Source organism: Pseudomonas sp. OTU750018 (assembly GCF_011636575.1).
Taxonomy (GTDB): Bacteria; Pseudomonadota; Gammaproteobacteria; order Pseudomonadales; family Pseudomonadaceae; genus Aquipseudomonas; species Aquipseudomonas peli.
In genome coordinates this window covers 1-56,401 of sequence record NZ_JAAPAU010000001.1, presented here as the reverse complement: position 1 = coordinate 56,401, position 56,401 = coordinate 1, and the positions used below count along the sequence as shown (strand labels likewise).

Here is a 56,401-nt window from a genome sequence, read left to right as displayed (position 1 = left end):
CGGCAGATGCCAAGCAGCAGGCCCAGGATGCCGGCGAGGATAAAGTGCACGCCCATCGCCAGCATGCGCAGAAGAAAAAGCATTTGGTACGCCCGTCATAGGAAAAAGGCGCGCAGTGTACGGGCGTGCACTGCTTTCGGCAATTGATGCTGATCAGAGGTCGTTACCGCTTGTTGCGCCATTGTTAGAGCCGCTGCCAGTGGCAGGTAGCAGGTAGCAGGTCAACCGAGCCGTAACGCATGTGCCATGCGGATGATGCTGCCATCTTGCTCAAGAGCAACCAGGGCTTGATCCAGCTGCTGCATAAAGTCCTATCTACAGGGTTAGGCCTGCTCATTGATACGTGTATAGCCCATGTGACCCGTGTTCACTGGACAGAGTAGGGCTTTCAACCAACCAGTTCAGTCCACTGCTGGCAAAGATGCCTTCGCTGCGCATCTGCTGCAGCTTCCAGAGAATCGATAGGCGATCATTGATATACACATCAATACGTTTCGCCTGGGCGATGCTAAGCGAGGTCAGGCACAGGAGCCACGCGACGAGTGTGCCCAATCGCTTTATCGATTGGCGCTGGCAGCACGCGAAGGTGCCGCCCGATGTCGGGAAACTCAGACCTTGAAACGCCCGAGCAGATGATCTTGTTGGCCGACCTGCTCGACCATCACGGCGCACTGACGCACCTGTTCTTCGGCGCCGGCGGCGACCTCATGGCTGATGTCGCGGATATTGGTGGTGTTGCGGTTGATTTCCTCGGTGGTGGCGCTCTGCTGTTCAGCAGCGGTGGCGATTTGCAGGTTCATGTCGTTGATCCGGGTGATCGCATCGCTGATGCGCCCAAGCATGTCGTTGGCCGCGCCGGCCTCTTCGGCGGTTTTGCTGGCGGTGTCGCGGCTCTGCTGCATGCGCGATTCGGCCTGTTTCACCCCGGATTGCAGCTGGTCGATCATCTGGCGGATTTCCTGGGTCGACTGCTGGGTACGTGAGGCCAGTGAGCGGACTTCATCAGCCACCACGGCAAAGCCACGGCCGGATTCACCGGCGCGTGCCGCTTCGATAGCGGCGTTAAGGGCAAGCAGGTTGGTCTGGTCGGCAATGCTGGTAATCACCGACAGGATCGATTCGATGTTGTGGCTAAGCTTGGCCAATTCGTTAATCGCGTGGCTGGTCTCGTCCATTTCATCGGCCAGGTGTTTGATCGCCTCGGTAGAGCGCGACACCACGCGTACGCCATTTTCAGTCTCCTCATTGGCCGCCAACGCGGCTTGTGCCGCAGCCTGTGCATTACGCGCCACTTCTTCGGCGGTGGAGGCCATTTCCTGCATGGCGGTGGCCAGCTGATCAAGCTCCTGCAGCTGTTGCTGCAAGCGATTGGCCGCTTGGTTGGCTTCGCTGGAGGTCAGTGTGGTGCTTTCACGCACCTGCCTGGAACTGCCCATCACCTCGCTGATCAAGCTCTGCAGGCTTTGCAGGAAGCTGTTGAACTCCTTGGAGACCAGGGCAATTTCATCGTTGCCGGTGGCGGGCAGGCGACGAGTCAGGTCGCCTTCACCGCTGTTTACCTCATGCAGAGAGTTGTGCAGGTGGTCGAGGGGCTTGAGCAGGTTGTTCATCAGCACACCCAGCACGATCAGGCTGATGATCACCCCCAGTATGGTGCCGATCACCGCGCGCCAGCTCAGGGCATTGGCTTCGGCCATAACGATGCCCTTGTCCAGCACCACGCCGATGTACCAGTCCATGCCCTTGAGGTTAGGCAGCGGGGTGAAAGACACCAGCAGGTCCTTATCGCCGCCACTGGTTTCCTGCAGTTCCTTGTTCAGCGCAGGACTCTGACCGTCGAATAGTTCGCTGTAGCTTTTACCGTTTAGCTCGGTATTGGGGTGGGAAATGATGTTGCCATTGCGGGTGAGTAGAAATGCGTAGCCGGCACCGTTGAAATCCAGGGTGTTGACGGCATCCGCCACAGTTTTCAAGCGGATATCACCGCCCATTACCCCCAGAAATTCGCCGGCATTGGTGATGCGCGTAACGGCAGAAATCAGGATTTCACCCGTAGTGGAATCCACATAGGGTTCGGTCAGTACGGCTTGTGTGGCGTCTTTACCCGTCGCGTACCAGGGCCGTTGACGACCATCCCATTCAGGGGCGGGCTTCCATTCATCGCTGTTCTTGATCGGCTTGCCATCGCTTTGCAGGGCACCAAAGACCAGGATGAATTCGTTCTTCAGCATTGGTGTGTTGACGATGCGCTGGGTTTCTTCGGGGCTGTAGTTGCTGTCGATGCTCTGCGCCATCAGGTCCATCAGCTTGAGCTTGGCGTTGAGCCAGTTCTCGATCTGCCTGGCGAGTGCGTTACTTGATTCTGCGATGCTGGCTGCCACCTGACTCTGGAGGGTGGCGCGAACCTGGGTGACTTGCGCCAGCGACAGCAGGCTGGTGGTGAGGAACAACACGATGGCCGCGGCCAGACCAACCTTGTGGGCAATCTTCATAACACGCTCCCGGCGGCAATTTCGAATCGATTGGTGAGTGCCTCTGCTCCTTGGCCATACTTATTAAAAGTAATACAGCCTGGGCAGATTGCTTGCCGGTTTGCCACTGTTTAGCCATTAAATGCAAAAAGCCCGGCGCAAAGGCCGGGCTCCTGGTGCTGCACGATGCGTTTACACCATGTGCTGTTTGTCCAGCTCGACGGCTTGGTCGAGGGCTTCGAGCAGCGCCTTGCGCACTTTAAGCTTGGTGTTCTTGTGCGCCGTCATGTTGATTTTCTTCATCTGCTGGGCAACTGCCAGGGCTGTGGCGTGCAGCTGTTCGGCTGGCACCACTTTGTCGAGGAAGCCAGCATCCACAGCGCTTTGCGGGTCAAACATCTCGCCATTGATCACCGAACGGTGGAAGGCTGATTTGCGCAGGCGGTCACGGGCCAGCTCGATGCCAGCGTGGTGCATGGTCATGCCGATCTGCACTTCGTTGAGACCGATGCTGAACGCGCCTTCAACGCCGATACGGTAGTCGGACGAGAGCAAAATAAAGGCACCTTTGGCGACCGCATGACCTGGGCAGGCAACGATGATAGGGAAGGGGTGAGCAAGCATGCGGCGCGCCAGAGTGGAGCCGGAAGCCACCAGGTTGATGGCATTTTGCGGGCCGGAAGTCATCACTTTGAGGTCGTAGCCGCCCGACAGAATGCCCGGCTGGCCGGTGATGATAACGATGGCCTTGTCCTGTACGGCGCGATCCAGGGCTGCATTGAAGGCAGTGATCACATCCGGGGAGATGGCATTCACCTTGCCATTACACAGGGTCAGTGTGGCAATGCCATCGTCGAGTTGGTAGCTGATCAGGTCGCTCATGGTCGGGTTCCTTGTGCTGAAGTGCAGCAGACGTTACTCATCCGCACTGGCCAGGTAAAGCACGATGGCTGACTGGCTGGTCAGCGAGTGCGGCTGCTTCAGCTATGACCTTGATCAATATCGGCAATTGGTCGGCTGTGCGGATGCACCGCTACCGTCGACGCTTTATTATGAGCGATGACGCTATGCGTGGTTTAACCCTCTGTTTTAGGTGCTGGCGCGTTGCATTGGCCTTGCTGCTAATGCTCGGGCTGCTCTGGCTGGCCAGTGAGCCGCGCAGCCAAAACCCTGGCGGCGTGCTGGGCTTGTTTGCTTTCAGCCTGTTTATCTCGCTTGGCTTTATTCTGTTCGGCCAACACCGATTTGAACCCAATCCCGCTAAGTTCTCCCCCGAGGACCAGCATTTGGCATAAGCACATGAATCTTTTGAAAAAAGATTTTGCCTTTGGCGGGCTGTTCGGCTACATTTGCGCGCCTCGACAGACAGCAATGTGTGTCGAGACCCGGTGAAGTGTCCGAGCGGTTGAAGGAGCACGCCTGGAAAGTGTGTATACGAGAAATCGTATCGTGGGTTCGAATCCCACCTTCACCGCCAGATTGATTGACGAAAAGCCCGACCTTGTGTCGGGCTTTTTCGTTTCTGGCATTTGCTGAAGGCTTGGCTGTCTTTAAGGTGAGTGCACTACATAACGGAGCCACCCATGCGTCCCACGTGGGATATTTTCTGCAGCGTTGTCGATAACTACGGTGATATCGGGGTTACCTGGCGCTTGGCTCGACAGTTAGTGGCCGAGCATGGCTTGGCTGTGCGGCTGTGGGTGGATGATTTGAGTGCGTTTGCGCGGCTGTGCCCGGAGGCCAATGTGGCCGCGCTACGACAACACCAACAAGGCGTCGAAGTCCGCCGGTGGGGCGATGATTGGCAGGCCGTAGACCCCGCTGATGTGGTGATCGAGGCTTTTGCGTGTGAGTTGCCCGCTCCTTATATAGCGGCGATGGTGCGGCGTGCGCAGAAACCGCTTTGGCTCAACCTTGAATACCTGAGCGCCGAGGAGTGGGTTGAGGGCTGCCACGGTTTGCCATCCCTCCAGTCCAACGGCTTGTCGAAGTTCTTCTTCTTTCCTGGGTTTACAGCCGGCAGCGGTGGTTTGTTGCGCGAACGTGATTTGCTTGAGCAGCGTCGTGCGTTTCAGGTGGACAGCGGTGCTCGCGAGGTATTTCTGCGCAGTATCGGCGTAGCGCCATTGCCCGGTGCGCGGCTGATTTCGCTGTTTGCCTATGAGAACGTCGCGCTGGCCAGCTGGCTGGACGTGCTGGCTGCCGATATCCAGATCAATCAGCTGCTTGTGCCGGAAGGGCGCATTCTGCAGGACCTGCAAACGTGGCTTGGTTGCTCAGCCTTGCGCGCTGGCGATATGAAACATTGCGGTCAGCTGCATATCCAGGTGGTGCCGTTTATCCAGCAGGACCAGTACGACCGGTTGCTGTGGAGTTGTGATTTCAATGCGGTGCGCGGCGAGGACTCCTTTGTGCGTGCGCAATGGGCTGGCCGGCCGCTGCTCTGGCACATCTACCAGCAGGCTGATGACATCCACTTGGAAAAGCTCGATGCGTTTCTTGCGCACTATAAAGCGGGTTTATCAGCGGATGGGCAGCGTGCCTTGGTCGAGCTGTGGCATGCCTGGAATACCGGTCAATCGGTCAAAGAAAGCTGGAGTCAGCTGCTGCAACGCTGGCCCGAGCAGCAGACACACGCCGAACAGTGGTGTCTGCAACGGGCTTCTCAGGCTGATCTTGCCGAGGCGCTGGTGAAGTTTTACCTAAATTGGCTATGATACGCGGCCAAGAATTTTGTAATTCCATCCAAACCCGGATATTCGTATGAAAACCGCACAAGAAATGAAGCCCAACAGTGTGGCCCTGATTGACGGCCAACCTTGGCTGATCCAGAAGGCCGAATTCACCAAGTCCGGTCGTAACAGCGCCATCGTTAAAATGAAGCTGAAGAACCTGCTGAGTGGCTCTTCGACTGAAACTGTTTACAAAGCCGACGACAAAATGGAGCCGGTGATCCTCGATCGCGTAGACGTGACTTACTCGTACTACAGCGAGCCTAACTACGTCTTTATGGACCAAGAGTTCAACCAGTACGAGCTAAACAAAGACGATCTGGAAAGCGTAATGCCGTACATCGTCGATGGCATGACTGACGTCTGCGAAGCCGTATTCTTTGAAGGTAAAGTGGTTTCGGTTGACCTGCCGACTACCATCGTTCGCCAGATCACCTACACCGAAGGTTCCGCCCGTGGCGACACTTCTGGCAAAGTGATGAAGCCAGCTAAGCTGAGCAACGGCACCGAGATCAAAGTTGCTGACTTCTGCAACATCGACGACTGGATCGAAATCGATACCCGTACCGGTGAGTACAAATCCCGCGCTAAAGCACCGGTCTAAGATCGGCTTTAACGGCGAGAAGAAAGAGCCCGACCTAGCGTCGGGCTTTTTTATGGCCAGCCATCCAGGGCGGCCAGTCTTTGGGGCGTCGCTGCGCGATGCTGATCAAGGCTTCCGACTATTTTTATGCTTGCTGTATCAGCCTTTAACTACGTTGCAGGCCACTTTGCAGTGCCAGGTCCCATGGCGCTACTGGACCGAAGCGGGCCTTGAGAAACTCCAGCAACAAGCGGCTGCGCGAGTCGGTTTCACGCTCCAGACGCAGGGCGTAGATACCGCTGGGTTCGGGCGCCGGCAGGCCGCTTTCACAGAACAGCGGCCGTAATTCACCACGCAATAAATAGTCGCTTATCAACCAGGTTGGTAGATGGGCAATGCCCAAGCCTGCGAGGGCGCTGAACAACAGCGCCTCGGCATTGTTGGCAGTCATGCGCAGGCGCTTGGGGCGGCACAGTTGGAGCTTGCCATCCTGTTCAAAGCGCCAGGCATAAGGCGGGGCCAGGCTGTCCCAATCGAGGCCGTCATGCTCCAGCAGTTCGCCGGGGCTGCGTGGTACGCCGCGGCGTGCCAGGTAGTCAGGGCTGGCGCAGACGACCCGCACCATCGGCGACAGCGCCGTGGCGACCAGGCGTGTGTCGGCAAGGGGGCCGATGCGCAGCACCAGGTCGACCTCACCCAGGTGCGTGCCATGCAGGTCGACGAAGCTGTCGATCAGGCGCAACTGCACATCCAGCCCAGGATAAGCGACCAGAAACTCAGCTATCGCGGGGGCCAGATGGCGCCGGCCGAACGGTGCCGGGGCGTCGATGCGGATCAGCCCTTCCGGTGCGCTGCTCAGCGATACGGCTTCGGCACGGGCCAGATGTAACTCGGCAAGAATACGTCTGGCTCGTTCGGCAAACGCCAGGCCGGCGGAGGTGGCGCGTACGGCATGGGTGCTGCGGCTGAACAGGTTGCTGCCCAGCGAACGTTCCAATGCATCGATGCGCCGGGCCACAGCCGAGGGCGTCAGCGGGTGGCGCCGGGCTGCGGCGGAAAAGCTGCCGGTTTCCAGCACATCGAGAAACAGGCTGAGCTGGTCGGTCAGGCTATCGGGGTTCATGGTCAAGGTCTGCTGTGCGTTGTATGCATAGCCATTTTGCGTTGCTGTGCGTTTCGCAGCTAGTGGCGAATAATTAGGCTATACGGCTTCATTCTGGAGCCTACCGATGACCTTGCTCGATTTTGCCTTGAACCTTCTGCTCGGACTGGCCCTCGGCACTCTTGGCGGTCTGTTTGGGATTGGCGGTGGGCTGATCGCCATTCCGGCGCTCGGCGTGTTGTTTGGCTTGGATCAACAGCTGGCTCAGGGTACGGCGCTGGTGATGGTGGTGCCGAATGTGCTGTTGGCGCTGTGGCGTTATAACCAGCGCAACCGTATCGACTGGCGGCATGCGTTGGCCCTGGCGGTGCCCAGCCTGATATTTGCCGTACTGGGGGCGGGCTGGGCAGTCACTGTGGACGCCGAGCGCATGCGCCTGGGGTTCGTGGTCTTCCTGGTGTTACTGGCGGCCTACAACTTCTCTCGACTGTACAGCAAGCCGGCCATGCTCTCGGTTGGCCTGCGTTATCCCTGGCCCTGGCTGACGCTGCTAGGCAGTGGCGCCGGTTTGCTCGGCGGGTTGTTTGGTGTTGGCGGCGCGGTACTGGCGACGCCAGTGCTGACTACGCTATTCGGCACCAGCCAGGTTATGGCGCAGGGGCTGTCCCTGGCTCTGGCCGCACCGAGCACGGCCGTTACGCTGGCGACTTATGCCGCGCATGATCATGTCGACTGGCTGTTGGGTGCGCCCCTGGCTCTGGGTGGTTTGCTAAGTATCAGCTGGGGTGTGAAGTTTGCGCATGCGCTGCCAGAGCGCGTTCTGCGCGGGCTGTTTGCCGGCTTCCTGCTGCTTTGCGCGGTATTGCTCGCGTTTAAAGTCTGAAACCTTCGACGATTTGTTCGGCCAGAGTCTCGGTGACCTGGGTTTGCGTGTTGCTGTTGCGCAGCAGCACGATGCTGGCAGAGGGCAGGGCCGGCATGCCTTCGGCCTCGCCAATAATCTGCAAGTCTGGGGTGATCAGGCTTTGCAGCTGGGCGGTAATCGCCAGGCCGGCGCTGACCGCTGCCATGATCGCCGACAGACTGGGGCTGGTGTAGGCAATGCGGAAGTTACGCCCCAGCGCTTCCAGGCCGTTGCAGGCCCAGGAACGGCAGAAACACTGCGAGTTGAACATCGCCAGAGGCAGGGTTTCTAGCTCATGCAGGTTGGCGTTGCGCGCTTGCGCCCAGGCCAGGTGTTCCTGGCGCAACAGCTGGCCGATTTCGGTACCTGGCTCGCGGGTGACGATGGTCAAGTCGAGGTCCTGGCGCTGCAGCAGTTGGAAGGACGGTTCGCAGTGCAGCTCGACCTGCACCAGCGGATAGGACTGGGCGAACCGCACCAAAATGCCCTGCATAAAGCGCATCACATAGTCGTCCGGGGTGCCGATGCGCACGGTGCCGACCATATGCGGCTCGCGCATGCTGTTCATCACCTCGGCGTGCAACTTGAGAATACGCCGTGCATAGCTCAGCAACAGCTGGCCCTCGGCTGTGAGGCTGAACTGGCGGCCGTCGCGAATGAACAGTGGACGCTGCATCACGTCTTCTTCCAGGCGCTTCATCTGCATGCTGACCGCTGATTGGGTGCGGTTGACCATTTCCGCTGCGCGTGTAAAGCCACCGTGATCTGCAATCGCGACAAAGGTACGCAGCAGTTCGCTGTCGATGCTCGGGTAACTGGCCATACATCAATCTCCGAAATGCATTGCATAAGTAACATTCGTTGGATTGATCATAAGTCGAGCGCGAGACTGTCGCCAACCCCACAAGGAGGGCGACGAGATGAAAGGTCAAAAAGGTTATGCAATAGCCAGTGCTGGGCGCTTAAAGAGCCGTCGGCCGATTGAAATACTGCGTGCGCTTGGTCGCCAGTTTGCCCGCTGGTGGCAGTTGGCCGAGCAGCGGCGGCGCCTTGCGATGCTTGATGATGCAGCGTTGAAGGATCTGGGTTTAAGCCGTGCGGATGTTATCCAGGAAAGCGAACGTTCATTCTGGGATGATCCGCTGGCGCGCTGATTGGTGGACGGCTACATGCCGAGGCTGTGAGCGTCTGGGCTTGAGTTCCGGTGGCTAAAAATCGTCCACAGCGTGCTGTTCGAATGCAAACACGCTTGGGTCAACGTGCAGGCGCTAATTACGCTCGTTGAGAGGCAGTGGCGCCTGCCAAGTCGCTGCTAGCCGTTTGTGGTTTAGGCATTGTCCTAGCATATCGACGCGGGCGGATCATCGGAGCGGCAAGCCTGCGGCGCATCCGCTACAATGCGCGCCGAATTTGTCTTGCCCGAGAGCCCGCCAATGTCCGCTTGCCAGACCCCAATTATCGTTGCCCTGGATTTCCCGACCCGTGATGCCGCGCTGGCATTGGCTGATCAGCTAGATCCTAGGCTCTGCCGGGTCAAAGTGGGTAAGGAGTTGTTCACCCGTTGCGGGCCGGAGATCGTCAACGTGCTGGCCCGCAAGGGCTTTGAGGTGTTTCTCGACCTGAAATTCCACGACATCCCCAACACCACGGCCATGGCGGTCAAGGCGGCGGCGGAAATGGGCGTGTGGATGGTCAATGTGCACTGCTCGGGCGGCCTGCGCATGATGGCGGCTTGCCGCGAGACTTTGGACAAGCTCGCTGGGGCCAGGCCGTTGCTGATCGGGGTGACCGTGCTGACCAGCATGGAGCGCGAAGACCTTGCGGGCGTTGGCCTGGATCTCGAACCGCAGGCGCAGGTGCTGCGTCTCGCTGGGCTGGCGGCGCAGGCCGGTCTGGATGGCCTGGTGTGTTCGGCCCAGGAAGCGCAGGCGCTGAAGGCCGCTTACCCGGCGCTACAACTGGTGACGCCCGGCATTCGTCCAGCCGGCAGCGCCCAGGATGACCAGCGCCGTATTCTGACTCCGCGTCAGGCGTTGGATGTGGGCTCGGATTATCTCGTGATCGGCCGGCCGATTAGCCAGGCTGCCAATCCCGCTCAGGCGCTGGCAGCGGTGGTGGCTGAGCTGGCCTGATGCTGCTGTGGCAAGGCCGGCCTCGGTCTTGCCACACTGAATCTGCTTTAAAAGTTGTATACAATCGCTGCATTTCGACTAGCCAGGTTTTCTCCATGCATCCCGCCGCCGAAGATTCGCCACTGGGCAAATCAAGCGAATACATCGCTACCTACACCCCGTCTTTGTTGTTCCCGATTCCGCGTGCCGCGAAATGGGCCGAGCTGGGCCTGAGCGCCGAGACGCTGCCGTATCAGGGCGTGGATTTCTGGAACTGTTTCGAGTTGTCCTGGTTGTTGCCGTCGGGCAAACCGGTGGTGGCCATGGGCGAGTTCGCCATTCCCGCCGACTCGCCGAATATCATCGAGTCGAAATCCTTCAAGCTGTACCTCAACTCGCTGAACCAGTCAGTGTTCACTAGCGCTGACGAACTGGTGACGGTACTGGTACAGGACCTCTCGGCAGCTGCCGGCAAACCGGTTGGCGTACGTGTGCGCAGTCTGGCAGAGGTAACGGCTGATGGTGTTCAGGCCGCTCCAGGTATCTGCATTGACGAACTGGATGTAGCCATCAGCAACTATGCGCAGCCGCAGCCTGAGCTGCTGCGCTGTGATGCCGCGCGAGTGGTCGAGGAAAGTCTGCACAGCCACCTGCTCAAATCCAACTGTCCGGTCACCGGCCAGCCGGATTGGGGCACGCTGGTAGTGGAGTACCGTGGCTTGGCGTTGGATCACGCCAGCCTGTTGGCCTACCTGGTGAGCTTTCGCCAGCATGCGGATTTTCACGAGCAGTGCGTGGAGCGAATCTTTCTCGACCTGCAGCGCCTGCTCAAGCCTGAGCACCTGACGGTGTATGCGCGTTATGTGCGCCGTGGCGGGTTGGATATCAATCCCTATCGCAGCAGCGGGCCGATCAGCCCAGATAATCAGCGTTTGGTGCGCCAGTAATGCAAAACCCCAGCTAAGTGCTGAGGTTTTCGTTAATGCTGCATGCGTTCAAATACCCATATTGGCCAGGCTCTGCACGATATTACGCAGGGTGCCGGCGAGGGTCGGGTGGCTGGCTTCGAAACGCTCCACTGCGAGGTTTACTCCGTCGATCAGGGTTGCGTCAGGGGCAGCTGCAGCCTGGCGGGCCAACTGCAGTTCAATTTCCTGAGTCAGTACAAACAGTTCAGCACGTTCTTTTTCAGTCAGTGGTGGTTGCTCGGCCAGTTGGTCGCGCAGGTCTTGCAGTTGTTGCTGCAGGCGGCTTGCAGGCATGAGGTTCTCCCTTTGATGATCAACTGATTGACTGACCTTGCGCGGGGGCGAAAGGTTCGGCATGTCTTCAGGTTAATCCAAGCTGGAGGGCTTTGCTTGCTTTGGATCAAGCGCCGGGCAATACAGGCCTAGCGCGCTGTTTCAAGGTTTTTCACCTTTGTGCCGACGTAGGCTGAGGTCCGCCAGGCAGGTGTGTAGGTCACTGAGTTGATCAATGACCGAGTGCACGCCAAGGCGGTAAAGACTCAGGGTGGCTTGGCTGCGCAGGCGATCGCGCTCGCCCATTGGCAGGCTTTGCCAGTCAGCCAGTGCCAGGCCACACAATGGGCCACTGATGGCCAAACCTATGGTCCAGATGCCGGCACTTAGCGCAGCTTGCAGCAGGCGCGGTTCACCACTGACCAGTACGCAGCCTTCAACCTGATCAACGTGCATGGCCATCAGGCTGAGCCAGATGGCATCTGGAGCTGGCCATGGGCGATGGCGGTGGGGCGGGAAACCTGGAAGCCATTCTGGGAGTGCACCCGCCAGGCTAATGCTGGCATCGCGCGGCAGTTCATCTAACCAGGCACAGGGCACCGCTTGCTGGCGCAGCTGTTCAAGCAAGGGCAGGGCAGATGCTGTGGCTTCAGCCTGTGCGCGTGCGGTCTCGCACAGTGCTTGCTGGTATGTCAGCCACTCTGCTGGCTCCGGTTCGCGACCCAGAGCGTTTGGCAGGTTCGACAGGTTTACCGCGGTCGGGTACAGGCGTTGCAAGGTGAGAGGGGCCGTGCGAGCGCCAAAGTCCACCAGGCAGCCGGACAGGCTAAACAGAATGGCATTGAAGGCGGGCGAGGTGGTGGGCGTTTGCATGGGCCGTCCTTGAAAATGGTCTAGTCCAGGTTAACGGTCCCAGGTTACAAGCAGATGAAGGCTTTATTTCTTTGCGTGTTGTCGCTGAATGCTGAGTTGTATGGCAACAGCCAGTAAGATTTTCAGCTATTTGATCGTCCGCTATGCTGCCTATTTAGTGGGCTGCCGCCTTATACTGCTCGGCCTGATTTGACGGCCTGCGGCCGCCTAAGCATTTTCAAGGAGCGACTGTGATGCGTGTAACCGGTGCGAGTTGGATTGAACGACTGAGCCTTTTGATTGCCTGTACCGGCGTGCTCTTGCTGCCTGCACTGGCGCAAGCCAACGAAGAAGACCCTTGGCAGGGCTACAACCGCTTTATGTTCAAGGTCAACGACAACGTTGATGCCTATACCCTCAAACCATTGGCCCAGGGATATCAGGCTGTGGCGCCGCAACTTGTTGAAGACGGTGTCAGTAATGTCTTCCGCAATATCGGGGATCTGCGCAATCTGGCTAACAATCTGTTGCAGGGAAAGTTGCATAACGCCGGCGTGGACAGCGGTCGCTTGATCTTCAATACCACCTTCGGCTTGCTGGGTTTCTTCGACGTGGCGACCCCGATGGGGCTGCAGCGTAGTGATGAGGACTTCGGTCAAACGCTAGGCGCTTGGGGGCTGGGCAGCGGCCCTTACGTGGTGCTGCCGCTACTTGGGCCAAGCACCGTGCGTGATACGTTTGGCCGTGTTCCTGATTCGATGTTGACTGCGCCGATGCACATCGACCACGTCCCGACCCGCAATGTGGTGACTGGGGTTGAAGCCGTGAGCCTGCGGGCCAACTTGCTAAAAGCCGAGCGTATGGTCAGCGGCGACAAGTACATCTTTATTCGTAATGCCTATCTGCAGAATCGCGAATTCAAAGTGCGCGATGGCGAGGTCGAGGACGACTTCTGAGTCGCTGATGTCCATGCAAACGGCCTGAAGCCGTTCCTTATTGCTCAGCGCTCTCTGCAACGCCCAAGCATGAATGGCAAACAACAAAAAGGCGGCCACTGAGGGCCGCCTTTTTGTTGTTTGAACGTGTCAGTTCATTGAAATAATCGCCAAGCCTAATGCCTGGCGGCCATCTTCCAGGGTGCTGACGCGCATCACTTCGGCTTGCGCGTCCAGGCCGCGCAGTTCGTTATGCTCCGACGCGATGTGTACACGCACTTTGTCGCCCGTCTTCACTGCGCTTTCGGCCTCCAGCTGCATGCCGGTGCTGGAAAGGTCGAGGCACAGCGCAGGAATCTCCTTGCCATCGTGGTGCAGGGTCACAGGTGCTTCTAGCCGCATGCGGATGTAATCGCGTTTCTCACTGTAGGCACGATCATTCTGGCTCATGGGGCTTTTTCCTCTTGTTATGGGGGTTGTCCTGCAGCTCTTATAACCTTGGCCGATTTGAGGTGTAAAGTCGTGTTGCGACGACCGGCGTACGCTTGAATCGCATAACGGATGGGAGTACCGTCTGCGCCTTAAAGCAAGCCGAGTTCGCGCGTGTAAGCTCCGGCCCTCACGCACTAAACCCAACCCATACCCGGCGCAGTTTGCCTGGATACCTCATGCACAAAACCAGTGCCACGCTGCTGATTATCGATGACGACGACGTAGTGCGTGCGAGCCTCGCAGCCTACTTGGAAGACAGTGGTTTTCATGTGCTGCAGGCCGCTAATGGCTTGCAGGGGCTGGAAGTCTTTCATGCCGAGTCGCCGGATCTGGTGATCTGCGATCTGCGCATGCCGCAAGTCGACGGTCTTGAACTGATCCGCCGCATCAACGCCCTGCAGGTTGAAACCCCGGTGATCGTGGTGTCCGGTGCAGGCGTGATGAGCGATGCCGTAGAGGCCCTGCGTCTGGGCGCCGCGGATTACCTGATTAAGCCGCTGGCGGATCTCGCTGTGCTTGAGCATTCAGTGCGTCGTGCGCTGGACCGCGCCAACCTGCGCCTGGAAAACCAGCGCTACCGCGACGAGCTGGAAACCGCCAACCGCGAACTGCAAGCCAGTCTGCACCTGCTGCAGGAGGATCAGAACGCCGGTCGCCAGGTGCAGATGAACATGCTGCCGGTGACGCCGTGGCAGGCCGATGGCTTGAGCTTCGCGCATCAGATCATTCCGTCGCTGTACCTGTCGGGCGACTTTGTCGACTATTTCCGCGTCGATGACAGCCGTATCGCTTTTTATCTGGCCGATGTTTCTGGGCACGGCGCGTCTTCGGCATTTATCACCGTGCTGTTGAAGTTTATGACCACACGCCTGCTCTATGAGTCGCGGCGCGGCGGCAACCTGCCGGATTTCAAGCCCTCTGAAGTGCTCGGTCATATCAACCGTGGTCTGCTCAACTGCAAGCTGGGCAAGCACGTGACCATGCTTGGCGGTGTGATCGACCAGGTCAACAACCGTCTGACCTACAGCATTGGCGGCCATTTACCGCTGCCGGTGCTCTACAGCGACGGCCAGGCGCGTTACCTGGAAGGGCGCGGCCTGCCGGTTGGGCTGTTTGTCGAGGCCGAATACAACGATCTGGAACTTGAACTGCCGGAGGCCTTCAGCTTGACGCTGCTCTCCGACGGCATCCTCGATCTGCTGCCGGGCGATACTTTGAAAGACAAGGAAACCCTGTTGCCGCAGCTGATCAGTTCTGCGGGCGGCACCCTGGATGGCTTGCGCAAGGCTTTTGGGCTGGCCAATCTGGGGGATATGCCGGATGATATCGCCTTGCTGGTGTTAAGCAGGAACCTTGCATGAACCCTGGGATAAGCCCCGGTCGAATCCAGTTTGCCGAACAAAACGGTACCTTCATCCTGAAGTTTGTCGGTGAAGTGCGCCTGACGCTGTGTTCGGCACTGGATGCAACCATTGAGAAAATTTTCACGGCGCTGAATTTCTCAGCCATCGTGATTGATCTCACCGAAACTCGCAGTATCGACAGCACGACCCTCGGGCTGTTGGCCAAGTTGTCGATACTCTCGCGGCAGAAAATTGGCCTGTTGCCAACAGTGGTAACGACGCACGCCGATATCACACGCCTGCTGCAGTCGATGGGGTTTGATCAGGTTTTCAATATTGTCGATACGCCGGTGCCGTGCCCGGATTGTCTGGACGACCTGCCGTCTCAGGATCAGTCAGAAGAGCTGGTGCGTGCCAAGGTGCTGGAAGCCCATCGGATTCTCATGGGGTTGAATGAGTCCAACCGCGAAGCCTTCCATGACCTGGTCAATGCCCTCGAGCATCATTGATTCGAGTGGCTAAACAAACGGGGCGCTCATTGAGTGCCCCGTTTGCGTTCAGGCCATTCAGGCTTGAGCGGTGAGCAGTTTTTCCAGCTTTTCCTGGTCGCGGGCAAACAGACGAATGCCTTCGGCCAGCTTTTCTGTGCCCATGGCGTCTTCATTCATCGCCCAGCGGAATTGGCTTTCGCTCAGGCTCTGCTTGGCTTCGGCAGCTTTGCCAGGGCTGAGCACACGCACCAGTGGTTGCTGATCATCGGCCAGTTGCTGCAGCAGCTCGGGGCTGATGGTCAGGCGATCACAGCCAGCCAGTTGTTCGATCTGGCCGATATTGCGGAAGCTCGCGCCCATCACCACGGTCTGGTAGGCGTTGGCTTTGTAGTAGTTGTAGATGCGCGTAACCGACTGCACGCCGGGGTCTTCTGCGCCGACAAAATCACGGCCTTCGGCCTTCTTGTACCAGTCGTAGATACGCCCGACGAAGGGCGAAATCAGGTACACACCGGCATCGGCACAGGCCTGAGCTTGGGCGAAAGAGAACAGCAGCGTCAGGTTGCACTGAATACCAGCCTTTTCCAGCTGCTCGGCGGCGCGGATACCTTCCCAGGTCGAGGCGATTTTGATCAGTACGCGTTCACGTCCAATACCGGCTTCTTCGTACAGGCCAATCAAGCGCTCGGCACGCTGCAGTGTGGCCTGGGTATCGAAGGACAGCCGGGCATCCACCTCGGTAGAGATACGGCCCGGGATGATCTTGAGGATTTCACCGCCCACAGCGACGCCAAAATGGTCACAGGCCAGTCCTAGATCGCCTTTTCCGGCAGTCACTGCGCTTTTCAGCAGTGCGCTGTAACCAGGCATGGCAGCAGCTTTAAGCAGCAGGGAAGGGTTGGTGGTGGCATCAACCGGCTTCAGGCGGGCGATGGCGTCGAGGTCGCCGGTATCGGCGACCACGGTGGTGAACTGCTTGAGTTGATCCAGCTTGGAGGTCATGACACAGCCTTGTCGTTGCAGATGCACCGACCTTACCCGAGTCAGCGGCCTTGCAGCAATTGCGCCGCTTGATCGAACAGCGCCAGTGGTTCGTTGGTCTTGTGAATGTCCACAGAGAGCAGCTGGCGAAAGCGCCGCGCGCCATTAAAGCCCTGCCCCAGGCCGAGCATATGGCGGGTGATGTGGTGCATGCTGCCACCTTCGGCCAGGTGCGCGGCGATATAGCCACGCATGCTCTGCATGGCCTCGAAACGGCTCAGCACTGCGCTCGTTGAGCCAAACAGCTGCTGGTCCACTTGGGCCAGCAGGTAAGGGTTGTGGTACGCCTCGCGACCCAGCATGACGCCATCGAAGGTTTGCAGGTGCTGCTGGCAATCCTCAAGGGTCTTGATGCCGCCATTGAGGATGATTTCCAGCTCGGGGAAGTCCTGCTTGAGCTGCGCCGCCACCTCGTAGCGTAGCGGCGGCACTTCGCGGTTCTCCTTGGGCGAGAGGCCCTCCAGGATGGCGATCCGCGCATGCACAGTAAAACTGCGACAGCCGGCATCACGCACGGTGCCGACGAAATCGCACAGCTCGGCATAGCTGTCGCGGCCGTTGATGCCAATGCGGTGCTTTACCGTTACCGGGATATCCACCGCGTCCTGCATGGCTTTCACGCAGTCGGCGACCAGTTGTGGATGGCCCATCAGGCAGGCGCCGATCATGTTGTTCTGCACGCGGTCGCTGGGGCAGCCGACGTTCAGATTGATTTCGCTGTAGCCGACAGCCTCACCCAGCTTGGCGCAGGCTGCCAGATCTGCCGCTACGCTGCCGCCCAGCTGCAGAGCCAGCGGGTACTCCGCCACACTGTGGCGCAGAAAGCGTGAGGTATCTCCGTGCAGGATCGCCCCTGTGGTGACCATCTCGGTATACAGCAAGGCGTGCTTGGACAACTGGCGTAGGAAAAAGCGGCAGTGACGGTCAGTCCAATCCATCATGGGGGCACAGGAAAAACGGCGGGAAAGGGGAATAGTTTGCTGCATTGAAGATGCCGGTAAAGAAGTATCAGGTGATTTTATCAGCCTACGCTATGCCACGTCCGCTTGTGGCTTTGAGTTCTTCGGTAATTAACGACACGCAGTTCTTACTCGTTTTTAGCAAGTCGTGAATGGCTGAAAGCGGCCAAAAGTAGACATTCACTGTGCTTGCTTTGCGCCGCTCCTAGTTCACAGAAAAGTGAATAGTCACATCGCCCCGGCCTAACGCTTCAGCTAGCTCATCGGGGCTATCGACACGACCAATCCGGGTGTAGGAGTAGGTTGACTCGAACGTCTGATAGAAAATCACCAACGTATCCGTGCCGTACAGCATCAGATCACCATTGCGGATCGTGCCGGGCCTTACTGCGCGGGTTGGCAGCCGTTGCGGCAGGCTTGCATATTTCTCGTTGGCGTTGAGTTCGCTCATGTCCAGGGTCAGGGATAATAGTTGTTCAAGTGCCCGTGAAGTCTCGCTATCGTCGAGGGTGATTGCGAAGCGCTGTGCCCCAATGGTCATCCACATACGATCCTCCTTCAAATTTGTCTCCGCGAATGTGCATTCACTGAGGATTAACAGCAGGCATAACCGAACGCCCGAGAGGCAGAAGTGTTGGCTGACGTTATTCATCTTGAAGACGCCGTCCTCCAGATTGTTGAACCGCCTGCGAACGCATGGCCAGAACGGTAAGAGCAGCGCCAAGTAGCAGAATGGCTGCACTTGCAGTAAAGGTGCTCTGGTAGCCGCTGTGGTCGAACAACCAGCCGCCCAGTGTTGAGCCCGAAGCAATAGCAAACTGCACCACAGCTACCATCAGCCCGCCACCTGCCTCGGCATCATCGGGCATCGCTTGTGCAATCCAGCTCCACCAGCCAACAGGCGCTGCCGTAGCCATCAGCCCCCACAAGCCCAGCAATATCGCCACTGGAACGACCCAGCCTCCGGTGGGGATCAACGCGAGAGCAATGACCACCATGAGCACTGGAATAGCAGTCAACGTGCGATACAGGTCCTTTTCCAGGCGTGCGCCGATCAGCAGGGTTCCACTCAAACCGGCTAGACCCATAAAAAGTAGGATCAATGACAGGGTGGTGGCATCAACCAGGGTCACCATTTCGAGGAAGGGCCGCAGGTAGGTGAACAGAGCAAACTGCCCCATGAAGAAGGCGCCGCAAGCCGCCATGCCGAACGCCACCGAACGAGTCCTGAGCAGCCTGAACACACAGGGGGCAGGACTGTTCCGCACCGAGGGCTTCATGCTCGGCAGACTGAACCACTGCCAGGCCAGTGCAACGAGCGCCACCGGCACCAGGCAGAAGAACGTTCCCCGCCAACCGATTACTGAGCCCAGGTAGCTGCCCAGTGGCGCCGCGATCACCGTGGCCAGGGCATTGCCACCGTTGAAGATGGCCAGCGCCTTGGGCACTTGATCATCGGGCACCAGGCGCATGGCCGTGGCCGCCGACATTGACCAGAAACCGCCGATGACCACGCCTAACAATGCTCGCCCTACCATGTAGAGGGTGAAGCTCGGCGCAAGCGCTACAACGGCACCGGAGATCGCCATCAGGACTGTCAGGATAAGCAGGAGCATCTTGCGATCCATGCCTCCGACCAGCCTGGTTATCGACAGACTGGTCAACACGGCGAACGCCCCAGATATGGCGATACCCTGTCCTGCAGTGCCTTCGCTGACCTGAAGGTCCGTTGCCAGGGGCGTGAGCAGACTGACGGGCATGAACTCCGAGGCGATCAGGGCAAAGACACAGAGCGTCATCGCGAAGACCCCACCCCAATGACTGGGGCGGGGCAGCGGCTGGTCAGTTGCTATGGCGCTTGGCTGGGCGGCAAGTTGGGTCGTCATGATGTCTGCCTGCGGATCACTTCAGGCTGTTCTTGAAGAACTGGGTAAGTTTGTCGAAAGGAATCAGTTGCACCCGGTCATACAGGTCGACGTGCCCGGCGTTAGGGACGATGAATAGCTCCTTGGGTTCACCCGCCAAGCGGAAGGCCTCTTCACTGAACTCAAGTGAGTGAGCGTTCTCGCCTGCGATAAAGAGCATCGGACGCGGAGAGATCGTCTCGATGTCCGAAAATGGATAGAAGTTCATGAACTTGATATTGCTGGTCAGCGTCGGGTGGGTGGTCAGCTCCGGGCTAGAGCCCGCCGGAGTGAACTCGCCTCGCGCGGTGCGATAGAAATCGAAGAACTCACGCTGAATCGGGTGGGTGTCATCTGTCAGCTCATGCACCGTGCCGCTGGTGTATTGCGTCTTTCCGCCCGTGAACTCCACGTAGCGCTGCTCGGCTGCGGCGGCAATTGCCTGCTTGCGCTGCTCCAGGGTTTGCGAATGTTTGAGGCCGTTGCGGTTGGCGGCCCCCATGTCATACATGCTGACCGTTGCAATCGCCTTCATACGCGGGTCGATCTTGGCTGCACTGATTACGAAGCTGCCGCTGCCACAGATACCCAGCACACCGATGCGCTGGCGATCCACAAACGCCTGGGTGCCTAAATAGTCGACAGCCGCACTGAAATCTTCCGCGTACATATCGGGGAGAACGGCGTTGCGCGGGGAGCCCTCGCTCTCACCCCAGAACGTCAAGTCCAATGCCAGGGTCACGAAGCCTTGCTCCGCCAGTTTCTGGGCATACAGGTTGGAACTCTGCTCCTTAACCGCGCCCATGGGATGGCCAACGATGATTGCCGGGCTGCGTATGGACTTACCTACGCTCTTGGGGATGAACAGATTGCCCACCACCTTTATGTGGTACTGGTTGTTGAAGCTGACCTTTTCCATGGTCACCTTGTCGCTCTTGAAGAAATTGTCAGCACCGTTGGACATATCGGCTCCTAGAGCTGTGATCGAGCTGAGCAGAAGGCCTAGCGCTACAAAAAGTCTGTTCATGGGGATGGTCCTCTTCATGGGTTGAAGATCAATCGCGGAGTTGGCTCTGGCGCTTGTTTGGCCCCACTCGCGGGAGAAGACGCAAATGGGTGGAAGGCATTGTCGTGAAAAAATTAGGCTTTGATTAGCTAATGAATGCTTAAAGCCGCTATAACCTCTGCTACTCAATCAGAGGATGGGCGCATGCCTCGACATAACTTCAACGATCTACAGGCCTTTGTGACAGTGGCTCGCGAAGGCAGCTTTACGCGCGCAGCAGCACACTTAGGCGTTACCCAGTCGGCAGTCAGTCAGGTGGTGTCCGGACTGGAGGCAAGGCTGCAGATCCGCCTCCTCACACGTACCACCCGCAGCGTTTCACTGACGGTGGCCGGTGAAAGACTGATGGAGGCCATCGGCCATCGTTTCGATGAGATCGAAGCCGAGCTGGATGCCCTGACCGAGCTGCGCGACAAGCCGGCAGGCACGGTGCGTATCACCTGTGGCGACAACATCATCAAGACGACCTTGCTGCCCAAGCTGATCCCCGTCCTGGCGGCCTATCCGGATATCAAGCTCGAATTCAATATCAACTATGGCTTCTGTGACATCGTGGCTGAGCGTTTCGATGCTGGTGTGCGCTTCGGCGCCACGGTGGCGCAGGACATGATTGCGCTGCCCATCGGCGGCGACCTGCGCATGGCCGCAGTGGCTGCACCCAGCTACTTTGCCGAGCACCCCATGCCCAGGCATCCGCACGATTTAGCGGCGCATCGGTGCATCGATATTCGCTTTCCTACCTACGGTGGGGTGGATGCCTGGGAGTTTGAGCGCAAAGGCAAAAAACTGAAGGTGAGGGTCGAAGGGCCGTTGGTATTCAACACGACGACCCATATCGCGGACGCCGCTGTCGGTGGTCTGGGAATTGCCTATCTACCCGAAGATGAGTTCGCTCCGCACCTTGAAGAGGGCCGGCTGATTCGTGTGCTGGAGGACTGGTGCGAGCCATTTTCCGGCTATCACCTTTACTATCCCAGTCGCAGACAACCCTCACCGGCCTTCGCTCTGGTGCTCGAAGCATTGCGAGTGACCAAGTAGAGCAACAGCGCTGGATCGACCCGGAGATTGGTTACCTCCGTTACCGCTTCTGACCCTGAGCGACGGCCGGGCTTCGTTCGTCGCTATGAATTGCATGGCTAACCCTCGGCCTGTTCCGCCATTAATACGACCACATTCTTTCTCTTTTTAACTGGCGTTACTAGCGAGTATCTAGCCATAGAAAAACGCTAGTCGTCTCGGTGCAATGCCGCATGGCGAAGGACATTGCTGAGCAGCAAGCCTCAACCAGAAGCTCTGCGTTGTGATTGCCTACACCCATACGCTGCAGTCAAACACCTAAATTCGGCCATCACACAGCACAGCAGTTATTGCGTGCGCTGTCGAACAGACGACGCTGGGGCGCGCGCGCAGACTGGGAGAAGTAAAAGCCAGCTCACGGCTGTACGCCATGGCTGGTAATCCTCTGCAAAGGTACTTGCTATGACCCAGCCTCTCTCCGACGTTTATCGCTACATCGTCAAGGAACTCGCACCCAGCGCGCACAAACCCGACGAACCCGCGCTCAGTATCGTTTGCGAGCCCATTAGCGTATCTGGCGAGCCGAGTGCCAGCGGGAACATCACCCTGCATTTACAAGATGGCACCACCCCGGCTGAGGCACAGGCCATTGCCAGCAGCCTGCAGGCTAAGGTCAAAGCGCTGTGCCATGTGCACGCTAAAGTGGACGGGGCGATATGAACAGCCCCCATACGTTGCCTGTAGCAGCGTTAACAGCTTCTGAAACAACCACCAAGGCAACCACTCAAGTTCCGCCAAAGCTGGGGCTGAGTCTGCTTGTGGCCCTGGTGGTCGGCTCAATCATCGGCAGCGGTATCTTCGGCCTGCCGCAGAACATGGCAGCCGGCGCGGGTGCTGGGGCCATTTTGATTGGCTGGACCATAACTGGTATCGGCATGTTGCTGTTGGTGCGGGTCTACCAGATGCTCTCGCTGCGCAAACCCGAACTCGACAACGGCGTTTACGCCTATGCCCGCGCGTTGTCGGGAGAGTACGTTGGCTTCAACTCCGCCTGGGGTTACTGGGTCAGCGCCTGGATCGGCAATGTCGGTTATCTGGTGGCGGCGTTCGGTGCGCTGGGCTTCTTCTTTCCGGTGTTCGGCAGTGGCAACTCGCCGGCCGCCATCGCGGGTGCTTCCATCGTGCTATGGGTCATCCACCTGTTGGTGCTGCGCGGTATTCAAGGCGCTGCGGTACTGAATGCGGTGGTCACGCTAGCCAAGATCGTGCCGCTGCTGCTGTTTATCGCGCTGGTAGCAATGGCCTTTAAGGTGGAAACCTTCAGCCTGAATTTCTGGGGCGATGCCAGCCTCGGCTCGGTACTTGATCAGGTCAAGAGCACCATGCTGGTAACGGTCTGGGTGTTTATCGGCATTGAAGGTGCCAGTGTGTATTCGGCTCGGGCGCGCAAGCGTGAAGACGTGGGCCGCGCCACGGTCATCGGCTTTCTGATCTGCCTGCTGCTATTGATGTCGGTATCGCTGCTGTCGCTTGGAGTATTCAGCCAGCCGACCCTGGCCGGCCTGAAAAACCCGTCGATGGCCGGCGTGCTGGAAAACGCTGTTGGCACCTGGGGCGCGGTGCTGATCTACGTCGGCCTGATTGTCTCGGTGGGCGGCGGCTTCCTGGCCTGGATGCTACTGGCGGCGGAATCCCTGTTCAGCCCTGCAGGCGGTGGTGTGATGCCGAAGTGGCTGGGGCAGACCAACGACAAGCATGTGCCAGCCAATGCGCTGTGGCTCACCAACGGCATGGTGCAGCTGTTTCTGATTCTGACGCTGTTCTCCAAGGCGTCTTATCTGGCGTTGATCTCGCTATCCAAGGCGATGATTCTGCTGCCCTACCTGTTCAGCGCGGCCTACGGCCTGTTGCTGGCCTGGCGCGGCGAGGGCGTCAAAGCAGCCATCCAGCGTGCTGATGTGCCCATCGCTGCGTTGGCCACGGCCTACTGCGTATGGCTGCTGTACGCCGCCGGCTTCAAGTATCTGCTGCTGAGCGCCCTGCTTTATGTACCGGGCGTGGTGCTCTATGCCTGGGCCAAGCGCCAGCGTCAGGAACGCATGTTTACCCCTTGGGAGTGGGCGATTCTGGCCGCTCTGGTGGTGCTGGCCGGTGTAGCGGCGACGCTGCTGATCATGGGCCGACTCGGGCTGTAAGCGCTCTGCATTTTGCATCTGCGCATTTGTGAACAGGAATTCAATGTCATGACGACCCAAGGTTTGCACTCTGAAATTGGCCGCCTGCGCCGTGTACTGGTGTGCCGCCCAGGGCTGGCGCAGCAGCGCCTGACGCCGGCCAATTGCCGCGATTTATTGTTCGACGACGTGCTCTGGGTAGAGCAGGCGCGCAATGATCACGATGCCTTCACCAATGCCATGCTCAGCCGCGATGTTGAGGTTCTGGAACTGCATGACCTGCTGGCTACCAGCATGGCCAACCCAGAGGCCCGCACCTGGCTGTTGGACCGCAAGCTCGCCCAGGGCACTGTCGATAGCGAGTTGGCCCAGCAACTAAGACCCTGGCTAGAAGCACTGCCACCCATGCGCCTGGCTGAACACCTGATCGGCGGGTTGGCGCGTGCCGAGTTGCCGTTTGAACCAGAAGGGCTGCTGGCCCGCTATGCCACGGCGCACGACTTCCTTCTGCCGCCGCTGCCCAACACTTTATTCAGCCGCGACAGTAGCTGCTGGATCGGTGATGGCGTGGTGCTGTGCCCCATGTACTGGCCGGCTCGGCGTCAGGAAACGCTGCTGACTGCCGCGGTCTATCGCTTCCATCCGCTGTTCGCTGGCAAGACGAAAATCTGGTGGGGCGACCCCGATGTCGATCATGGCGGTGCGACCCTGGAAGGCGGCGATGTGATGTCGCTGGGCAATGGCGTGGTGCTGATCGGCATGGGCGAGCGGACCTCACCGCAAGCCGTCAGCCAACTGGCCCGAGCCTTGTTTGCCCAGGGCGCAGCCACCCACGTGTTGGCCGCGCAGATTCCCAAGTCGCGCGGTGCGATGCACCTGGACACGGTATTCACCTTCTGCGACGTGGACCTGGTGACCTGCTTCCCTGAAATGGTCGACGCGATCCGCGTGCACAGCCTGCGCCCCGGCGAGCGCGAAGGCAGCTTGGACGTGCGCAGCGAAAGCCAACCCTTCCTCGAGGGCGTGGCCGCAGCACTGGGCCTGGCCAAGCTGCGTTCGGTGGCCACCGGCGGCGATGCCTGGCAGTCCGAGCGCGAACAGTGGGACGACGGCAACAACCTGCTGGCGCTGGCTCCGGGCGTGGTCATGGGCTACGCCCGCAATACCCACACCAACACGCTGTTGCGCAAAGCTGGTGTTGAGGTGATCACCATTCCCGGCTCGGAGTTGGGCCGCGGTCGCGGTGGTAGCCATTGCATGAGTTGCCCGATTGAGCGTGACGTGCTTTGACCTCTATCCCCTATGAGAGCAGCCCATGAGCTTTAACCTGCACAACCGTAGCCTGCTGGCGTTAAAGGATTTCGCCCCCGATGAGGTGCGCTACCTGCTCGACCTGGCCGCCGAACTCAAACGCTCGAAAGCCGTGGGCAACGAACAGCCGCGCCTTACGGGTAAAAACATCGTGCTGATTTTCGAGAAACCTTCGACGCGCACCCGCTGCGCCTTCGAAGTGTCGGTGCACGACCAAGGCGGGCACGTGACCTATCTGGATGCCGGCAGCTCGCAGCTGGGCCACAAGGAATCGCTGAAGGACACCGCCCGCGTTTTGGGGCGCTACTACGACGGCATCGAGTACCGCGGCTTTCACCAGAGCGTGGTTGAGGAGCTGGCGCTTTACGCCAAGGTGCCGGTGTGGAACGGCCTGACCGATGAGATGCACCCCACACAGATCCTCGCCGACTTGCTGACCATGCAGGAGTTTGGCGAAAAGCCACTGCACGAATTGAGCTTCTGCTACCTGGGCGACGCCAGTTTCAACATGGGCAGTTCGCTGCTGGTGGGCGGCACGCAAATGGGTATGGATGTGCGCATCTGCTCGCCTGCCGACCTGCAACCGCCCGCCGAACTGGTGGCGCAGATGCGCGAGCTGGCCAGCCGCACCGGGGCACGCATCACCCTGGAAAGCGACCCGTTGAAGGCCGTGGTTGGCGCAGATTTTCTCTACACCGACGTGTGGGTCTCGATGGGCCAGGACGACGCGGTTTGGCAGCAGCGCATCGACAAACTGATGCCTTATCAGGTGACCACGGCGCTAATGCAGGCTACTGGCAAGCCACGTTGCAAGTTCATGCACTGCCTGCCCGCCTTCCACAATCTGGAAACCGAGGTGGGCCGCGAGGTGCACGAAAAATATGGCCTGAGCGAGATTGAAGTCACCGACGAAGTGTTCGAGTCCGACGCCTCCATCGTCTTCACCCAGGCCGAGAACCGTATGCACACCATTAAAGCCGTGCTGGTAGCGACCCTCGGATGACGCTGCCAGGAGTCCACTCATGAAAGTCGTCGTCGCCCTGGGCGGTAATGCCTTGCTGCGACGTGATCAGCCGCCCACAGCGGAAAACCAGTTAGCCAACATTCGCCGTGCCGCTGCGCAACTGGCGCGTGTGGCCGCCAACCACGACCTGGTGCTGACCCATGGCAACGGCCCGCAGGTGGGGTTATTGGCCCTGCAAGCGGCGGCCTACATTGACGTGGAAGCCTACCCGCTGGACGTGCTCGGCGCGCAGACCGACGGCATGATCGGCTACCTGCTTGAGCAGGAGCTGGCCAACTTGTTGCCTGCTACGCGGGCGATCACCACGCTGATCACCCGGGTGGAAGTGGATCTGCAGGACCCGGCCTTTGGCCACCCAAGTAAACCCATCGGGCCGGTCTACACCCAGGCCGAATCCTTACGTGTCGCTGCTGCACGGGGCTGGAGCATGGCGGCGGACGGTGCTTTGTTCCGCCGCGTGGTGGCCTCGCCTCAGCCGCTGCGCGTGCTCGGCATACAGGCGATCCGCTGGTTGTTGGAGCGGGGCGCGCTGGTGATTGCGGCCGGCGGCGGGGGTATCCCGGTGGCGCGCAAGGGGGAGGGCAACGTTCTGCATGGCGTGGAGGCGGTGATCGATAAAGACCTGTGCAGCAGCCTGCTGGCGCGTGAGTTACATGCCGATGTGCTGGTGATTGCCACCGATGTGGCGGCGATCTACCTCGACTGGGGCAAACCCACGCAACGCGCCCTCGGCAAGGTCACGCCACAACAACTGAGTGAGCACTCGTTCGCCGCAGGCTCCATGGGCCCCAAGGTCGCCGCCGCGCAGGCCTTCGTCCTGGCTACCGGTCAGCGTGCGGTAATCGGTTCGCTGGAACAGATCGAAGAGATGCTCGCCGGCACCGCCGGTACTCAGGTCTGTCCGGCGGTAGCGGACATGGCCCCAGAGCCGGCAATGCCAACTCTCTTGATATCTGACAAAACCTCTCGCACCTGAGCAGCGTTTACTGCTGCAAGCAACGTGTCGGTAGACGACCCAAGGTGGCTCGATGGACTTCAAGGACTACTACAAGGTGCTCGGGCTTGAGCCGGGAGCAGACGACAAAGCCGTGAAAACGGCTTACCGCAAACTGGCGCGCAAATACCACCCCGATGTCAGCAAGGAAGCCGACGCAGAAAATAAATTCAAGGATGTCGCCGAAGCCTATGAGGTGCTGAAAAGCGCGGAAAAACGCGCCGAGTACGATGAACTGCGCAAATACGCCGAGCAAGGCCGCCCCTTCGAACCGCCACCGGGCTGGCAACCGCAAGGCCATGCGAGCTTTTCCGAAGGGAGCCGCGCGGGCAGTGAGTATTCCGAGTTTTTCGAGTCGCTGTTTGGTGGCGCTGGCCGTTTCCAGGACGCCGGCCGCACTCGCGCGCGCAGAGGCCAGGACGTTGAAATGGCGCTGCCGCTGCTGCTGGAAGAAACCCTAAGCGATGACACCAAGACCATTGCCTTCCAGCTTCCGCAATACAGCGCTGACGGTCAGCCTCTGCCGGCGATCAGCAAGACCTTGAATGTGAGAATCCCGCCTGGGGTCGGCAATGGCGAACGCATTCGCCTCAAAGGGCAGGGCGCGCCGGGGGCAGGTGGCGGCGCACATGGCGATTTGTATTTGCTCATTCACTTTGTGCCTCACCCTCTGTTCGACGTAGAGGGGCACAACCTGGTCCTCACCGTGCCATTGGCGCCTTGGGAGGCCGTGCTGGGCAGCCAAGTTACGCTGCCGACACTGAGCGGCAAAATCAACCTGCGCATACCCGCTAACACCCAAGCAGGGCAACGGCTGCGGATTAAAGGCAAGGGGCTGCGCAACAAAGCCGGCGAGCCGGGTGACCTGTATACGCTGTTCAAGATCGTCATCCCGGCTCAAACCGACGAGCCCGTGCGTGCGCTATGGGCACAGCTGGCCGAGCAAGCCGCCTTCAATCCGCGCGCGCAGTGGAGCCAGTGATGAGTAGCCAGACCCTGCAATTAGATATTCACGAGTTCTGCCTGTGCGCTGAGCTGCCGCAGGCGGTGCTGCTGGAGATTGTCGAGCACGGCATCGTCGAACCCTGTGGTGCTACACCGGCGCAATGGCGGTTTAGCGGCCATGCACTGTCCGTCGCCAAGCGGGCGTTGCGCTTACAGGTTGAACTGCAACTTGAATGGGCGGGTGTGGCCCTGGCGTTGCAGTTGCTTGATGAAGTTGAGCACCTGCGCGCCGAAAACAGCCACCTGCGGCGCCGCTTGAGCCGCTTCGAGCAGCAGTAGCCCGCGCGGTGTGACGCCGAGTACCGCTGTAGCCAATTCCTTTGTTTAGAGACTCAAGGTCATTATGTCAGTCAGTCGAAAATGGATCTTTCCTGCCGCCAGCGTTGCCGTCGTGGCCATTATCGCGGGCCTGCTCTGGTACACACTGCACCCCGAGGGCCTGGGGGATGGCTTCGCCAGCGGTAACGGGCGGATTGAAGCCACCGACGTTGACGCGGCCAGCAAGCTACCGGGGCGCATCGCCAGTATCGAGGTTGATGAGGGCGAGTTCGTCGAGGCCGGGCAAGTGATTGCGCGTATGGACACCCAGGTGCTCCAGGCGCAAGTGCTGCAAGCCCAGGCGCAAATGCGCCAAGCCCAGAACAGCAAACTGACGGCCAGTGCCCAGGTTCGCCTGCGCGAGAGTGAGAAAGTCACCGCGCAGGCCATCGTGCGCCAGCGCCAGGCGGAAGTGTCTGCCGCGCAAAAGCGCCACGCCCGCAGCGCGATTCTGGTCAAACGCAATGCCATGGCGCAGCAGCAACTGGATGACGACCTTGCCCGGTTGCAAAGCACCCAAGCTGCTCTGGCGGCCGCACAGTCCCAGGTTATTTCGGCTGAGGCGGGCATTGCCGCCGCACAGTCCCAGGTGATTGAGGCGCAGTCTGCAGTAGAGGCAACCCAAGCCAGCGTCGAGCGCTTACAGATCGATATCGAGGACAGTCAGCTTAAGGCCCCGCGCGCAGGGCGTGTGCAGTACCGCATCGCCGAGCCGGGTGAGGTAATCGGCGCGGGCGGCAAGGTGCTTAACCTGGTCGACCTGAGCGATGTCTACATGACCTTTTTCTTGCCGGAGCAGCAGGCTGGCCGGGTGGCGCTGGGGGCCGAAGTTCGCCTGGTGATTGATGCCGTACCGCAGTATGTCATTCCGGCCGAGGTCAGCTATGTGGCCAGCGTCGCCCAGTTCACCCCGAAAACTGTGGAAACCGCCAGCGAGCGCGAAAAGCTGATGTTTCGGGTTAAAGCGCGGATTGATCCAGAACTGTTGCAGCGCCACCTCACCCAAGTGAAAACCGGCGTACCCGGCGTCGCTTATCTGCGCCTCGACTCACAGGCCGAGTGGCCTGCAAAACTGGCGATCAAGGTTCCGCAGTGAGCGCGCCTGCAGCGCCAGTCGCGCGGCTGCAAGATGTCAGCCTGCAGTACGGCAAAACCTGCGCCCTCAAGGCCGTCAGCCTGGAAATTCCCGCGCAGTGCATGGTTGGCTTGATCGGCCCGGATGGTGTTGGCAAATCCAGCCTGCTGGCGCTGATTGCCGGCGCACGCAAAATCCAGAGCGGGCAGATCGAGGTGCTCGGCGGCGATATGGCCAGTCGCGATCACCGCAGGCGGGTGTGCCCACATATCGCCTATATGCCTCAGGGGCTGGGCAAAAACCTCTATCCGACGCTCTCGGTGATCGAGAACCTGGACTTCTTTGCCCGCCTGTTTGGCCAGGCCGAAGCCGAACGTAAATCCCGTATTGCCGAACTGCTGCGCAGTACGGGCCTCAGCGAGTTTGGTGAGCGGCCGGCGGGCAAACTGTCCGGCGGCATGAAGCAAAAACTTGGGCTGTGTTGCGCGCTGATCCACGACCCTGACTTGCTGATCCTCGACGAGCCCACAACCGGCGTCGACCCGCTGTCGCGTAACCAGTTCTGGGAATTGATCGAGCGTATTCGCCGGCAGCGCCCGCAGATGAGTGTGCTGGTAGCCACTGCGTACATGGAGGAGGCCGAGCGCTTCGACCATTTGCTGGCCATCGATGACGGCGCCGTATTGGCCACCGGCAGCCCGGCCGAGCTGCTGCAACGCACGCAATGCTCAAGTCTGGAAGAGGCGTTTATCGCCCTGATGCCGGAAGCCAAACGCCAGGGCCATAAGCAACTGGTGATCCCGCCACGCCCGGCTGGCGAACAGGAAATTGCCATCGAGGCGCGCGATCTGAGCATGCGCTTCGGCGATTTTGTCGCGGTTGACCACGTCGACTTCCGTATCGAACGCGGGGAAATCTTCGGCTTTCTTGGCTCCAATGGTTGCGGCAAAACCACCACCATGAAGATGCTCACCGGCTTGTTGCCCGCCAGCGAAGGACAAGCTCTGCTGTTCGGTCAGGTGGTCAATGCCAGCGACATGGCCACGCGCAAGCGGGTCGGCTATATGTCGCAGTCATTCTCGCTGTATGCCGAACTGAGTGTGCGGCAGAACCTGGTGCTGCACGCCCAGCTGTTTCATGTGCCGGCCACGGAGATAGCAGGGCGGGTGACTGCCATGGCTGAGCGTTTCAGCCTTGGCGACGTTATGGAGCAGCTACCCGAGCGCCTGCCGCTGGGTATTCGCCAGCGTCTTTCACTGGCTGTAGCGGTTATCCATAAGCCCGAAATTCTGATTCTTGATGAGCCGACGTCAGGCGTCGATCCCATTGCCCGTGATGTGTTCTGGCAGATGATGCTCGACCTGTCGCGTAATGACGGCGTGACGATATTTATCTCCACCCACTTTATGAACGAAGCCCTGCGTTGCGACCGCATCTCCTTGATGCACGCTGGCAAGGTGCTAGACAGCGACACGCCCAAGGCCCTGATGGCCAAGCGTGGCCTGCCAACCCTGGAGGCGACTTTTATCGCCTATCTGCAGGATGCCGTCGGCGAAAAAGCACAACAGCCCGCACCAGAAGCGGCGGCTCCAGCAGCGCAGACCAATACGCTGAAACGCAAGCGCTTCAGCCTGCTGCGTCTGTTCAGCTATACCCGCCGGGAAGCCCTGGAACTGCGCCGCGACCCGATTCGCGGCAGCATGGCGTTGCTTGGTAGTCTGCTGCTGCTGTTTATCATCGGCTATGGCATCAGCCTGGACGTTGAGAACCTGACTTATGCGGTGCTCGACCGGGACCAGACCACCACCAGCCAGGCCTACGCGCTCAACCTGGCTGGCTCGCGGTACTTCATCGAGCAAGCGCCGCTGCGCGACTACGATGAACTGGACCGGCGCATGCGCAGTGGCGAGATCAGCCTGGCGGTGGAAATCCCGCCCAACTTCGGCCGTGACCTCAAGAGGGGAGGCGTACCGCAGATCGGCATGTGGCTCGACGGCGCCATGCCAATGCGCGCCGAAACCATCAAAGGCTATGTGATGGGCCTGCATGCCGGCTACTTGCAGGAGCTGGCCCGCAAGGACGGTGCGTCAACCCGTAGCAGCCTGCCGACCCTGGAAGTGCGCTACCGCTACAACCCGGATGTGGAAAGCCTGAATGCCATGGTGCCGGCGGTGATTCCGCTGCTGCTGATGCTGATTCCGGCAATGCTTACCGCACTTGGCGTGGTGCGTGAGAAGGAGTTGGGCTCGATCATCAACCTGTATGTCACGCCGGTCACTCGTCTGGAGTTTCTGCTCGGCAAGCAACTGCCTTACATCGCCCTGGGTATGCTCAATTTCGTTCTGCTGGTGATAGCGGCGGTGTGGGTATTCGATGTCCCGCTCAAGGGCAGCCTGCTGGCCTTGCTAACCGGTGGCCTGCTGTACATCAGCTGCGCCACGGCCATGGGCTTGCTGATGTCGACCTTTACTCGCAGCCAGATTGCTGCGGTATTCGGCACGGCCATCGTCACCCTGATTCCGGCCATCCAGTTCTCCGGGTTGATCTACCCGGTGGCATCACTCGAAGGCTTTGGCGCGCTGGTTGGCCAGGTGTATCCCACCTCGCACTTTCTCATCATCAGCCGTGGGGTGTTCTCCAAAGCGCTGGGTTTCACTGAGCTGTACAGCTATTTCATGGCGTTGCTGATTACCATCCCCGTCCTGCTGGCACTGTGCACCAGCCTACTGAAAAAGCAGGAGGCCTGAGATGGAACAGCTGGCGAATATCTACCACCTGGGGCTCAAGGAACTGCGCAGCCTGCAACGTGACCCTGCGCTGCTCTTGCTGATTATCTGGGCCTTTACCCTGGGCATCATCACGGCCGCCACCAGCATGCCGGAGAGCCTGCACAACGCCTCGATTGCAGTGGTCGACGAAGACCGCTCACCGCTCTCGGCCCGCTTGATTGATGCTTTCCAGCCGCCGTTTTTTCGTACGCCGCAACGTATCGAACTGAGCGAAATGGATCACGGCATGGACTCCGGGCAGTACACCTTCACCCTCAATATCCCACCGGGTTTCCAGCGCGATGTACTTGCCGGGCATAGCCCCGCGATCCAGCTCAACGTCGATGCCACACAGGTAAGCATGGCCTTCACCGGTGCGGGCTATATCCAAATGATCGGTGCCGAGGAAGTCAGCGCGTTCTTGCGCAACTACCGTGCCGATCTGCCGCAGCAGGCCGCATTGGCCGTGCGCGTCGCGTTTAACCCAAACCTGACGCGCAGCTGGTTCGGCTCGGTGATGGAGGTGATCAACCAGATCACAATGCTGTCGATCATTCTCACGGGCGCGGCACTGATTCGCGAACGCGAACACGGCACCATCGAACACCTGCTGGTGATGCCGGTGACGCCACCCGAGATCATGCTGGCCAAGGTCTGGTCGATGGGCTTGGTGGTGCTGCTGGCCACTGCGTTGTCGCTGCTGCTGGTGGTGCAAGGCTGGCTGCACGTGCCGATTGCCGGCTCGCTGCCGCTGTTCTTGTGCGGCGCGCTGCTGCACCTGTTCGCGACCACCTCAATGGGCATTTTCTTCGGCACCATCGCGCGTTCGATGCCGCAATTGGGCCTGTTGATCATTCTGGTGCTGATCCCTCTGCAGATCCTTTCCGGCGGCACCACACCGCGCGAGAGCATGCCCGAGCTGGTGCAGCAGATCATGCTGGTGGCGCCCACCACCCACTTCGTCGATTTGGCCCAGGCGATTCTCTATCGCGGCGCCGGGTTTTCGACTGTTTGGCCGCAGTTCCTGGCAATCATTGCCATCGGCGCGCTGTTCTTTGCCGGCGCGCTGCTGCGCTTTCGCAAGACGCTGGCACAGATGTCCTGAGGGTGGCGCAGCAAGGGCTTACGCCACCACGGGGTGTGCGAGTAGTTGGCGACAAATAGAAATTGGCCCGCCGCGCTTAAACAAATACCTGCCGAGCCATCCCGCGCGGGATGCGGTTTCTACCTGGCAGTTGCTCCAGGCGTTGCTGCCATTCGGCTCGGGGTTTCAGGGTTGCGGTTGGCTTTACCATTTCAGCCGCTGCGGCAGCAGCCTTCGCCGCTTTTGCGGCGGCCCTAAGCTCAGCAAGACTGGGGGTTTTACGGACAGGTTCGGCAGTGCCTTTTTCAACGCTGCGCAGGCACAGCTTGCATGAAACCTGAGTGACATCCTGGGTGCTGCTCAGGTTCGAGCCGGTGCGTCCACATGCGACATTTCCCGCGGACGCGGTGTAGTGAATAGCCAACGTGTTGTCTCCTGCATTTTTGGGGCGCGGGATTCTACACGCTTCGCTTCGCACGCCAACTGCTTATCGTTGTGTTGCGACAGAGTTGTGGGGGAAGGTCGAACAGTCGTGCCATGTTCAAGCCTGTGTAGTTGCGTGTGACAACCCCTTTGTCTGGGTTTCCGCAGGACCGCGGCAGTTGCTGGGCGGGTTGCTAGCTAACTGCACGATAGGCAGCTGTCGGCCGATTCTGTTGAAAAAGTCGGTTTCTGAGAGAGCTACTTTTCGGCAGCTCAAAATACGCTCGATTTCGGCGTTGCTACGTAAAACCAATACAGCTCCGCCTTCTGAGCGAACCAGATTTCAACGTCGCTCACGCTCTTTCATGGGCAAAAATCGCGGCGGGACTTTTTCAACAGAATCGGCCAAAAAAGGTCGTTCGTTGGGTACAAAGGCATGGGCGCCTCACCGCGTTGTGAGTGCCATATTCTATAAAGGATGCGTAGTCAGCCTTGCTGCCACCAAGTTGTGAGTCAGCCAGTCACTAAAGCTGCGCGTCAGCTCGCTGCTCTCGCTATCACGGTGCACCAGCCAGGCCCAGTTGGGACCGCGCACCGTCTGTTCCACCAGGGGCTGCAGCAGACCATTGCGCCGCGCCTGGTCAGCCAGCAACTGGCTGACCAGGGCGATGCCCAAGCCTTGGCTGGCGGCATCCAGCAGCAGGCCGGGGTCGGAAAAATTCAGCCCGTGACTCTGCTGGCCCACATCCTGCCCGCCTTGTACGGCCCAGTGGCTCCAATCCATCTCTCGTTCGCCATGCAGGGTGCAGCGCTCGTCTGGTTGTTGCGCCAGCAGGCTGGGGTGGGCCGCTGGATAGAGGCGGTCTTCCAGCAGCACGCGAAAGCTGCACTCGGCCTGGGCAGTGAGGTCGTCACGCACGGCAAGGTCGATGGTCTGAGTGGCCATGTCCGGCACCTCATCACTGGTGAACAGCCACAGGTCGATTTCCGGGTGCAGGCGATGAAATTCACCCAGGCGCGGCACGAGCCAGTGGCGGGCGAAGGCCGGTGTGGTGTTGACCACCAGTTGGTTGGGCTTGCGGTATTGCTCCAGGCGACGGATACCCACTGCCAATTGCTGCAACAGCGATTGCGTCGTGCTGAGCAGGTCATGTCCGGCATCGGTCAGGCTAACGCTGCGTCCACTGCGGTGGAACAGCGGCTGTTCGAGGAATCCCTCCAGGCTGCGAATCTGTTGGCTGATCGCCGACTGAGTCAGGTGCAGCTCCTCGGCCGCCTTATGGAAACTGCCCAGGCGGGCGGCGGCTTCGAAGCCGCGCAGGGCGTTTAGAGGCGGCCAATGTTTAAGCATGATTGATAAGCCTGTCTAATCTGATGTGCGCAAAATCTATCGTTTGTTGTGGCGTTTTTACAGGCCTAGCATGCAAGACATCACCGCATTCGCGGTTTTCAGTGATAACAATGACTTAACTGAAGGCACTTGTATGCAGCATAGCGCAGTCGCAGAAAATTCCTGGTTCATGCCCGCCGAATGGGTTCCGCACGCCGCGACTTGGATGGTCTGGCCTCACAATCAGGCGCTCTGGGAGTCCGGCTGGGGTGTCACCCTGGCCGAGGTGCAGGTGGACTTCGCGCGGGTGGCCAACGCCATTGCTCGCTTCGAACCGGTAAAGATGGTGGTTGATCCATCGGCAGCGCTGCGTGCACGTGAGTTGTGCGGGCCCAACATCGAGTTGCTTGAGCTGGCCGTGAATGACAGCTGGTGCCGCGATTCCGGGCCGAGCTTTGTCTGCCATCCGCAGCGTGGGGTGGCCGGGGTTAGCTGGCGCTTCAATGCCTGGGGCGGCAAATCCGAGCATGATCTGGATGAGAGTCTGGCCCGGCGCATTCTTAACGGCCTGGGGCTGGACTGCTTCGGTACATCATTGAGCAATGAAGGCGGTGCCATTCATGTCGACGGCGACGGCACGCTGATCACCACCGAATCGGTGCTGCTCAACCCCAACCGCAATCCGGGGATGAACAAGGCCGAGATGGAAGAAATCTTCGCCCGCCTGCTTGGCGTGAAGAAGACCATCTGGCTGCCGGGTGATCCGCAGTACGTGACGGGTGACATGACCGACGGCCATATCGATGGCGTGTGTGCCTTCGCCAAGCCCGGCGCGCTGCTGGTCGACGCCACCCGCGATCAGGGCTCGGTGTATGCCGAGGTAGTGCGCGAAAACCGTCGCGCCATCGAGCTGGCGACCGACGCCCGCGGCCGCAAGTTCGAGCTGCTTGAGCTGTTCGAGGCCACCGATGCGGTGGACACTGAGGCCGAGGTGTTCTGCGCCTCCTACACCAACTTCTACATCTGCAACGGTGCGATCATCATGCCGGCCTACGGTATTGCCGCCGACGATGAAGCGGCGACGACCCTGCGCCTGGCATTCCCGGGTCGCGAAGTGGTGCCGGTGCAGATCAACCAGCTGGCCCATGGCGGCGGCGGGGTGCATTGCATCACTCAGCAGCAGCCGGCCTTGCCGTTGAAGGGGTGAGGTGATGAGCAAACTGACCGTCGCCACCACCCAGTTCGCCTGCAGCTGGAACCTTGAGCAGAACCTCGATCAGGCCGAGCGCCTGGTGCGCGAGGCGGCCGCCAAGGGCGCGCAACTGATCCTCTTGCAGGAGCTGTTCGCCACCCCGTACTTCTGCATCGAGCAGGACCACAAGCACCTGGCGCTGGCCGAGGAATACAGCCAGAGCCGCGTGCTCAAGCGCTTCGCCGCCTTGGCCAAGGAGCTCGGTGTAGTGCTGCCGCTGTCCTGGTTCGAGAAGGCCGGCAACGCTTACTTCAACTCGCTGAGCGTGGCTGATGCCGATGGCCGTCTGCTTGGGGTGTACCGCAAGACCCATATTCCTAACGCCATTGGTTACCAGGAGAAGGAATACTTCAGCCCCGGTGACAGCGGCTTTCGCGTCTGGGATACCGCCTTCGGTCGCATCGGCGTGGCCATCTGCTGGGACCAGTGGTTTCCCGAGACTGCGCGCTGCCTGGCCTTGCAGGGCGCCGAGGTGCTGCTGTTTCCCACCGCCATCGGCTCCGAACCGGGCGCGGCGGCATTGGACTCGCGCGACCATTGGCAGCTAACTCAGCGTGGCCATGCTGCCGCCAACATCATGCCGGTGATCGCCGCCAATCGCGTCGGCCGAGAGGTGGCGACCACTGATCCAGCCTTGCAGATGAGCTTCTACGGCTCGTCTTTTATCACCGACCACAAGGGCAAGTTGCTCGCCGAGGCTGATCGCGACAGCACGGGTGTGCTGGTACGCGAGCTCGATCTGGCCGCGATGGGCGAAGAACGCCAGACCTGGGGCATCTACCGAGATCGTCGCCCGGAAATGTACGGCCCGCTGCTGGGCCTGGACGGACGGCAAACCCACGTGCGCTGGAATCACCAAGGAGTCTGATGATGAAATCTGGTAATGCCTTACTGATCGCTTCGCTGAGCCTCGCCCTGGGTTGTGCCCAGGCCTGGGGCCGGGCCGAAGAAAAGACTCTGCGCCTCTACAACTGGGCTGACTATTTCGCACCGGAGACCCTAAACAACTTCACCAAGGAGACCGGCATCCGGGTGATCTACGACGTCATGGAAGGCAGCGAAACGCTGGAGGCCAAGATGATGGCCGGGCGCAGCGGTTATGACCTGATCTTCCCGGGTGACACCGTGGCCGAACGGCTGATGCGTGCCGGTGCGTTGCAGAAGCTGGACACGTCCAAACTCGAACACCTAGATGACATCGAGCGGGGCCTGCGCAACCTGCAGACCAAGTACCCCTACTCGCGGCATGCCACCGTGCCCTACACCTGGGGCTCGATTGGCCTGACCTATAACACCCAGATGATCGAGCAGCGCATGCCCAATGCCCCGGTCAATAGCCTGGACATGCTGTTCAAGCCGGAGCTGGCCGCCAAGTTCGCCGACTGCGGCATCTCGATGATCGACTCGCCGGACGAAGTGCTGGCAGTGGTGCTCAACTACCTCGGGCATGAGCCTCGCAGCGGCAAGGCGGAAGACCTGGCTGAGGCGCTGGCGCTGCTGAAAAGCATCAAGCCCTATGTGCGCAAGTTCCAGTCGCAGCCGGTCACCCAGCTGGTCAACGGTGAAATCTGCCTGTCGCTCGGCTACAGCGGCGACATGACCCAGGCCCAGCGCACGGCGGATGAGGCGAAAGCGGGTCGGACCTTTGGCTACCGCATCCCGGTGCAGGGCAGCACCATCTGGATGGACACCATGGCCATCCCGGCCGATGCCCAGCATCCGGAATATGCCTACGCGCTGATCAATTTCATCATGCGTCCGGAGAACATGGCGGCGATCAGCAATGCCACCGGTTATCCAACGTCCAGCGCCAAGGCCCGGCCGTTGGTGGCTGAAGACATGCGCAACAACCCGGATATCTATGCCGATGAGGCCACCTATGCGCGGCTGATTCCCGGCAAGGACATTCCGCAGCGCGACATGCGCGCACGCATGCGCACCTGGAGCACCTTCAAGACCGATCTCTAGGCTTTACCGCCTGCCTGTTAGCCGTCGCCCGTTCCTTGTTGCCAACTGCCGCGCCATCGGCGCGGTCAGGCGGTAGCGTGCGGCCGCAACGGAGATAACAACAGGTGCGAGTTGCCGCCAAACCAGAAGTCAAGGCCGTTGCGGCCGGCAGCAAGAGCAACGCGTTGCAACCGCCTGTGGCGGGCAGGAGCAGCACGCCATGGAGGGCCTTGCCGGACGCTGCGAAGGGCGTTGACCGGCGGGTATCCATCATAAAAAAGAGAGGGTGCAGCACCATGTCTACACGTCGTGATTTCATCAAACAATTGACGGCCGCCGCAGGTTTGGGCGTCGTCGCCTCCATGGGCATCGGCCTGAGCGCGCCGCAGGTGCGCGCCGCGCTGGGCAACAGCTGGCACATGCCGGACGAGAACGAACTGCAGGAGCGAATCTTCCTGGCGTTCGCTGCCAGCGCGGCAGTCTGGGATGACTGGGCGACCCCGGTAAACAACTGCATCGCGCTACTGGCCAAGACCATTGCCAAGTACCAGCCGGTGACCGTGCTGTGCCGGGCCAACCAGCTGGCGCTGGCCAAGAGCAAGTGCGGCACCACCAATATCAAGTTCCTCACCATGCCACTGGACGATGTCTGGGTACGTGACTACGGCGGCTGCTTCGTGGTTGACGGTCAGGGCGGTCGCGGCTTGGTCGACTTCAACTTCAACGGCTGGGGTGGCAAGCAGACGGCGAGCAACGACACCCAGGTTGCCGATGCGCTGAGCTACGAAACCTATGCCACCTATATCGCTAGCCAGCTGACCGGCGAGGGCGGTGGTATCGAGGTGGATGGCCATGGCACGGCGATCATAACCGAGAGCTGTTGGGTCAACAGCAACCGCAACCCGGGCATGAGCAAGGCGCAGATAGAGGCTGAGCTGAAAGCCAACCTAGGACTGCGCAAGATCATCTGGCTGCCGGGGATCAAGGGCAAGGACATCACCGATGCCCACGTCGACTTCTATGCGCGCTTCGCCTCTAAAGGCGTGGTGATCGCCAACCTCGATAACGACCCCAAGTCCTACGACTACGCGGTGACCCGCACCCACCTGAATATCCTCAAGGCCGCCACCGATGCCGATGGCAACAAGCTGGTGGTGCATACCCTCCCGCCGCCCCTGAAAAAACGCAGTAACGTCTACACCCAGAACAACCCGGATTTCGCCCCCGGCTATATCAACTACCTGCCGATCAATGGCGCGGTGATCGTGCCGCAGTTTGGCGACAGTGCCGCCGACAAATTCGCCAAGGACCTGCTGGCCAAGCTGTATCCGGGGCGCGTGGTGGTACAGGTGAATATCGACCCGATCGCCGGTGGCGGCGGTGGTATCCACTGCGTGACTAAGAACATGCCGGCGGTCTGAGTGCGTTTTTGCTCCTGAGGGGTTTTGTGTAGCCCCTTATTTAGCTGTGTCGTGGTTGTGCGCTAGGTCGTTCGGAGGCTAGCGAGTTGGTGCACGCGCTTGGCTGCTTACCGTCAGTACAGGTGGATTTTGGCCGCGACATGGCTGTTTTTATTCCCGGGTTTATGGCGCTGGCCCAGCGGTTACTCGAATTGAGTGCCTGAGGCCGTGAACGGCCCGTATCCAAATCAATAATAAGGAACAACCTCTCATGCAAATTAAGACGTGCAGCGCCATGGCGCTGGCCATCTCGGTGGCTACCCTGCAGTTGGCGAACGCCGCCGATGAAGTAGCCGTCGAGCAATTGGCGCGCGGCCTGGCCGACTCCAGCCAGGGGCAGTCGAAGGGCTTTATCGAAGACAGCCAGCTGAACCTGCTGAATCGCAACGTGGCGATCAATCGCAACTTCAAAAACAACAATAACGCCGCCGCTAATGCTGCCGACGGTTTTAACGATGGCGTCAACACCAACCAAGGCGCGATCAACGAGTGGGGGCATGCCGCCATGCTCACCTACACCTCGGGCTTTACCCAGGGCACCGTGGGCTTCGGCGTGGACGCGTTTGCCAATGGCGCGGTGCGCCTGACCGGCGGCGCGGGTACCGGTGGCACTGGCGGTGTGGGCGGGGTTAACGTGTTTCCGGGCAGCAATCATTGCGACGATCTGACCGGCAGTTGCCAAGGTGAAGACGCCTACGGTCTGGCCGGTGGTGCAGTCAAACTGCGGGTTTCCGAAACCGAGCTGAAAGTCGGCAACCTGCAACCCAATAGCCCTGTGTTCGGTTACAGCGATCTGTACCTGATGCCGCAGCACTTTACCGGTGGCCTGGTCACCAGCAACGAGATCAGCGGCCTGGCCTTGCAAGGCGGTCACTTCACTTCCGGCAATGCTGAAAATAGTACCAACCAGGACGGTAATCTGGGCACCACCTACGGCCAGACCGCGTTCCAGCGTGCCGATTTTGTCGGTGCCGATTACAGCTTCAGTGACACCTTGTCTGGCGGCCTGCATGCCTCCAAGTACCAAGACGTATGGCAGCAGTATTACGCCGACCTCTACCACAGCCTGCCGCTGGGCGAAGAGACTGCGCTGAATACCAGCATCGCCTATTACAAAACCGACGACAGTGGCGATGCCACGGCCGGCGAAATTAACACCGACGCCTACAGCGTGGCGCTGGCCTTGGTCGCTGGTGCGCACAGCTTTACCTTCGCCCACCAGCGGGTAAACGGTGATACGCCGTTCGACTACCTGGGGGTGGAAACCGGCGACGGCAAGTTCAACCCGGCCGGTTCCATCTGGCTGGCCAACTCCTCGCAGTTCGCCGACTTCAACGCCCCGGGCGAGAAGTCCTACAAGCTGCAATATGACCTCGACGTCGCCAGCTTCGGGTTGCCAGGCCTGAGCTTTATGGTTCGCTACGTCCGCGGTAGCGGTGCCGACGGCCGCGCGGCCGACGCCGAAGGTGCCTACGCGTTCTACAACGAGCTGGAGGATGGCCAGGAGTGGGAGCGCGATATCCAGGTGGCCTACGTGCTGCAAAACGGCCCGGCCAAGGACCTGTCCTTCACCCTGCGCCAAGCCACTTACCGCGGTAATGACGCTATGAACGCCACCAACTCCGGGGCGGATAACGATGAATTCCGCCTGATCACTTCCTACCCGTTGGATATCCTCTAAGCCCGGCACAGCCGTGCGTGCACGGCTATATTTTCTGCAGCACGCCGCCGTTATCGCCAGCCCTGGCGGTAGCGGCTTTGTGTTTTATCCCTGTGCCGGCTGACGAGGCTGGTGCGCATTACGACGAGGCCTTGCCCATGCGCAGCTCACATTCCCTGGCGCTGGTTCTGCTGCTCGGCAGCAACCTGGCGCTGGCCGATCAATCCGCCACCCTATTGCTGCACAACGCCACGATCTACACCGTCAATGCAGAGCGGCCCTGGGCCAGCGCTATGGTGATCGATGAAGACGGCAGCATCGTCGCCATCGGCGATGACGAGGATGTCGCCGACTATGTCGATGACGAGACCGAAACCGTCGACCTCGCAGGCCGCTTGGTGCTGCCGGGCTTCCAGGACACCCACGCCCACGTGCTGGATGCCTCCTCCGAGGCCCAGGGCGACTGCAAGGTCGAGCCAGCGGATGACGTGCAGCAGTGGTTGCAGGCGATCGCCGCCTGCAATAAACAGGACGACGGCGACTGGCTGCTGGGCTGGGGCTTTTCCCTGCACAGCCTGCTGGATCAGCAGAAAACTCCGCGCGAACTGCTCGACAGCATTGTCAGCGACCGCCCGGTGGCGATCATGGAAGAAACCTCGCATGCCTACTGGCTCAACTCCAAGGCGCTGGAGCAGGCCGGCATTACTGTCGATACGCCGAACCCGGAGGGTGGCATCATCCTACGTGGCGCGGCTGGCGAGGCCACCGGTGTGCTGCTGGATAACGCTGGCGATCTAGCCCTGGACAGGGCATTGCCGCCGTCCAAGGCGCTCGAAGAGGTCTACTACCAGGCGGTGCTGGCCGGGCAGGACGAGCTGGCAAAAAATGGCATCACTTCGGTGGCTGATGCACGGGTGTTCTGGCAGCGCGGGCATATGCAGGCCTGGCAGCGGGCGGCGCGCAATGATGAGCTGACGGCGCGCACCACGCTGGGCCTGTGGGCCTACCCGACGCGGGACGATGACACACAGCTGGCCGAGCTCAAGGCCTTGTATGACGAAGGCTCCGCCGACAGCCTGCTGCACGTCACCCAGATCAAGTTCTATGTCGACGGCATCATCCACAACACCACCGCCCGCCTGCAGCGGCCCTATAACCAGAATCTGCCAGGGGTCGAAGCGAAAGGCCTGTACTACTTCAGTCCTGGGCGTCTCGAACGCTACAGCCGCGAACTGGCCAAGGCCGGTTTCGATATGCATATCCATGCCATTGGCGACCAGGCCGTCAGCGATGCCCTGGACGCTATCGATGCCACTGGCGGCCAAGGCCGTCACCGCATCACCCACGTCGAACTGGTGGCCAAGCAAGACATCCCGCGCTTTGGACAGCTCGAGGTGATCGCCGACTTCCAGCCAAGCCCGTACTTCACGCCGTCATTTCTGAAAAGCAACGAGCCGATGATCGGCCAGCGCGCCTACGCGATGCTGCCCATGCGCGAACTGTATGACGCCGGTGCGCGTGTCACCCTTAGCTCCGACTGGGACGTCAACCCGCTTTCGCCCCTGGGCATCATGCAGAACGCCCTGAGCTTAGGTGAACGTGGTCTGCCGAACCTGGAAGCCGCAATCAAGGCCTACACCTTGGATGCGGCTTATACCCTGCGCCAAGAAAAGGACACCGGCTCGCTGGAAGTGGGCAAACAAGCCGATCTTATTGTGCTCGATCAGAACATCTTTAAATTGCCAATTAATCAGCTCGGCAAAGCCAAGGTTCTTTGGACTTTGCTTGGCGGCGAGGAGGTCTATCGCAATGCATCCTTCTAAAGGGTTATCCCGCCACGAGTAAAACGTCCGCTTCTGGCCGGTTACAGGTGCTGAAGGCTGGTGGTTATGGATCTAGGACGGTTTCCCGGCATGAGTGAATATGCCCAATCCATCATCGACGCAACGAAGACGCGCCGAGAAAGCGCGGTTAGAGGCGTGCTGGCAGGTGTAAAGTTATTGGGTATTGGGGGGCTGTTTGTTTGACGGCGAGCGCAAGGGCGGCGGTCGTAAATCGGTGGTGTGCGGGGTAAAGGCAGCGTTGGCTGCAATGCCGGGCTGTTTATCGGCCTGGAGATGGTTTCGTTTGTGCGTGTGACTTGAGCACTGTCTGCCGGAAGCTCGGCATTTTGCGCAGATAGGTTGGGGCATCGGCACTTCATCGTTATGCTCTGCGCCACAAACAAGCCAGTGGGTGAGTGATGTTTCAGTCTGTGCGCGTAGTAAAGCTTCTGCCAGTAGCCCTGTTTTTTCTGCTCGCTGCCTGTGCTGGTGGGCCGCAGTTGCAGCCTGAGACCAAGCGCTTGCCCGAGCGGGTCGAGTTGGCTGATGTGCCGTTTTTTCAACTCAGTGATGCGCAGGGCGGGCCTTCGGCGTTGGCGGCGTTACTCAATCATCATGGTGTGATCAGTAGCCCCGGCCTGGTGGATGAGCGCATTCAGCAATTGGCCAAGGGACAAAGCGCGCAAGTCAGCCTTGAAGCGGCGGCTCGCTCTTATGATCTGCTGGTCTACCCCTTGCCGGGTAATCTGGATGCGCTGATGCAGCAAGTGTCGGCAGGGCATCCAGTGCTGGTGATGCAGGATCGTTTATTTGGCGGGCCGGGCGCGCAGTTTGCTCTGCTGGTTGGCTATGACCAGCGTGAGCGCACACTGGTGCTGCGCTCTGGCAACACCCGGCGTTGGTACACCAGCTTTGCTAGCTTCGACGATGCGTGGGGTGAGGCGGGGCGCTGGGCTGTATTGGTCATGCCTACCGATCAGTTGCCTGCGCAACCAAACAAACAGACGTGGATGGCGGCCGCGCAGGAATTGCAAAAGCAAGGTCGTGCGACTGCGGCGCAGCGGGCGTTGCGCACGGCGCGTCAGGTTTGGCCGGATGCGCAGCTGTAAAATCGTCGAAATATATAATGCAAAACGGCACCTCTTAAGGTGCCGTTTCTGTTTGCGGGCTGTGCTTTAGACGCCCAGCTTGTCACGCAGGGTGTAGTACCAGGCACCCAGAGCGCTGAATGGCACTTGGAACAGGCGGCCGCCGGGGAAGGGGTAATGCGGCAGATCGGCGAAGGCGTCGAAGCGCTCTGCCTGGCCGCGCAGGGCTTCAGCCAGCACTTTGCCGGCTAAGTGTGTGTAGGTCACGCCGTGGCCGCTGCAGCCCTGCGAGTAGTAGATGTTGTCGCCCAGGCGGCCGACCTGCGGTAGGCGCGACAGGGTCAGCAGGAAGTTGCCGGTCCAGGCGTAGTCGATCTTCACGTCCTTCAGCTGTGGGAAGGCTTTAAGCATTTTCGGGCGAATAATCGCCTCGATGTTCGCCGGATCGCGTGCGCCGTAGACCACGCCGCCGCCGAAGATCAGGCGCTTATCGCTGGTCAGGCGGTAGTAGTCGAGCAGGTAGTTGCAATCTTCGACGCAGTAATCCTGCGGCAGCAAGCTTTTCGCCAGCTCAGCGGGCAGGGGTTCGGTGGTGATCACCTGGGTGCCGCACGGCATCGACTTGGCCGACAGCTCCGGAATCAGGTTGCCCAGATAGGCGTTACCGGCGACGACCACGAACTTGGCTTTAATCCGGCCGTTGGGCGTGTGCACAACAGGGTTGGCGCCGCGGTCAATGCGGATAGCGGGGGATTGTTCATAGATCACGCCGCCCAGCGACTCAACGGCAGCCGCTTCACCCAGGGCCAGATTGAGCGGGTGTATGTGGCCGCCACTCATGTCGAGCATGCCGCCGACATAGGCGTCGCTGTCCACCACTTCACGAATGCGCTTGGCGTCCATCAGTTCCAACTGAGTATGGCCGTAGCGTTCCCAAAGCTTTTTCTGCGATTCCAGGTGTTTCATGTGCTTAGGGGTGTTAGCAGCGAAGACGCCACCGTCCTTGAGGTCGCACTGGATGTTGTACTTGGCGATGCGTTCGCGAATGATGCGGCCGCCTTCGAACGCCATATCGCCCAGCAGCTTTGCTTGCTTGGGGCCGACACTGCGTTCGATCACGTCGATATCGCGGCTGTAGCTGTTAACGATCTGACCGCCATTACGACCCGATGCGCCAAAACCGACCTTGGCCGCCTCGACGATGCTGACCTTGAAGCCACTCTCAAGCAGGGCGATGGCGGTGGATAGACCGGTGTAGCCCGCGCCGACGATGCACACGTCAGTCTCGACTTCACCATTCAATTCTGGGCGCTCCGGTACCGGATTGGCGGAGGCCGCGTAATAGGATTGTGGATAAGCTGTGTGCGCCATTTTGCAACCTCTGTTCTTTATTTTTTACGAATGGGCAGATGCTACCTGAGTTGAAAATGCCCGGCTAGTGGCCTGTGCGAAATATTAAACGCGCTGTAGAACAGTAAAAAATTCAGTTATTCAGACAGTTAGCGTAAAAAATAGGTTGACAGTTTTTTGCGCGGCCGTAGAATGCGCACCCATCGTAGGCACGTAGCTCAGTTGGTTAGAGCACCACCTTGACATGGTGGGGGTCGTTGGTTCGAGTCCAATCGTGCCTACCAAATTTGGTAGAAAAAGGGTCGCTTAGGCGGCCCTTTTTTATTGGGTTCTTGCCAGCAGGCCCGGCTTTCTGCAAGCATTCGTGCGGTTAATCGTTGTTTCAAACCTCCAGTGACCCCGGTTCGGTTTTGGTTGGCTGAAAAGCTCCTGCCATTGTAAGGCAGGTTTACCGCCGCATCGCTTACTGGCTCATCCCAACCCATGTGGCCTTTGGTAGAGGTCACCACTAGGAGAGGAGGCGCCATGCCCATCATTACTCTTCCCGACGGCAGTCAGCGTTCGTTCGATCACCCGGTATCCGTACTCGAGGTGGCGCAATCTATTGGTGCTGGCCTGGCTAAGGCCACGGTAGCTGGCAAGGTCAATGGCAAGTTGGTTGATGCCTGTGATCTGATTGATAGCGACGCAACTCTGCAAATCATTACGCCAAAAGATCAGGAAGGCCTGGAAATCATTCGCCACTCCTGCGCGCATTTGATTGGTCATGCGGTCAAGCAGCTGTTTCCCACTGCCAAGATGGTGATCGGTCCGGTCATTGAAGAAGGTTTTTACTACGACATCGCATCCGAGCGTCCTTTCACTCTAGATGATGTGGCTGCAATCGAGCAGCGCATGCAGCAGCTGATCGAGAAGGACTACGACGTCATTAAGAAAGTGACGCCACGCGCTGAAGTTATTGATGTCTTCACCGCTCGTGGTGAAGAGTACAAGCTGCGTCTGGTTGAAGACATGCCGGACGAGCAGGCCATGGGTCTGTACTACCACGAAGAATACGTCGACATGTGCCGTGGCCCGCATGTGCCGAATACGCGCTTCCTCAAAGCGTTCAAGCTGACCAAGTTGTCCGGTGCCTACTGGCGCGGCGATGCCAAGAACGAGCAGTTACAGCGCGTGTATGGCACGGCTTGGGCTGATAAGAAGCAGTTGGCGGCTTATATCCAGCGTATCGAAGAGGCCGAGAAGCGCGACCATCGCAAGATCGGTAAGCGCCTCGATCTGTTCCATACCCAGGAAGAAGCGCCGGGCATGGTGTTCTGGCACCCCAATGGCTGGACTATCTATCAGGTGCTTGAGCAGTACATGCGTGGTGTTCAGCGCGACAACGGTTACCAGGAAGTGCGTACGCCGCAGGTGGTTGATCGTGTGCTGTGGGAAAAATCCGGGCACTGGGGCAATTACGCTGACAACATGTTCACCACTCAGTCGGAAAGTCGCGATTACGCAATTAAGCCGATGAACTGCCCATGTCACGTACAGATATTCAATCAGGGGCTCAAGAGCTACCGCGAGCTTCCGCTGCGTCTGGCTGAGTTTGGCTCCTGTCACCGCAATGAGGCCTCTGGTGCCCTGCATGGCATCATGCGCGTGCGTGGCTTCACGCAGGATGACGCGCATATCTTCTGTACAGAAGAGCAGGTCAAGAAAGAGGCGGCGGATTTCATCAAGCTGACCTTGCAGGTTTACGCGGACTTCGGCTTCAGTGATGTCAAAATGAAGCTCTCCACACGCCCAGCCAAGCGTGTGGGTGATGATGCATTCTGGGATCGCGCCGAAGAGGCGCTGGCCAATGCGCTGAATGAAGCCGGCCTACCTTGGGAGTACCTGCCGGGCGAGGGTGCGTTCTACGGTCCGAAGATCGAGTTCACGCTGCTTGATTGTCTGGGTCGCGCTTGGCAGTGCGGCACGCTGCAGTACGATCCGAACATGCCGCAGCGCCTGGAAGCGAGCTACGTTTCCGAAGACAACAGCCGTAAAGTGCCGGTTATGTTGCACCGTGCGATTCTCGGTTCGTTCGAGCGATTCATCGGGATTTTGATCGAGCACTACGAAGGTGCGTTCCCGGCGTGGTTGGCGCCGACTCAGGCCGTGGTGATGAATATCACGGATAAACAGGCCGATTTTGCCCTCGAAGTAGAAAAAACGCTCAATCAAAGCGGATTTCGTGCCAAGTCTGACTTGAGGAACGAGAAGATAGGCTTTAAAATCCGCGAGCATACTTTGCTCAAGGTTCCTTATCTCTTGGTTATCGGAGATCGGGAGGTTGAGACGAAAACTGTCGCCGTGCGTACCCGTGAAGGTGCTGATCTGGGCTCAATGCCCGTCACTCAATTCGCTGAATTTCTTGCGCAGGCGGTTTCCCGGCGTGGTCGCCAAGATTTGGAGTAATCATTATTAAGCGTGAAATGAGACAAGATAAACGAGCTGCACCGAAGGCCCCGATCAACGAGAATATCTCGGCACGCGAGGTTCGGTTAATTGGCGCTGAGGGTGAGCAGCTTGGGATTGTGTCAATTGAAGACGCGCTTCTTAAGGCCGAAGAGGCCAAGCTGGATCTGGTAGAGATTTCTGCCGATGCAGTGCCACCTGTTTGCAAGCTGATGGACTACGGCAAATCGATCTTCGAAAAGAAGAAGCAGATTGCTGCTGCAAAGAAAAACCAGAAGCAGATTCAGGTTAAAGAAATCAAGTTTCGTCCAGGGACGGAGGAAGGGGATTACCAGGTAAAACTACGCAACCTGGTACGTTTCCTTAGTGATGGGGACAGGGCCAAGGTATCGCTTCGATTCCGCGGCCGTGAGATGGCGCATCAGGAGCTGGGCATGGAGTTGTTGAAGCGGGTTGAAGGTGACCTTGCTGAATACGGCACCGTTGAACAGCATCCAAAGATGGAAGGACGCCAGCTGATAATGGTCATCGCCCCCAAAAAGAAGAAGTAACCACCAGGGCACGGCAGGCCTTGCGGTTATGTTTATCAACTGAATGCGGAGTATCCGAACATGCCAAAGATGAAAACTAAGAGTGGTGCAGCCAAGCGTTTTCTCAAAACCGCTAACGGCTTCAAGCACAAGCACGCTTTCAAGAGCCACATCCTGACCAAGATGTCCACTAAGCGTAAGCGTCAACTGCGCGGTAGCACCATGGTGCATCCGTCTGACGTAGCAAAAGTGGCGCGCATGCTGCGTGTTCGTTAATCGGTCAAGATAGAGGAAATTACTCATGGCTCGTGTTAAGCGCGGCGTTATCGCTCGCAAGCGTCACAAAAAAATTCTGAAACTCGCTAAAGGCTACTACGGCGCACGCTCACGCGTATTCCGCGTTGCCAAGCAAGCGGTGATCAAGGCAGGCCAGTACGCCTACCGCGACCGTCGCCAGAAAAAACGTCAGTTCCGCGCTCTGTGGATCGCTCGTATCAACGCTGGTGCTCGTGTTAACGGCCTGTCCTACAGCCGTTTCATTGCCGGCCTGAAAAAAGCGTCCATCGAGATCGACCGTAAGGTACTGGCTGATCTGGCAGTGAACGAAAAAGCGGCGTTTGCTGCGATTGTCGAGAAAGCGAAAGCCGTACTGGCTTAAGTCCCCGACAATCACCGGGCTCGCCCGGTGCTAAACGTCACCAATAGGGGAAGAGCCTTTAAGCTCTTCCCCTATTTCGTATCTGGAGTCTGTAAATGGAAAATCTGGATGTGCTGGTCTCGCAAGCGCTTGAGGCCGTTAGCCACACCGACGATGTGAATGCCCTGGAGCAATTGCGGGTTCACTATCTGGGCAAGAAAGGCGAATTGACTCAGGTGATGAAGACCCTGGGCAATCTGTCGGCAGAAGAACGTCCACAAGCTGGTGCGTTGATCAATGCCGCCAAGGATCAGGTTCAGGATGCGCTGAACAGCCGTAAGGCAACTCTGGAACAGGCCGCGCTGAGCGCCAAGCTCGCCGCCGAAAAAATCGACGTGACACTGCCAGGTCGTGGTCAGACTTCTGGTGGTCTGCATCCAGTCACCCGGACGCTGGAACGCGTTGAGCAGTTTTTCACCCGTATTGGCTACGGCATTGCCGAAGGCCCGGAAGTGGAAAACGACTATCACAACTTTGAAGCACTCAATATCCCAGGTCATCACCCGGCTCGGGCGATGCATGACACCTTTTATTTCAACGCAAATATGTTGCTGCGCACCCACACCTCTCCGGTCCAGGTGCGCACCATGGAGTCGCAGCAGCCGCCTATCCGCATCGTTTGCCCCGGCCGTGTGTACCGCTGCGATTCCGATATCACTCACTCGCCGATGTTTCACCAGGTAGAAGGCCTGCTGGTCGATGAGGGTGTGAGCTTTGCTGACCTCAAGGGCACCATCGAAGAGTTCCTTCGGGTGTTCTTCGAGAAGCCGCTGGGCGTACGTTTCCGTCCCTCATTTTTCCCCTTCACCGAACCATCGGCTGAAGTCGATATGCAGTGTGTGATGTGCAGCGGCAAAGGCTGCCGCGTGTGCAAGCAAACCGGTTGGCTGGAAGTCATGGGTTGCGGCATGGTGCACCCGAATGTGCTGCGCATGTCTGGCATTGATCCAGAGAAATATTCCGGCTTCGCCTTCGGCATGGGGGTTGAGCGTCTGGCCATGCTGCGTTACGGCGTTAACGATCTACGGCTGTTCTTTGATAACGACCTGCGGTTCCTGGCGCAATTTCGCTAGCGCCCTCGCATTCCGTAATCGAATTGGTTCAGGAGAACAGACAGTATGAAATTCAGTGAACAATGGCTGCGTAGCTGGGTAAATCCGGATGTTGCGCGCGATGAGTTGGTGGCCCGCCTATCGATGGTCGGTCTGGAAGTCGATGCGGTAACGCCTGTGGCAGGTCAGTTCAGTGGCGTTGTGGTGGGCGAGATTCTTAACGCTGAACAGCACCCTGATGCTGACAAGTTGCGTGTCTGCCAAGTCAGTAACGGCAGTGAAACATTCCAAGTCGTTTGTGGTGCGCCAAACGCTCGCGCGGGTATCAAGATTCCCTTCGCCATGATCGGCGCTGAGTTGCCTGGTGATTTCAAGATCAAACAGGCCAAGTTGCGTGGCGTGGAGTCCCAGGGGATGCTCTGTTCGGCTTCCGAGCTGCAGGTCAGTGATGACAACAGTGGACTCATGGAGCTGGCGGCGGATGCACCTGTTGGTCAGGACATACGCATTTATCTGGGCTTGGACGATGCCAGCATCGAAATCGGGTTGACCCCAAATCGTGGTGATTGTCTGTCGCTGGCCGGCTTGGCTCGTGAAGTGGGCGCCATCTACGGCGCGACTGTGGTGCCCGTGTCTGTCGCTCCGGTTGTGGCTACCCATGACGAAGTACGCTCGGTTGATGTCTTGGTCCCTCAAGCATGCCCGCGCTACTTGGGGCGAGTTGTGCGCAACGTCGACTTGTCCAAGCCTACGCCGCTGTGGATGGTCGAGCGTCTGCGTCGCTCCGACATTCGTAGCATTGATGCTGCCGTTGATATCACCAACTACGTAATGCTTGAGCTCGGTCAGCCTATGCATGCTTTTGATCTTGCTGAGATCAATGGTGGTATCCGCGTGCGTATGGCTGAAGAGGGTGAAAAGCTGGTTCTGCTGGATGGGCAAGAAGTCAGCCTGCGAGCAGACACCCTGGTGATCGCTGACCATAATCGCGCTTTGGCTATTGCCGGTGTGATGGGCGGTGAACATAGCGGTGTAAGTGCTAAAACGCATGACCTGTTCTTGGAAAGTGCTTTCTTCGACACCATTGCGGTAGCTGGAAAAGCCCGTTCCTATGGGCTGCACACTGATTCATCGCATCGGTTCGAGCGCGGTGTTGACTCGCAGCTGGCGCGCCATGCCATGGAGCGTGCAACCGCACTGCTGTTGGATATCGTCGGTGGTGAAGCTGGTCCTGTCATTGAAGTTGCCAGTGCCACCGATTTGCCCAATATTGCGCCAATTACCTTGCGAGCCGAACGCATCAGCCAAATGTTGGGTATGGATATGGAGGGCGCTGAAGTTGAGCGTCTGCTCACAGCGTTGGGGCTCGGTGTGACCGCTCAAGGCGCTGGTGAGTGGCTAGTCGATGTGCCGAGTCATCGCTTCGACATCAGTCTTGAAGTCGATTTGATTGAAGAGTTGGGTCGTTTGTATGGGTATAACCGTTTGCCGGTTCGCTATCCGCAAGCGCGTTTGGCTCCGCAAGCTAAAGCCGAGGCTGCAGTCGATCTGCCTGCACTGCGTCGTTTGTTGGTTGCCCGTGGTTATCAGGAAGCGATTACCTACAGCTTCATTGATCCCAAGTTGTTCGAGCTGTTCAATCCAGGTGTTGCGCCGCTGATGTTGGCGAACCCAATTTCTGCCGATATGGCAGCAATGCGCTCTTCCTTGTGGCCTGGTCTGATCAAGGCGCTTGAACACAACTTGAATCGTCAACAGTCGCGTGTGCGCCTGTTCGAAAGTGGCTTGCGTTTTGTTGGGCAGCTCGAAGGTTTGAAGCAAGAGCCGATGCTAGCGGGCGTAATTTGTGGCGGTCGTCTGGCTGAGGGTTGGGCGCACGGTCGAGATGATGTCGACTTCTATGATGTGAAAGCCGATGTCGAAGCCTTGCTGGCCAGTGCAGGCGCGGGCGGTAGCTTCACCTTCGTGCCGGGTGAACATGCTGCGCTGCACCCAGGGCAAACAGCGTGCATCGAGCGCGAAGGGCGAGTAGTCGGTTTCCTGGGTGCGATGCATCCCGAGCTGTCGAAAGCGCTAGGCCTAGATCAAACCGTCTTTATGTTTGAGTTGGTGCTGGCTGAGATCACTCAAGGCGTTATGCCAAAGTTTCAGGAGTTGTCTAAGTTCCCCGAAGTGCGGCGTGACTTGGCTGTGCTGGTTGACCGTGACGTGCCTGCGCAGGATTTGCTCGGTGCAATTCGTGAAGCTGCAGGCGAATGGATGACCGACCTCAAGCTATTTGACGTGTATCACGGTAAAGGTATTGATCCTCATAGAAAAAGCCTTGCCGTTGGCTTGACCTGGCAGCATCCATCGCGCACTCTTAATGACGATGAGGTGAGCACCACAATGCAAAATATTCTCACCTCCCTGGAACAAAGGTTCAACGCCACGTTAAGGAAGTAGCGTATGGGGGCTCTGACGAAAGCTGAGATGGCGGAACGTCTGTATGAAGAGCTGGGCCTGAATAAACGGGAAGCCAAGGAGTTGGTGGAGCTGTTCTTTGAGGAGATCCGCCAAGCGCTGGAGCTCAACGAACAGGTCAAGCTCTCGGGGTTCGGTAACTTTGATCTGCGCGATAAGCGTCAGCGCCCCGGTCGCAATCCAAAAACAGGAGAGGAAATTCCGATTACGGCTCGCCGTGTCGTGACTTTCCGTCCAGGCCAAAAACTTAAAGCCAGGGTCGAGGCGTATGCTGGAACCAAGTCATAACGACGAACTGCCCGTCATACCCGGCAAGCGCTACTTCACCATCGGTGAAGTTAGCGAACTCTGTGCTGTAAAACCGCACGTGTTGCGTTACTGGGAGCAGGAGTTCCCACAACTCAACCCGGTTAAGCGGCGTGGTAATCGACGCTATTATCAGCGCCAAGATGTGTTGATGATTCGGCAGATTCGCGCGCTCTTGTACGACCAAGGCTTTACCATCGGCGGAGCGCGTCAGCGTCTTTCGGGTGATGAAGCTAAAGATGACAGCACCCAGTACAAGCAGCTGATCAAGCAAATGATTACCGAGCTTGAAGACGTGTTGATGGTGCTTAGAAAATAGTCGCTCTATTCAAAAAAGTTTCCACATTTCAGGAGCTTAATGTATAGTCCGCGACGTTTTCTGGTATAAGAAAACTGATTCACGCCTAGTCGGGGCGTAGCGCAGTCCGGTAGCGCACTAGCATGGGGTGCTAGGGGTCGAGTGTTCGAATCACTCCGTCCCGACCATATATTTACAAAAAAGCCTAATCATCTAATGCTGATTAGGCTTTTTTGTGGGCGGTTATTTTCCAATGCGTAAGTTTGGCCCGACATTTACCTTTTCTAAAATGCTTATCGCTGACACAGCCATCGGGTTGACCTTCGTTTTATATGGAGGTTGCAGTGTGAAACATCGGCTTAACGATCAGTCAGTGGCGACTTGCTCCACAGGGTGCACGTCATCTGCGTGTTGAGGTCGATAGTGGCCTATTTATACGATGTTTTGGCGACCGGCAAAGTCTCCGAGGTTGAATGTTCAAAGGCGAGTCTGGCTTGAACACAGGTGTGAGAACAGTGATTTAAGCTTGAGATCTCATGGCTTCTAGTGGTCGTGGCATGAGAGATCGTGTGGTGGGCTCTACTGAGATTAAAAATCTATTGTGCTTTAACCTTAAACAGGTCCTGCCACCTAGTCGTGTAAGCCGGTGATAGCAGCTCCCGACGCATGCTCCACTCTGTGTGTTTGGTGATTCGTGCAGGCTTCAATGTCCCGCGCCCCCATCGTCCGTTGATGGCGTCCAGTGTTTTCATCAGGTGCTCGGTTCTCATGGTTTGTTCGGGTGTAAATAGATCTTTTGTGTATTCGTCACGTCGGCACAGATCCAGCAGCAGTACCTGAGCTTTGGCATAGCTAAACCCATTACGATAAAGCCGGCTTATTCCCTCACGCGCTGCTGAAATGATCAGGCGTGTGTCGTCGGTCGGGTAGGGCAGCTGGCAAATCAGACCATTGGCATATTTAGCCTCTGCAGGGTTGAACATACCGGTACGCAGGCTGATGCGAATCTGCCTACACAGTGAGCCTTGTTGACGCAGTTTTTCAGCCGCTCGGGTGGCGTATGCAGTAACGGCTTCCTGAATCGGTTCGATGGTTTTCAGGCGTTTGCCGAACGAGCGACTGCAGCAGATCGCCAGTTTGGCTGGCTCAGTTTCTTCGAGTGCTAAGCAGGCAGTACCGCGCAGTTCGCGTGCGGTTTTCTCGATCACCACATTGAAGCGCTTTCGCAGTTCTCGAGCATCATGTCTAGCCAAATCCCAGGCGGTTTTGATGCCCAGTGCGTTTAGATGAGTTTGCATGTGTGCGCCGATTCCCCAGACTTCTCCTACGGGCACGATATTAAGTAGCTTGTCGCGCCGGATCGGATCGCGTAGGTCGACGACTCCGCCGGTCTGTTTTTGCCAGCGTTTGGCGGCATGGTTGGCCAGTTTCGCCAAGGTTTTGGTTTCAGCGATACCGATACCAACAGGGATGCCCGTTTTCTGCCTGATCTCGTTTTGGAGTGCTCTGGATAGATGCTCTAGTGGCTCCGTGATCCCGGAAAGGTCGGCAAAGGCCTCATCAATGCTGTAAACCTCAACGGCCGGCAGGCGCGCTTCTATGATGCTCATCACTCGCTCGCTCATGTCGCCATAGAGTGCGTAGTTGCTGCTGAAAGTCATAATGCCATGACGGTCGAGTTCGCCACGGATTTCATGGAATAGCGCCCCCATTTTTACGAAAGGTTTAGCGTCTGCAGAGCGAGCAATTACGCAGCCATCGTTGTTGCTTAGTACCACGATAGGTGTGTGCTGTAGGTCAGGCCGGAACACTCGCTCGCAGCTTGCGTAGAAGCTGTTGCAGTCGATTAGTGCGAACACTGGCTCAGGCATGGTGGCGGTGGTTCCTCAGGCTGTGACTCACAACCCCCCAAATCATCAGTTCGTCATCGTCAAGTACGTAGCGAGGTGCGTAATCAGGGTGCTCGGATTGCAGCACATACGACTTATGGTGCCGGCCCAAACGTTTGACGAATACATCACCATTTAGACAGGCCACAACGATGTCGCCCGGCTTTGCTTCCAGTGCGCGACTGACGATCAGGTAATCGCCATCAAAGATTCCTGCGCCATTCATGCTTTCGCCGCTTACCAGCGCGACATAAGTGTGTGGTGTATTGATGTCGAGAAGCTCGTCCAGAGACAGTTTGTGTTCCATGTGATCCAGGGCAGGACTGGGAAAGCCGGCGGGAATGTGCGCCTCAAAAAATGGAAGGTGAGTGCAATTGGTGTGTAGTTCGCTAAGGATCTGAGCGTTGCTCATGGGGGAATCGCCTTTACTGGTTTTATATACAGTATCTGGTGATTTTTAGATTCGACAAGGGGTGTTCGTCGGCCTGCATCTCAGGCTGTTTGAGTTCTATGGCGAAATTTTGTGCATCGCACCTGTGTGCTTGATGATTGGGGGGGGGGCTTCTGGTCCTGATGCTGATGATCTGGTCAGGCTGTTTGCATGCAGCAATGCTATTGATCGGCTGGTGCCGCTTTCTTCGGGGGGGGGGGTACGTCGCTTCTTTTATATATGGATGTGTGCATCCCTATCTGGGCTTAAAGAAGGGGGTTATCGTTTCTGCAGGCGGCGCGCTAGTGGTTTGTGTGGCTACAGCCAGTGATTTCGCGGGTATTGAAACAAAAGCGCAATAAACGATTGACCTTCGTTTGCCAGTCCCTATAATGCGCACCTCTTCAGGCGTAAGTAGCTCCTTAAACTTCTTATAAAACAAGAAGTTAGATTTAAAAAGGGCTTGCAAAGCAGCGAAAGCTGCGTAGAATGCGCCTCCTCTTCAGGAGGTAGTGTTTGAATCTGAAGGGGTTCGGTCGAGATGATCGAAGGCGGTAAAAGAGGCGGTTGACAGTGGTTTGAAACGCTGTAGAATTCGCCTCCCGCTGACGAGAAGCTAGATGTTGATCGAAGGCGCAAGTGGTTGAGATTGAAAAGAAATTTTCGAAATCACTTGACGAAGAATGAGGCTGCTGTAGAATGCCCGCCTCGGTTGAGACGAAAGGCTTAACCACCGCTCTTTAACAACTGAATCAAGCAATTCGTGTGGGTGCTTGTGAGGTAAGACTGCTAGTCGCAAGATTATCAGCATCACAAGTTACTCCGCGAGAAATCAAAGATGTAACCAACGATTGCTGAGCTAAGTTTAGGGTTTTCTCAAAACCCAAGCAGTATTGAACTGAAGAGTTTGATCATGGCTCAGATTGAACGCTGGCGGCAGGCCTAACACATGCAAGTC

54 protein-coding genes, 3 tRNA genes and 1 pseudogene (1 of these 58 cut by a window edge) are annotated in these 56,401 nt (G+C 58.5%); 39 read left to right on the top strand and 19 right to left on the bottom strand.

The features are described 5' to 3' along the window. The 4 genes and pseudogenes from HCI85_RS00290 to HCI85_RS00280 form a co-directional block, all read right to left on the bottom strand. On the bottom strand, positions 1-83 hold the beginning of the coding sequence (locus HCI85_RS00290; protein WP_167140957.1) for a 1-acylglycerol-3-phosphate O-acyltransferase. Its footprint begins 643 nt before the window's first position; the window shows 83 of its 726 coding nt (coding positions 1-83); its start codon is at positions 81-83; its stop codon lies off the left edge, out of view. A gap of 525 nt (positions 84-608) precedes the next feature. Then, positions 609-1,436, bottom strand: a complete 828-nt coding sequence (locus HCI85_RS21180; RefSeq protein ID WP_372239939.1) for a methyl-accepting chemotaxis protein — start codon at positions 1,434-1,436, stop codon at positions 609-611. A 30-nt stretch (positions 1,437-1,466) separates the two neighbouring features. Then, a pseudogene (locus HCI85_RS21175) lies at positions 1,467-2,492 on the bottom strand (cache domain-containing protein); the annotation flags it as partial. Positions 2,493-2,663: 171 nt separating this feature from the next. Then, complete coding sequence (locus HCI85_RS00280; RefSeq protein WP_160084797.1) at positions 2,664-3,353, bottom strand: crotonase/enoyl-CoA hydratase family protein; 690 nt, start codon at positions 3,351-3,353, stop codon at positions 2,664-2,666. Between the two features lie 104 nt (positions 3,354-3,457). On the opposite strand from HCI85_RS00280, the gene HCI85_RS00275 reads away from it, so the two are divergent. The 4 genes from HCI85_RS00275 to efp all read left to right on the top strand — a co-directional run bounded on the left by HCI85_RS00275 (position 3,458) and on the right by efp (position 5,807). Then, a complete protein-coding gene (locus tag HCI85_RS00275) occupies positions 3,458-3,766 on the top strand; it encodes a hypothetical protein (RefSeq protein WP_167140953.1) in 309 nt (102 codons plus the stop codon). A gap of 92 nt (positions 3,767-3,858) precedes the next feature. Further along, a tRNA-Ser gene (locus HCI85_RS00270) sits at positions 3,859-3,948 on the top strand. A gap of 106 nt (positions 3,949-4,054) precedes the next feature. Then, positions 4,055-5,188, top strand: coding sequence for an elongation factor P maturation arginine rhamnosyltransferase EarP (gene earP, locus HCI85_RS00265; RefSeq protein ID WP_167140951.1), 1,134 nt, complete (start codon positions 4,055-4,057; stop codon positions 5,186-5,188). Between the two features lie 46 nt (positions 5,189-5,234). Further along, positions 5,235-5,807, top strand: a complete 573-nt coding sequence (efp, locus tag HCI85_RS00260; protein ID WP_090247751.1) for an elongation factor P — start codon at positions 5,235-5,237, stop codon at positions 5,805-5,807. A gap of 145 nt (positions 5,808-5,952) precedes the next feature. On the opposite strand, the gene HCI85_RS00255 is transcribed toward efp, so the two are convergent. Beyond that, positions 5,953-6,909, bottom strand: a complete 957-nt coding sequence (locus HCI85_RS00255; protein ID WP_167140943.1) for a LysR family transcriptional regulator — start codon at positions 6,907-6,909, stop codon at positions 5,953-5,955. Between the two features lie 106 nt (positions 6,910-7,015). Between HCI85_RS00255 and HCI85_RS00250 the strand changes: the two genes are divergently transcribed. Beyond that, entirely contained in the window at positions 7,016-7,771 is a 756-nt protein-coding gene (locus HCI85_RS00250) for a sulfite exporter TauE/SafE family protein (RefSeq protein WP_176600611.1), read from the top strand. Here HCI85_RS00250 and HCI85_RS00245 read toward each other — a convergent pair. Further along, complete coding sequence (locus tag HCI85_RS00245) at positions 7,761-8,615, bottom strand: LysR family transcriptional regulator (protein ID WP_090247747.1); 855 nt, start codon at positions 8,613-8,615, stop codon at positions 7,761-7,763. The two genes, HCI85_RS00250 and HCI85_RS00245, sit on opposite strands and share 11 nt — an antisense overlap. A gap of 97 nt (positions 8,616-8,712) precedes the next feature. On the opposite strand from HCI85_RS00245, the gene HCI85_RS00240 reads away from it, so the two are divergent. The 3 genes from HCI85_RS00240 to queF all read left to right on the top strand — a co-directional run bounded on the left by HCI85_RS00240 (position 8,713) and on the right by queF (position 10,850). Beyond that, positions 8,713-8,946 (top strand): DUF1127 domain-containing protein, encoded by a 234-nt coding sequence (locus HCI85_RS00240; RefSeq protein WP_167140941.1) that lies wholly within the window; start codon positions 8,713-8,715, stop codon positions 8,944-8,946. 279 nt (positions 8,947-9,225) lie between these two features. Next, positions 9,226-9,924: an orotidine-5'-phosphate decarboxylase gene (pyrF, locus tag HCI85_RS00235; RefSeq protein ID WP_167140939.1), complete on the top strand. Its 699-nt coding sequence runs from the start codon at positions 9,226-9,228 to the stop codon at positions 9,922-9,924. 95 nt (positions 9,925-10,019) lie between these two features. Continuing rightward, on the top strand, positions 10,020-10,850 hold the full coding sequence (queF, locus tag HCI85_RS00230; protein WP_167140936.1) for an NADPH-dependent 7-cyano-7-deazaguanine reductase QueF: 831 nt from the start codon (positions 10,020-10,022) through the stop codon (positions 10,848-10,850). A gap of 48 nt (positions 10,851-10,898) precedes the next feature. Here the strand turns inward: queF and HCI85_RS00225 are convergent, their stop codons facing one another. Together HCI85_RS00225 and HCI85_RS00220 are read right to left on the bottom strand one after the other, a co-directional pair. Further along, on the bottom strand, positions 10,899-11,165 hold the full coding sequence (locus HCI85_RS00225) for a DUF4404 family protein (protein WP_167140934.1): 267 nt from the start codon (positions 11,163-11,165) through the stop codon (positions 10,899-10,901). A 141-nt stretch (positions 11,166-11,306) separates the two neighbouring features. Further along, complete coding sequence (locus HCI85_RS00220; RefSeq protein WP_167140932.1) at positions 11,307-12,017, bottom strand: HAD family phosphatase; 711 nt, start codon at positions 12,015-12,017, stop codon at positions 11,307-11,309. A gap of 233 nt (positions 12,018-12,250) precedes the next feature. On the opposite strand from HCI85_RS00220, the gene HCI85_RS00215 reads away from it, so the two are divergent. After that, positions 12,251-12,952, top strand: coding sequence for an MlaA family lipoprotein (locus HCI85_RS00215; RefSeq protein WP_090247737.1), 702 nt, complete (start codon positions 12,251-12,253; stop codon positions 12,950-12,952). A gap of 129 nt (positions 12,953-13,081) precedes the next feature. Here HCI85_RS00215 and HCI85_RS00210 read toward each other — a convergent pair whose 3' ends face one another. Further along, on the bottom strand, positions 13,082-13,381 hold the full coding sequence (locus tag HCI85_RS00210) for a PilZ domain-containing protein (RefSeq protein WP_090247735.1): 300 nt from the start codon (positions 13,379-13,381) through the stop codon (positions 13,082-13,084). Between the two features lie 218 nt (positions 13,382-13,599). Here HCI85_RS00210 and rssB point away from each other — a divergent pair, with 218 nt between their 5' ends. Both rssB and rssC read left to right on the top strand, forming a co-directional pair. Continuing rightward, a complete protein-coding gene (rssB, locus tag HCI85_RS00205) occupies positions 13,600-14,784 on the top strand; it encodes a two-component system response regulator RssB (protein ID WP_167140930.1) in 1,185 nt (394 codons plus the stop codon). An 8-nt stretch (positions 14,785-14,792) separates the two neighbouring features. After that, a complete protein-coding gene (gene rssC, locus HCI85_RS00200) occupies positions 14,793-15,275 on the top strand; it encodes an anti-sigma factor antagonist RssC (RefSeq protein WP_090251069.1) in 483 nt (160 codons plus the stop codon). A 57-nt stretch (positions 15,276-15,332) separates the two neighbouring features. Here the strand turns inward: rssC and tal are convergent, their stop codons facing one another. The 5 genes from tal to HCI85_RS00175 form a co-directional block, all read right to left on the bottom strand. Then, on the bottom strand, positions 15,333-16,259 hold the full coding sequence (tal, locus tag HCI85_RS00195) for a transaldolase (RefSeq protein ID WP_167140928.1): 927 nt from the start codon (positions 16,257-16,259) through the stop codon (positions 15,333-15,335). Between the two features lie 41 nt (positions 16,260-16,300). After that, positions 16,301-17,284 (bottom strand): tRNA dihydrouridine(20/20a) synthase DusA, encoded by a 984-nt coding sequence (gene dusA / locus HCI85_RS00190; RefSeq protein WP_167140926.1) that lies wholly within the window; start codon positions 17,282-17,284, stop codon positions 16,301-16,303. A 178-nt stretch (positions 17,285-17,462) separates the two neighbouring features. After that, the gene (locus tag HCI85_RS00185; RefSeq protein WP_241693701.1) at positions 17,463-17,804 is read right to left on the bottom strand and encodes a cyclophilin-like fold protein; all 342 of its coding nucleotides are present in this window, start codon (positions 17,802-17,804) and stop codon (positions 17,463-17,465) included. Positions 17,805-17,901: 97 nt separating this feature from the next. Then, positions 17,902-19,143, bottom strand: coding sequence for an MFS transporter (locus HCI85_RS00180; RefSeq protein WP_167140922.1), 1,242 nt, complete (start codon positions 19,141-19,143; stop codon positions 17,902-17,904). 16 nt (positions 19,144-19,159) lie between these two features. Then, the gene (locus HCI85_RS00175) at positions 19,160-20,188 is read right to left on the bottom strand and encodes an alpha/beta hydrolase (RefSeq protein ID WP_167140920.1); all 1,029 of its coding nucleotides are present in this window, start codon (positions 20,186-20,188) and stop codon (positions 19,160-19,162) included. Between the two features lie 183 nt (positions 20,189-20,371). Between HCI85_RS00175 and HCI85_RS00170 the strand changes: the two genes are divergently transcribed. From HCI85_RS00170 to HCI85_RS00120, 11 genes are all read left to right on the top strand, one after another. After that, positions 20,372-21,265 carry a LysR family transcriptional regulator gene (locus HCI85_RS00170; protein ID WP_167140918.1) on the top strand — a complete coding sequence of 298 codons (894 nt, stop codon included), beginning with the start codon at positions 20,372-20,374 and terminating at the stop codon, positions 21,263-21,265. A 441-nt stretch (positions 21,266-21,706) separates the two neighbouring features. Further along, positions 21,707-21,964 (top strand): hypothetical protein, encoded by a 258-nt coding sequence (locus HCI85_RS00165; RefSeq protein WP_167140916.1) that lies wholly within the window; start codon positions 21,707-21,709, stop codon positions 21,962-21,964. Next, on the top strand, positions 21,961-23,439 hold the full coding sequence (gene arcD / locus HCI85_RS00160; RefSeq protein ID WP_167140914.1) for an arginine-ornithine antiporter: 1,479 nt from the start codon (positions 21,961-21,963) through the stop codon (positions 23,437-23,439). The genes HCI85_RS00165 and arcD overlap by 4 nt, the downstream gene beginning before the upstream one ends. Before the next feature lie 48 nt (positions 23,440-23,487). Continuing rightward, positions 23,488-24,708, top strand: coding sequence for an arginine deiminase (arcA, locus tag HCI85_RS00155; RefSeq protein ID WP_167140913.1), 1,221 nt, complete (start codon positions 23,488-23,490; stop codon positions 24,706-24,708). Between the two features lie 25 nt (positions 24,709-24,733). After that, positions 24,734-25,732 carry an ornithine carbamoyltransferase gene (gene argF, locus HCI85_RS00150; RefSeq protein ID WP_167140910.1) on the top strand — a complete coding sequence of 333 codons (999 nt, stop codon included), beginning with the start codon at positions 24,734-24,736 and terminating at the stop codon, positions 25,730-25,732. Positions 25,733-25,751: 19 nt separating this feature from the next. Continuing rightward, the gene (gene arcC / locus HCI85_RS00145; RefSeq protein ID WP_167140908.1) at positions 25,752-26,729 is read left to right on the top strand and encodes a carbamate kinase; all 978 of its coding nucleotides are present in this window, start codon (positions 25,752-25,754) and stop codon (positions 26,727-26,729) included. A gap of 52 nt (positions 26,730-26,781) precedes the next feature. Beyond that, positions 26,782-27,729 carry a DnaJ C-terminal domain-containing protein gene (locus HCI85_RS00140; RefSeq protein ID WP_167140906.1) on the top strand — a complete coding sequence of 316 codons (948 nt, stop codon included), beginning with the start codon at positions 26,782-26,784 and terminating at the stop codon, positions 27,727-27,729. Next, a complete protein-coding gene (locus HCI85_RS00135) occupies positions 27,729-28,031 on the top strand; it encodes a chaperone modulator CbpM (RefSeq protein ID WP_167140904.1) in 303 nt (100 codons plus the stop codon). Before HCI85_RS00140 ends, HCI85_RS00135 begins: the two co-directional genes overlap by 1 nt. A gap of 64 nt (positions 28,032-28,095) precedes the next feature. Next, positions 28,096-29,166: an HlyD family secretion protein gene (locus HCI85_RS00130; RefSeq protein ID WP_167140902.1), complete on the top strand. Its 1,071-nt coding sequence runs from the start codon at positions 28,096-28,098 to the stop codon at positions 29,164-29,166. Continuing rightward, positions 29,163-31,892: a ribosome-associated ATPase/putative transporter RbbA gene (gene rbbA, locus HCI85_RS00125; RefSeq protein ID WP_167140900.1), complete on the top strand. Its 2,730-nt coding sequence runs from the start codon at positions 29,163-29,165 to the stop codon at positions 31,890-31,892. Before HCI85_RS00130 ends, rbbA begins: the two co-directional genes overlap by 4 nt. A gap of 1 nt (position 31,893) precedes the next feature. Continuing rightward, the gene (locus HCI85_RS00120; protein ID WP_167140898.1) at positions 31,894-33,018 is read left to right on the top strand and encodes an ABC transporter permease; all 1,125 of its coding nucleotides are present in this window, start codon (positions 31,894-31,896) and stop codon (positions 33,016-33,018) included. A 76-nt stretch (positions 33,019-33,094) separates the two neighbouring features. On the opposite strand, the gene HCI85_RS00115 is transcribed toward HCI85_RS00120, so the two are convergent. Both HCI85_RS00115 and HCI85_RS00110 read right to left on the bottom strand, forming a co-directional pair. Then, on the bottom strand, positions 33,095-33,421 hold the full coding sequence (locus HCI85_RS00115; RefSeq protein ID WP_167140896.1) for a hypothetical protein: 327 nt from the start codon (positions 33,419-33,421) through the stop codon (positions 33,095-33,097). A gap of 468 nt (positions 33,422-33,889) precedes the next feature. Beyond that, the gene (locus HCI85_RS00110) at positions 33,890-34,771 is read right to left on the bottom strand and encodes a LysR substrate-binding domain-containing protein (RefSeq protein WP_167140894.1); all 882 of its coding nucleotides are present in this window, start codon (positions 34,769-34,771) and stop codon (positions 33,890-33,892) included. A 133-nt stretch (positions 34,772-34,904) separates the two neighbouring features. On the opposite strand from HCI85_RS00110, the gene HCI85_RS00105 reads away from it, so the two are divergent. From HCI85_RS00105 to HCI85_RS00075, 7 genes are all read left to right on the top strand, one after another. Further along, positions 34,905-35,957: an agmatine deiminase family protein gene (locus HCI85_RS00105; protein WP_167140892.1), complete on the top strand. Its 1,053-nt coding sequence runs from the start codon at positions 34,905-34,907 to the stop codon at positions 35,955-35,957. A gap of 4 nt (positions 35,958-35,961) precedes the next feature. After that, entirely contained in the window at positions 35,962-36,870 is a 909-nt protein-coding gene (aguB, locus tag HCI85_RS00100; RefSeq protein WP_160084750.1) for an N-carbamoylputrescine amidase, read from the top strand. Between the two features lie 2 nt (positions 36,871-36,872). Continuing rightward, the gene (locus HCI85_RS00095; RefSeq protein WP_167140890.1) at positions 36,873-37,970 is read left to right on the top strand and encodes an extracellular solute-binding protein; all 1,098 of its coding nucleotides are present in this window, start codon (positions 36,873-36,875) and stop codon (positions 37,968-37,970) included. Positions 37,971-38,245: 275 nt separating this feature from the next. Continuing rightward, positions 38,246-39,370, top strand: a complete 1,125-nt coding sequence (locus HCI85_RS00090) for an agmatine deiminase family protein (RefSeq protein WP_160084748.1) — start codon at positions 38,246-38,248, stop codon at positions 39,368-39,370. Between the two features lie 250 nt (positions 39,371-39,620). Continuing rightward, entirely contained in the window at positions 39,621-41,090 is a 1,470-nt protein-coding gene (locus HCI85_RS00085; protein ID WP_167140889.1) for an OprD family porin, read from the top strand. Between the two features lie 137 nt (positions 41,091-41,227). Then, positions 41,228-42,892, top strand: a complete 1,665-nt coding sequence (locus HCI85_RS00080) for an amidohydrolase (protein ID WP_167140887.1) — start codon at positions 41,228-41,230, stop codon at positions 42,890-42,892. A 419-nt stretch (positions 42,893-43,311) separates the two neighbouring features. Next, on the top strand, positions 43,312-44,001 hold the full coding sequence (locus HCI85_RS00075; RefSeq protein WP_167140885.1) for a PA2778 family cysteine peptidase: 690 nt from the start codon (positions 43,312-43,314) through the stop codon (positions 43,999-44,001). A 66-nt stretch (positions 44,002-44,067) separates the two neighbouring features. Here the strand turns inward: HCI85_RS00075 and HCI85_RS00070 are convergent, their stop codons facing one another. After that, positions 44,068-45,351, bottom strand: a complete 1,284-nt coding sequence (locus tag HCI85_RS00070) for an NAD(P)/FAD-dependent oxidoreductase (RefSeq protein WP_167140883.1) — start codon at positions 45,349-45,351, stop codon at positions 44,068-44,070. A 186-nt stretch (positions 45,352-45,537) separates the two neighbouring features. Between HCI85_RS00070 and HCI85_RS00065 the strand changes: the two genes are divergently transcribed. The 10 genes from HCI85_RS00065 to HCI85_RS00020 all read left to right on the top strand — a co-directional run bounded on the left by HCI85_RS00065 (position 45,538) and on the right by HCI85_RS00020 (position 53,312). Further along, positions 45,538-45,614 (top strand) — tRNA-Val (locus HCI85_RS00065). A gap of 241 nt (positions 45,615-45,855) precedes the next feature. Next, positions 45,856-47,778: a threonine--tRNA ligase gene (thrS, locus tag HCI85_RS00060; protein WP_167140881.1), complete on the top strand. Its 1,923-nt coding sequence runs from the start codon at positions 45,856-45,858 to the stop codon at positions 47,776-47,778. After that, positions 47,778-48,329, top strand: coding sequence for a translation initiation factor IF-3 (infC, locus tag HCI85_RS00055; protein WP_169852835.1), 552 nt, complete (start codon positions 47,778-47,780; stop codon positions 48,327-48,329). The genes thrS and infC overlap by 1 nt, the downstream gene beginning before the upstream one ends. 60 nt (positions 48,330-48,389) lie before the next feature. Next, the gene (rpmI, locus tag HCI85_RS00050; protein ID WP_079202156.1) at positions 48,390-48,584 is read left to right on the top strand and encodes a 50S ribosomal protein L35; all 195 of its coding nucleotides are present in this window, start codon (positions 48,390-48,392) and stop codon (positions 48,582-48,584) included. A gap of 25 nt (positions 48,585-48,609) precedes the next feature. Continuing rightward, a complete protein-coding gene (rplT, locus tag HCI85_RS00045; RefSeq protein ID WP_040069108.1) occupies positions 48,610-48,966 on the top strand; it encodes a 50S ribosomal protein L20 in 357 nt (118 codons plus the stop codon). Positions 48,967-49,061: 95 nt separating this feature from the next. Then, the gene (gene pheS, locus HCI85_RS00040) at positions 49,062-50,078 is read left to right on the top strand and encodes a phenylalanine--tRNA ligase subunit alpha (RefSeq protein WP_090256188.1); all 1,017 of its coding nucleotides are present in this window, start codon (positions 49,062-49,064) and stop codon (positions 50,076-50,078) included. Positions 50,079-50,123: 45 nt separating this feature from the next. Further along, positions 50,124-52,502: a phenylalanine--tRNA ligase subunit beta gene (gene pheT, locus HCI85_RS00035; RefSeq protein WP_167140879.1), complete on the top strand. Its 2,379-nt coding sequence runs from the start codon at positions 50,124-50,126 to the stop codon at positions 52,500-52,502. Positions 52,503-52,505: 3 nt separating this feature from the next. Then, positions 52,506-52,808 carry an integration host factor subunit alpha gene (ihfA, locus tag HCI85_RS00030; RefSeq protein ID WP_003243414.1) on the top strand — a complete coding sequence of 101 codons (303 nt, stop codon included), beginning with the start codon at positions 52,506-52,508 and terminating at the stop codon, positions 52,806-52,808. Beyond that, positions 52,789-53,145: a MerR family transcriptional regulator gene (locus HCI85_RS00025; protein ID WP_160084741.1), complete on the top strand. Its 357-nt coding sequence runs from the start codon at positions 52,789-52,791 to the stop codon at positions 53,143-53,145. Before ihfA ends, HCI85_RS00025 begins: the two co-directional genes overlap by 20 nt. A 90-nt stretch (positions 53,146-53,235) precedes the next feature. Next, positions 53,236-53,312 (top strand) — tRNA-Pro (locus HCI85_RS00020). A 408-nt stretch (positions 53,313-53,720) separates the two neighbouring features. Here the strand turns inward: HCI85_RS00020 and umuC are convergent. Then, positions 53,721-54,995 (bottom strand): translesion error-prone DNA polymerase V subunit UmuC, encoded by a 1,275-nt coding sequence (gene umuC / locus HCI85_RS00015; RefSeq protein ID WP_167140877.1) that lies wholly within the window; start codon positions 54,993-54,995, stop codon positions 53,721-53,723. Beyond that, positions 54,988-55,425, bottom strand: coding sequence for a LexA family protein (locus tag HCI85_RS00010; RefSeq protein ID WP_160084739.1), 438 nt, complete (start codon positions 55,423-55,425; stop codon positions 54,988-54,990). Before HCI85_RS00010 ends, umuC begins: the two co-directional genes overlap by 8 nt. Between the last annotated feature and the right edge of the window lie 976 nt (positions 55,426-56,401).

Coding starts and splice junctions, on each gene's coding strand:
- HCI85_RS00175 (WP_167140920.1), bottom strand. CDS start 20,188: ATGAACAGACTTTTTGTAGCGCTAGGCCTTCTGCTCAGCTCGATCACA.
- efp (WP_090247751.1), top strand. CDS start 5,235: ATGAAAACCGCACAAGAAATGAAGCCCAACAGTGTGGCCCTGATTGAC.
- HCI85_RS00010 (WP_160084739.1), bottom strand. CDS start 55,425: ATGAGCAACGCTCAGATCCTTAGCGAACTACACACCAATTGCACTCAC.
- HCI85_RS00140 (WP_167140906.1), top strand. CDS start 26,782: ATGGACTTCAAGGACTACTACAAGGTGCTCGGGCTTGAGCCGGGAGCA.
- arcA (WP_167140913.1), top strand. CDS start 23,488: ATGACGACCCAAGGTTTGCACTCTGAAATTGGCCGCCTGCGCCGTGTA.
- ihfA (WP_003243414.1), top strand. CDS start 52,506: ATGGGGGCTCTGACGAAAGCTGAGATGGCGGAACGTCTGTATGAAGAG.
- HCI85_RS00210 (WP_090247735.1), bottom strand. CDS start 13,381: ATGAGCCAGAATGATCGTGCCTACAGTGAGAAACGCGATTACATCCGC.
- HCI85_RS00180 (WP_167140922.1), bottom strand. CDS start 19,143: ATGACGACCCAACTTGCCGCCCAGCCAAGCGCCATAGCAACTGACCAG.
- HCI85_RS00090 (WP_160084748.1), top strand. CDS start 38,246: ATGTCTACACGTCGTGATTTCATCAAACAATTGACGGCCGCCGCAGGT.
- rplT (WP_040069108.1), top strand. CDS start 48,610: ATGGCTCGTGTTAAGCGCGGCGTTATCGCTCGCAAGCGTCACAAAAAA.
- HCI85_RS00120 (WP_167140898.1), top strand. CDS start 31,894: ATGGAACAGCTGGCGAATATCTACCACCTGGGGCTCAAGGAACTGCGC.
- umuC (WP_167140877.1), bottom strand. CDS start 54,995: ATGCCTGAGCCAGTGTTCGCACTAATCGACTGCAACAGCTTCTACGCA.
- earP (WP_167140951.1), top strand. CDS start 4,055: ATGCGTCCCACGTGGGATATTTTCTGCAGCGTTGTCGATAACTACGGT.
- HCI85_RS00245 (WP_090247747.1), bottom strand. CDS start 8,615: ATGGCCAGTTACCCGAGCATCGACAGCGAACTGCTGCGTACCTTTGTC.
- tal (WP_167140928.1), bottom strand. CDS start 16,259: ATGACCTCCAAGCTGGATCAACTCAAGCAGTTCACCACCGTGGTCGCC.
- HCI85_RS00225 (WP_167140934.1), bottom strand. CDS start 11,165: ATGCCTGCAAGCCGCCTGCAGCAACAACTGCAAGACCTGCGCGACCAA.
- HCI85_RS21180 (WP_372239939.1), bottom strand. CDS start 1,436: ATGGGCAGTTCCAGGCAGGTGCGTGAAAGCACCACACTGACCTCCAGC.
- pheS (WP_090256188.1), top strand. CDS start 49,062: ATGGAAAATCTGGATGTGCTGGTCTCGCAAGCGCTTGAGGCCGTTAGC.
- aguB (WP_160084750.1), top strand. CDS start 35,962: ATGAGCAAACTGACCGTCGCCACCACCCAGTTCGCCTGCAGCTGGAAC.
- HCI85_RS00170 (WP_167140918.1), top strand. CDS start 20,372: ATGCCTCGACATAACTTCAACGATCTACAGGCCTTTGTGACAGTGGCT.
- HCI85_RS00110 (WP_167140894.1), bottom strand. CDS start 34,771: ATGCTTAAACATTGGCCGCCTCTAAACGCCCTGCGCGGCTTCGAAGCC.
- rssB (WP_167140930.1), top strand. CDS start 13,600: ATGCACAAAACCAGTGCCACGCTGCTGATTATCGATGACGACGACGTA.
- HCI85_RS00255 (WP_167140943.1), bottom strand. CDS start 6,909: ATGAACCCCGATAGCCTGACCGACCAGCTCAGCCTGTTTCTCGATGTG.
- pyrF (WP_167140939.1), top strand. CDS start 9,226: ATGTCCGCTTGCCAGACCCCAATTATCGTTGCCCTGGATTTCCCGACC.
- HCI85_RS00085 (WP_167140889.1), top strand. CDS start 39,621: ATGCAAATTAAGACGTGCAGCGCCATGGCGCTGGCCATCTCGGTGGCT.
- queF (WP_167140936.1), top strand. CDS start 10,020: ATGCATCCCGCCGCCGAAGATTCGCCACTGGGCAAATCAAGCGAATAC.
- rpmI (WP_079202156.1), top strand. CDS start 48,390: ATGCCAAAGATGAAAACTAAGAGTGGTGCAGCCAAGCGTTTTCTCAAA.
- HCI85_RS00080 (WP_167140887.1), top strand. CDS start 41,228: ATGCGCAGCTCACATTCCCTGGCGCTGGTTCTGCTGCTCGGCAGCAAC.
- argF (WP_167140910.1), top strand. CDS start 24,734: ATGAGCTTTAACCTGCACAACCGTAGCCTGCTGGCGTTAAAGGATTTC.
- HCI85_RS00220 (WP_167140932.1), bottom strand. CDS start 12,017: ATGCAAACGCCCACCACCTCGCCCGCCTTCAATGCCATTCTGTTTAGC.
- HCI85_RS00070 (WP_167140883.1), bottom strand. CDS start 45,351: ATGGCGCACACAGCTTATCCACAATCCTATTACGCGGCCTCCGCCAAT.
- HCI85_RS00280 (WP_160084797.1), bottom strand. CDS start 3,353: ATGAGCGACCTGATCAGCTACCAACTCGACGATGGCATTGCCACACTG.
- HCI85_RS00135 (WP_167140904.1), top strand. CDS start 27,729: ATGAGTAGCCAGACCCTGCAATTAGATATTCACGAGTTCTGCCTGTGC.
- thrS (WP_167140881.1), top strand. CDS start 45,856: ATGCCCATCATTACTCTTCCCGACGGCAGTCAGCGTTCGTTCGATCAC.
- arcC (WP_167140908.1), top strand. CDS start 25,752: ATGAAAGTCGTCGTCGCCCTGGGCGGTAATGCCTTGCTGCGACGTGAT.
- HCI85_RS00095 (WP_167140890.1), top strand. CDS start 36,873: ATGAAATCTGGTAATGCCTTACTGATCGCTTCGCTGAGCCTCGCCCTG.
- HCI85_RS00215 (WP_090247737.1), top strand. CDS start 12,251: ATGCGTGTAACCGGTGCGAGTTGGATTGAACGACTGAGCCTTTTGATT.
- HCI85_RS00185 (WP_241693701.1), bottom strand. CDS start 17,804: ATGTGGATGACCATTGGGGCACAGCGCTTCGCAATCACCCTCGACGAT.
- pheT (WP_167140879.1), top strand. CDS start 50,124: ATGAAATTCAGTGAACAATGGCTGCGTAGCTGGGTAAATCCGGATGTT.
- HCI85_RS00075 (WP_167140885.1), top strand. CDS start 43,312: ATGTTTCAGTCTGTGCGCGTAGTAAAGCTTCTGCCAGTAGCCCTGTTT.
- arcD (WP_167140914.1), top strand. CDS start 21,961: ATGAACAGCCCCCATACGTTGCCTGTAGCAGCGTTAACAGCTTCTGAA.
- HCI85_RS00025 (WP_160084741.1), top strand. CDS start 52,789: ATGCTGGAACCAAGTCATAACGACGAACTGCCCGTCATACCCGGCAAG.
- dusA (WP_167140926.1), bottom strand. CDS start 17,284: ATGCAGCAAACTATTCCCCTTTCCCGCCGTTTTTCCTGTGCCCCCATG.
- HCI85_RS00130 (WP_167140902.1), top strand. CDS start 28,096: ATGTCAGTCAGTCGAAAATGGATCTTTCCTGCCGCCAGCGTTGCCGTC.
- HCI85_RS00165 (WP_167140916.1), top strand. CDS start 21,707: ATGACCCAGCCTCTCTCCGACGTTTATCGCTACATCGTCAAGGAACTC.
- HCI85_RS00275 (WP_167140953.1), top strand. CDS start 3,458: ATGACCTTGATCAATATCGGCAATTGGTCGGCTGTGCGGATGCACCGC.
- HCI85_RS00240 (WP_167140941.1), top strand. CDS start 8,713: ATGAAAGGTCAAAAAGGTTATGCAATAGCCAGTGCTGGGCGCTTAAAG.
- HCI85_RS00250 (WP_176600611.1), top strand. CDS start 7,016: ATGACCTTGCTCGATTTTGCCTTGAACCTTCTGCTCGGACTGGCCCTC.
- HCI85_RS00105 (WP_167140892.1), top strand. CDS start 34,905: ATGCAGCATAGCGCAGTCGCAGAAAATTCCTGGTTCATGCCCGCCGAA.